The sequence below is a fragment of the Psychroserpens sp. BH13MA-6 genome, from assembly GCF_052983595.1.
On the sequence record NZ_JBRJGE010000003.1, the window covers coordinates 1 to 57,671 of the forward strand.

Consider the following 57,671-nt stretch of genomic DNA (forward strand, 5'->3'; position numbering starts at 1 on the left):
GAAGCAACAGCGACGGATAGCTGTGGTGAGGTGACCATTACATTTAACGATACGTCTGTTGCCGATTGTGGTAACACCGAAACTATTACAAGAACATGGACAGCTACTGATGATTGTGGTAACACGACAACTGGAGTTCAAACTATAACTGTTGAAGATACAGTGGCTCCTACGTTAAATGTGCCTGCAGATGCTACGGTTGAATGTTCTGAAAGTACCGATCCAATAAATACAGGAGAAGCAACAGCGACTGATAGCTGTGGTGAGGTAACCATTACCTTCAACGATACGTCTGTTGCCGATTGTGGCAACACCGAAACTATTACAAGAACATGGACAGCAACCGACGATTGTGGTAACACAACAACTGGAGTTCAAATCATTAACGTTGAAGACACAGTGGCTCCTACTTTAAATGTGCCTGCAGATGCTACGGTTGAATGTTCTGAAAGTACCGATCCGGTAAATACAGGAGAAGCAACAGCGACGGATAGCTGTGGTGAGGTGACCATTACATTTAACGATACGTCTGTTGCCGATTGTGGTAACACAGAAACTATTACAAGAACATGGACAGCAACCGACGATTGTGGTAACACAGCAACGGCTGTTCAAATTATTAATGTGGAAGATACGATTGCACCAGATATTTCTGCATGTTCCATCGAGAATACCATTCTTGAATGTTCAGATACAAATAATGAATCTCTAGCTGATGCATGGAATGCTGCAAATATAGCAACCTTAGAAGCTTGCGCAACAGACTCTTGTGACTCGGATTTAACAGGACAAGTCACTTCAGATTACAATTTCAGTAATTTGAATACTACTTGTGGCCCTTGCGGTAACTTAAGTGTTACGTATACCGTCACAGATGATTGTGGAAATAGCTCGACTATAACAGCAACTTTAAGTTTTGATGACGGAACAATACCAGATTTATCTAATTGTACTATTGAAGATACAACGCTTGAATGTGTTGGTGATGAAAACGAAACACTAGCAAATGACTGGAATGATAATAATATCGTTGCCCTTCAAAACTGTGCTGATGATCTCGGTATTACAATAAATTCAGATTATGATTTTGCGAACTTCGTCTCTTCATGTGGTCAAAGTGGATCAATTACCGTTAACTATACCATTACAGATGATTGTGGTAATGCAACCAATTTATCCTCTACCTTAACTTTTGTTGATTCAACAGCCCCAACTTTTACAGTGCCTTCCAACATATCTATTGAGTGTAACGAGGACCCAACTGATCTCAACGTAACGGGAGATGTGACTGACGAATTTGATGGCTGTTCGCAAACTGACCTAGAAGCGACGTATTCTGATACGTTTGCTGATGGTAGCTGTGCTAACGAATCCATTATTACTAGAACATGGTCATTGACAGATGATTGTGGCAATACCACAACCCTTGTTCAGACCATTACTGTTCAGGATACAACGGCTCCTACATTTACAGTACCTGATAGTATCACTGTGGAATGTGATGAAGATATTACGGATCTGAATCTTACTGGTGATGTTATTGATGAAGCCGATAACTGCTCAACAGGATTGGAAGCCACCTATACCGATGCTGTGGCTCAAGGTAGCTGTGCTAACGAATCGATTATCACTAGAACATGGACACTAATAGACGATTGTGGCAATACCACAACCCTTGTTCAGACCATTACTGTTCAGGATACAACGGCTCCTACCTTTACAGTTCCTGATAGTATCACTGTGGAATGTGATGAAGATATTACTGATCTGAATCTTACAGGTGATGTTATTGATGAAGCGGATAACTGCTCAACAGGATTAGAAGCAACCTATACCGATGCTGTGGCTGAAGGTAGCTGTGTTAACGAATCCATTATTACTAGAACATGGTCATTGACAGATGATTGTGGAAATACCACAACCCTTGTTCAGACCATTACTGTTCAGGATACAACGGCTCCTACATTTACAGTTCCTGATAGTATCACTGTGGAATGTGATGAAGATATTACGGATCTGAATCTTACTGGTGATGTTATTGATGAAGCGGATAACTGCTCAACAGGATTGGAAGCAACATATACCGATGCTGTGGCTGAGGGTAGCTGTGCTAACGAATCGATTATCACTAGAACATGGTCATTAACTGACGATTGTGGCAATACCACAACCCTTGTTCAGACCATCACTGTTCAGGATACAACGGCTCCTACGTTTACGGTTCCTGATAGTATCACTGTGGAATGTGATGAAGATATTACGGATCTGAATCTTACAGGTGATGTTATTGATGAAGCCGATAACTGCTCAACAGGATTGGAAGCAACCTATACCGATGCTGTGGCTGAGGGTAGCTGTGCTAACGAATCGATTATTACTAGAACATGGTCATTGACAGATGATTGTGGAAATACCACAACCCTTGTTCAGACCATTACTGTTCAGGATACAACGGCTCCAACCTTTACAGTTCCTGATAGTATCACTGTGGAATGTGATGAAGATATTACTGATCTGAATCTTACAGGTGATGTTATTGATGAAGCCGATAACTGCTCAACAGGATTAGAAGCCACCTATACCGATGCTGTGGCTGAAGGTAGCTGTGCTAACGAATCGATTATCACTAGAACATGGTCATTAACTGACGATTGTGGCAATACCACAACCCTTGTTCAGACCATCAATGTTCAGGATACAACGGCTCCTACCTTTACAGTTCCTGATAGTATCACTGTGGAATGTGATGAAGATATTACTGATCTGAATCTTACAGGTGATGTTATTGATGAAGCCGATAACTGCTCAACAGGATTAGAAGCCACCTATACCGATGCTGTGGCTGAAGGTAGCTGTGCTAACGAATCGATTATTACTAGAACATGGTCATTGACAGATGATTGTGGAAATACCACAACCCTTGTTCAGACCATTACTGTTCAGGATACAACGGCTCCTACGTTTACGGTTCCTTCAGATATTACCATTGAATGTGATGTAGATCCAACGGATCTCAACATAACTGGTGATGTGACTGACGAAGCGGATAACTGCTCAACAGGATTGGAAGCGACGTACACTGATGAAAGCGTGCCTGGTGATTGTCCGAATGAATCCGTTATAACGAGAGTGTGGACGGTTACTGATGATTGTGAAAATGCCACGTCATTCATACAAACAATTACAGTACTTGATACCACTGCTCCTGCCTTGGTAGGTGAATTTGAAGAGGTTATCAATGTCGTATGTAGCGAAGTTCCAGAAGTGCCAAACCTTGCGTTTGAAGATGCTTGTTCATCGAATATGACGGTCGAATTTAATGAGACGTCAACGTCTGATGAAAATGCCAATGATTATGTAATTATTAGAGATTGGTTTGTAAGCGATGAATGTGGCAACGAAGCTGTCTACACACAAACTATAAATGTGACTGTTCAAGGTGAAATTGAAACCAATGATACGTCATTATGTATTATTGAAGATTTCGAATTCGATCTTTTCGATCTTCTTATTGGAGATTACACCTTAGATGGTGTTTGGACAGTGACTTCCGGAAATGCAACTATCGATGGAAGTTTCTTTAATCCTTCATCATTATTAGATTTCAATGGAAATTATTCAGACAATCAATTAGGAGATTATGAGTTTACATATTCCTATGTAGGTGCATGTCCTGGTGAAGCAACGGTCACAATTGACATCAATGATGAATGTGTGGTATTACCATGTGGTGAGGAAGATGTCGTGATCTCTAAAGCGGTGACAGCCAATGATGATGGTGTGAATGAATTCTTTACCATTACTGGTGTTGAGGATTGTGGTTTTGTAATTAAACTGCAAATATTCAACCGTTGGAGTGCTAAAATTTATGACAATTCTAATTACCAAAATGATTGGAATGGTACTGCTTCAAATGCCTCTATTGGAAACTCGAACTTTGTACCAACAGGTACATATTATTACGTCATACAACTAATAGATAGTTCAGGTCAACTTGAATTAAAACCATTTACTGGACCAATCTATGTTTCAACAAAATAAATCTTAACCTATATGAAATCAATTAAGTTTAATATTATAGCATTTATACTATTCAGTAGTTGGATGGGAGTTGCGCAACAACTACCACAGTTTACTCAGTATATGTATAATACCATCTCAATCAATCCCGCTTATGCAGGGAGTAGAGAAACATTGAGTGTTGTAGGTTTGCACAGAAGTCAGTGGGTAGGCCTCGAAGGCGGACCACAAACACAAACCTTATCTGTGCATGCACCCATGCGAAACGAACGTGTAGGTTTAGGTTTATCATTTATAAATGATGAACTTGGCTTTCAGAATTTTTCCTATTTGTACGGAGACTTCTCATATACTATTCCAACAGGAGAAAAAAGCAAATTGGCCTTTGGTGTAAAAGCTGGTTTTACCAGTTATAGCTTAGATGCCGAATTTCAGCAATCACAATCAAATGACCCTGTCATTTTTGGTTATCAAAATCGTTGGAAACCAAATATTGGAACGGGTGTTTACTGGCATAGTAATAGATGGTACGTAGGGCTTTCTGCGCCTAGAATACTCAATACAGATTATACTGGTGATGCTGAGTTTCAAGCCTTAGAGCGTATAAGTTATTATTTTACAGGTGGTTATGTGTTTGATTTAGGCGAAAATACAAAGTTCAAACCAGCTACCTTATTAAAAGCAACCAATGGCGCACCACTGTCATTTGATTTAACTGCCAACTTTTTGTTTTATGAAAAGTTTTGGATAGGCGCTGGATATCGTGTGAATGAACAAGCAGCTGCACTTGGAGGTATTGCAGATTTTCAAGTATCCAAGCAATTAAGAATAGGTTATGCCTATGAATATCCGTTATCGGATTTAAGACCTTATACTAGTGGAACTCACGAAGTTTTGCTTATGTTTGAAATATTCAAAAGTAAACGTATTAAATCACCTCGATACTTCTAAAAATAAGTCAATGATGAAATCAAAGTTTTCAATCTCAATAATGGTATTGTTTATAAGTACAATATCAATGGCTCAAGAAAAACTTGCTGATAAGTTTTTTGGAAATTATGGCTATGTAAAAGCCACAGAACTTTATGAAGAAGTTTTGAAAAAAGGTGACACGAGTCTGCATGTACTCACGCGATTAGGTGATTGTTATTACAACAATTCCAACTCTGACAAAGCTGCCTTTTGGTATGGTAAAGCCTTAAAAAAATACGGAAAAGATAAAATCAACCCTGAATATATTTATAAGCATATTCAATCTTTGAGAAGCTTAGGTCAATATTCAGAGGCCGAAGAATGGATGAAGATATTTATGACGATTCAAAATGACGACTCTAGAACTAAGGATTACAACCCGGAAAACATTGCGAAATACAATGAGTTGGCTAAATCCGATTCTGACAAGGTTGTCGAGATTATAAATCTGCCAATCAACTCTAAATACTCAGATTTTGGATCTTTTATTCAGAATGGAAAACTCTATTTTGCCTCTGGAAGAAACACTGAAAATGACATTTACAAGTGGAACAATGAGCCTTATTTGGATATCTATCAAAGTGATGTCACCAATGAGGGTGATCAAGTTGAATATTCCAATGCCTCCTTAGTGCCTTTTGATCTTTCAGATAGAAAAGATGTACACGATGCTAATGTAACTATCACTAATGATGGTAAAACCATGTATTTTACGAGAGATAATGTCAACAAAAGGAATAAGAAAGTTTATGATAAAAAAGGAACAACACATCTTAAAATATATAAAGCTACATGGAATGGCGAAGCCTGGACCAATGTCTTGGAATTACCCTTTAATGATGATGTATTCTCAACTGGTCATCCTGCACTAAGTCCAGATAACAAACAACTCTATTTTGTATCAGATCGCGAAGGCGGTATGGGCTACACAGACATATATGTCGTTGATATTTTGGGGAACGATTCTTATTCAGAACCTAAAAATCTCGGTGAAAAAATAAATACGGAAGGTCGAGAGATGTTCCCATTTGTAGCAACTGATAGTACGTTTTATTTTTCTTCTGATGGCCATTTAAATTTAGGGTTTTTAGATATTTTCAAGTCTAATTTCATCAAAGATGCTACAGCTGAAGTAGAAAACTTAGGAGCTCCTTATAATAGTGGTGATGATGATTTCGCCTATTTCGAGAATGTTTCTGAAACAGAAAATCTACGTACAGGTTATTTCTCTTCAAATAGACCGGATGGTCAAGGAAGTGATGATATTTATAGTTTCGATGCCTCTATATGCTTACAAACTATTAAAGGTATCACTAGAGATAAAAACACGAATGAGCTTTTGGCTGGTGTTAATGTCAAACTCATTAATGAAGTTGGAAAAGTCATTACGGAAGTCACTTCAGATGATAATGGAAGTTATGAGTTGACGGTAGATTGTAATAAAATCTATACCATAATTGGCAGTAAAGAAGACTTTAAAGAAGATCAGAAACAAGTGAAGACCAACAATGAGAATGAGAATGTTACGGAAGCCGATTTATTCTTGGAGCCTTTAATTAATGATAGTCAGATTGTTATAAATCCTATATTCTTCGATTTTGATAAATGGAACATCCGAACCGATGCCCAATACGAATTGGAAAATATTGTTGATGTGATGAGAGCTCATCCTAATATGGTTATTAAAATTGAATCCCATACCGATAGTCGTGGTAGAGATGCCTATAACATGAAGTTATCCGATCGTCGCGCTAAGTCTACAAGAGATTATATTATTTCACGAGGCATTGCTGCAGAACGTATTGAAAGCGCTATTGGATTTGGAGAAACCCAATTACTAAACAAATGTTCTAATGGTGTCAAATGTACGGAGGAAGAGCATCAGTTGAATAGACGTTCTTACTTCTATATATTAAACGAATAATCTAAAGATCCTTCTAAACTAAATTTGCTTAAAAGCAGGCTTAAAATTCTAAGTCTGCTTTTTTTTATGACCTAACACCAAGATGACTAAATGCGTTCTCAGAATGTTAGGCTGAAAATATAAGTGTCCATATAATCCAAAAGAGTCGATCTTATGACAATTGGCTTGATTCAATGATTATATAACTGGTTTATTAGACGTGTTAAAAGAAGGTCGTTTTTGGCACTCTCATGAAGTCTCCTTAAGTAATTTAGTGGATATCCTATACGCTAAAACTTTGAAAGCAGCTTAAATATCGTCACTTAAAGACGATTAAACCCACTTATTATATCTAAAATAAAAAAGCCACAGAAAACTCTGTGGCTTAAAAATAACGATTTGCTATTAATCAATTTTTAAACGTTATCGTTTGATGAAGATATTAGTAAAATACCATTTACCTTCGCTATTTTGTTCTGCTGAAATGTCAAAATCTGTAAAATCTCCTTCAATATTTTCACGGTGTCCATCACTATTAAGCCAAGCATTCACAACGGATTGCGCCGAACTAAATGCATAAGCAACATTTTCTGATACACGCGTTGCATCTGCGTTACTCATTAAACTGTTTTTACGTTGAAAAAAATTATCATGAGACACATTGTTCACTTCAACCATATAATCTGTATGCGTAAACGCCACAGCTTTAATGGTATTATGACTATTTAAAGGTTGGAGACCTTCATTGATTCTATGAGCATTTATAAGCTCTAAAATTTCAATCTCTATAGTTTTTGCTTCTGGAGGGAAAGGTAATGATGCACTATCAATTGTCTCATCTGGATAGTTTTCTGTAGAACATGAAAACGACAACAAAGCTACAAATGCCAGTATAGGCAAGTATTTAATAGGTTTCATAAGAGGGTTATTTAGATTTGGGATTACTAAAATAGAACCCGTCTTATGTAAAAACTGTTAACGAATTGTTAAAATCGATAAAACGCATGCATTTCGTCGATTTTATATGTAAATAATCGATGAAATACACTTTTTAAATCCAAAAACATGTAGTTAAACCTTTTTAAAGTGTATTTCGTCGATGTTTTTAAATTTGTGTTACGGTGATAAACGTTCGATTTTCCAGTCGAATGTCTCTGTTAATTGATAGCGCAATCGGTCATGAAGACGATTGGGTCGACCTTGCCAAAATTCCATTTCGGTTGGTTTCACCATAAATCCACCCCAAAAGTCAGGTCGCGGTATCTCCTTCCCTTCAAAATCACGTTCTAATTTCCGAAGGCGCTTTTCCAGAACGTCCCTACTCGCTATGACTTCACTCTGATTTGAAACCAAGGCACCCAGTTGACTACCTCTTGGACGAGACTCAAAATAGCCATCACTTAGATTTTCAGCTATTTTTTCTGCTTTCCCTTTTATAATGATTTGACGCTCTGCAGCTGGCCAAAAAAATGAGATGCAAACCTGAGGATTTTGCATAATCGCACGCCCCTTTTCACTCTGGTAATTGGTATAGAAAATAAATCCTTCATGTGTGAATTTTTTGAGTAATACCACACGACTCTTAGGATAGCCATCGAGACCTATTGTGCTTAAGGTCATCGCATTGGTTTCACCTACATCAAAATTATCGTCAACCTCATGAAACCATTTATTAAAGACTTCCATGGGATTATCACTCACATTGCTTTCTAGCAATTCTTGTTTTTGATATACTTTTCTGTAATTGCCTAAGTCTCTATTCATTAGATTTTTTTAAAGGATTTAATATAATTTTTTCTTTTTAGCTTCAGTTATTTCACATAAATTTAAACAATAATCCCTACTAATGAAATTTGAAAACAGCAAATATTCTAAACTTTTAAAGTATAAAAAAATAGAATTTTCTTTCGGTACTATCTACGCTACACAACATTTTGTTATTTCTGAATTAAATGAAGGCATTCATGTCGATTACCATATCGCGAGTGAATTGATCAGCAGGTTTTCCGAGGAAATACGTAAAGGAATTAAGATAGGCTATATTGCCAACCGAATGAACTCCTACTCTTTCGAACCTCAACTGTGGTTGGATTTTAATAATGAATACGACTTTCTCGTAGCCACAGCTATTGTCTCTTATAACGATTTTAGTTATCTCAATTCAACTATTGAAAAGCATTTTTTTCAGAAAAGTATGAAACGATGTCATAGCCTCGATGAAGCGATAGAATGGATGTGCGAATTAGAAGAATTTAAAACGCAGATTAGTCGAAAGTAAATGTCAGACCATCTTTCGCTAATGACACATCCTTAAAAATCGTAGCCGCTTCTTCCTTGAAAACATCTAAACTATCATAACGCGTTGAATAATGTCCCAAAATTAGATGTCCGGCATGTGCTTTTTTTGCTATCGTCGCTGCTTCCCTTGCTGTCGAGTGTTTTGTTGGCGCTGCCAATTCTTTATGCTTTTCAGTAAAGGTCGATTCATGATATAACACGGTGACGTCTTTTATGATTGGCACAATAGATTCGTTATAAGCGGTGTCACTACAAAACGCATAGCTTTTTGGTGGTTTCGGATCCAGTGTCACCTCATCATTTGCTACCAAATCGCCGTCATTATTTGGTACATCTGCACCTTGCTTTAATTTTCTGTAATACGCAACATCAATATCCGCATTTAAAACGGCATTCATATCGAGTTTGCGTTCGCCTAATTTTTCCTTAAATAAAAAGCCATTGGTGTAAATACGATGATCTAGCGGAATAGTGTAGACTTCTACTCTATCATCTTCATAGATTAATTCCGAAGAATTCGACGATAACTCATGGAAAATCAACCGATAATTCGTCCATGATTCAGATAATTTCATCTGAAGTGTGATCACCTCCTTCAATCCTTTAGGCGCGTAAATATGTAAGTCGGCTTCTCTCGTCAATAACCGAAACGTTGAGATCAATCCAGCCAAGCCAAAACAATGATCACCATGAAGATGTGAAATAAAAATGTGCTTGATCCTTCCAAATTTAATCTTATTACGTCGCAATTCTACTTGAGTCCCTTCACCACAATCAATAAGAAACGTATGATTTTTTATCTCAAGTATTTGAGCAGTAGGATTCGTATGAATTTGTGGCGTCGCGCTGTAACAACCTAATATGGTAAGTTTCATAAATATTAGAAGCCTAAATCCCTTTCGATTTCTTCCATTTCGATGATATCATAAGCTTCCTGCATGGTTGGAACCACTACAATCTCATCGGGTGTTTCATCGAGATTGGCTTTATCGGTCACAATGACAAAAGAATTTTTAGCTTTTCGATGTTTATTAGACAATCGTAGAAATTCTACAATATCTTGTAAGGTCACTTTATTTAAAGTCGTTAAACAAATAATAATATTATCATTTTTAAAGCGATCGTAAAGGACGTCTACTTTTTTTACAAGCTCAACAATCGTAGCTTTTTCCTGAGTGATGATGGAAATGTTTCCATCCTTATCTATAATCATGCTTAATGTTTTATTTTTGAAGCTAAAAGATAAATAACAGCCATCCGGATAGCGACGCCATTTTCCACTTGATCCAAAATAATGGCTTGCTTGGAATCTGCAACATCACTTGTAATTTCGACCCCTCGATTTATCGGACCAGGATGCATAATGGTAATCTCTTTATCTAAAGAATCTAAAAGCTTCTTATTTACACCATATTGTTTTGTATATTCTCTTGTTGATGGAAAATAACTAATATCCATGCGCTCATTCTGTACGCGCAACATATTAGCAACATCACACCATTCCAAGGCTTTCTTCAAGTTTGTTTCTACTGTAACCCCTAAGTCTTTGATATATTTTGGCAACAAGGTTTTAGGACCACAAACCATCACGTTGGCACCTTGAAGTTGCAAGGCATAAATATTGGATAATGCTACGCGACTATGCAATATATCACCTACAATCACCACATTTTTACCGCTTACTTCACCCAATCGTTCCCTTATTGAATACGTATCTAATAAAGCTTGTGTTGGATGTTCATGAGCACCATCTCCAGCATTGATGATACTGGCATCCACATGTTGTGATAAAAACACACCAGCTCCAGGATTAGGATGTCTCATCACTACCATATCGACCTTCATTGATAAGATATTATTCACGGTATCTATCAAGGTTTCCCCTTTTTTAACTGAGGATTGCGATGCTGAAAAGTTAATCACATCAGCTGATAGCCTTTTTTCAGCGAGTTCAAATGATAATTTAGTTCGCGTTGAATTCTCAAAAAATAAATTGGCAATGGTAATATCTCTAAGAGAGGGAACTTTTTTAATAGGCCTATTAATCACCTCTTTAAAATGATCTGCCGTTTCAAAAATCAATTGAATATCTTGTTGATTAAGATATTTAATTCCCAATAAGTGATCAACACTTAATTCACTCATAGTTTTAATTATTTATCAAATATACGGCGTCTTCTCCTTCGTTTTCCATCCAATTCACCTTGACTTTTTCTTCATTAATAGCATCTACTTGTCGACCTCTATAATTAGGTTGAATAGGTAAATGTCGGCTAAAGCGTCTATCGATTAAGGTTAATAATTCTATTTCATTAGGTCTTCCAAACGACTGAATAGCGGTTAATGCTGCTCTAATACTACGACCTGTATATAATACGTCATCAATAAAGACGATATTTTTATTTTCTACAATAAAATCGATTTCGGTGGTATTTGCTTCCAGAATTTTTTCACCTCTTCTGAAATCATCTCTAAAAAACGTGATATCTAGATGACCCAGCTGAATATTATTTATTTTGTAGTCTTCTTTTAACATTGAAGCCAGTCGATTCGCCAAAAACTTCCCTCTTGGTTGTAAGCCAATTAATACCGTATCTGAAAAATCGTTGTGATTTTCAATGAGCTGACAAGCCAATCGATGAAGAATGATGTTGACCTCTTTAGCATTAAGTAACACTTTTTGACTCATATGATTTCCAAACGTCGTTGGTTGGCAAAGTTAAGTTAAAAAAATAGGCTTTGCAATGGCAATTTTAGTTGTACACTTGATAATCTAAAATTATTGCGTATTATATGATTATCTCTCAGCGGTTCAACGGTTCTCACTTGAGCACTTACTTAGGTTTTTATATAATTAAGGTCATTCATAGCACTCTTGCTTTTAAACATAAAAAAGCCTCTCAAAATTGAGAGGCTTAATTAGTCTTTAAAATTTAGGAAACTTATTTCTTTCCGTCCATTTTATCTTTTAGCGCTTGTAAGGCATCATTAGCATCACCTAAAGTTGGCTTAGCTTCTGCTGCTTGAGACTCCTGTTTCTTAACAGCAGCTTTTACATTTGCTATTTCTTCTTCTTTAAAGATGGCTGTATGAGAAGCGACTACACGTTTAAATTCTTTATTGAATTCAATAATTTTAAACTCTGCAGATTCACCTTTCTTCAGTTTGCTTCCATCTTCTTTTTCTAAATGACGAGATGGTACAAATGCAACGATATCTTCGTTAAAGTTGATGGTTGCACCTTTATCAACGATCTCAGCGATTTCGGCTGTATGCGTCGTTCCTAAAGCGAACTCAGTTTCATACTTATCCCAAGGGTTTTCAGTTGTTTGTTTGTGACCTAAAGATAATTTACGTCCTTCAACATCCAACTCTAAGACCACAACGTCTAGGTTATCACCAACATTACAGAATTCTGATGGATGTTTGATTTTCTTAGTCCAAGATAAATCAGAGATATAAATTAATCCGTCGATACCTTCTTCCAATTCAACAAAAACACCAAAGTTTGTAAAGTTACGTACGATACCTGTGTGCTTAGAACCTACAGGATATTTAGAAGTAATATCTGTCCATGGGTCTGGTGTCAATTGCTTGATACCAAGTGACATTTTACGATCTTCTCTATCAAGTGTTAAGATAACTGCTTCAATTTCATCACCTACAGAGACGAAATCCTGAGCAGAACGTAAATGCGTTGACCATGACATTTCACTTACGTGAACTAATCCTTCAACACCTTCTTCTACTTCAACAAATGCACCGTAATCAGCAATAACAACAACCTTACCTTTCACTTTGTCACCAACTTTAACGCTGTCACCTAAAGCTTCCCAAGGATGCTTGCTTAATTGCTTAAGACCTAACTGGATTCTAGACTTGTCTTCATCGAAGTCTAAGATTACCACGTTTAATTTTTGATCTAACTCTACGATTTCGTTAGGGTGGTTAATTCTAGACCAAGATAAATCTGTGATATGAACTAAACCATCAACGCCACCAAGATCAATAAACACACCGTAAGATGTAATGTTTTTCACAACACCTTCCAATACTTGACCTTTTTCTAATTGACCAATGATCTCTTTTTTCTGTTCCTCAATATCAGCTTCAATAAGTGCTTTGTGAGAAACTACAATATTTTTGAATTCGTGGTTGATTTTCACCACTTTAAATTCCATAGTTTTATTGACATACTGATCGTAATCTCTAATTGGCTTTACATCAATTTGAGAACCTGGTAAGAACGCTTCAATACCAAATACGTCAACGATCATTCCACCTTTAGTTCTACATTTAACGAAACCATTAACGATTTCACCAGTGTCGTGTGCATTATTTACACGATCCCATGCTTTGATAACACGAGCTTTTCTGTGAGACAATACTAATTGACCAGTCGCATCTTCACGTACGTCAATTAACACCTCTACTTTATCACCAACTTTTAAATCTGGATTGTAACGGAACTCATTTAAAGAAATGACACCTTCAGATTTTGCATTGATATCAATAATAGCATCACGATCAGTAATGTGGATGACTTCTCCCTCAACGACTTCGTCATCTAAGGTATCCACAAAGTTTTCAGATACTAATTTTTCAAATTCTTCAAGTTGTTTGTCATCAACAGGATCAATTCCTTCTTCGTAATTGTGCCAGTTGAAATCTTCTAAGAATTTTTCTGGATTTTTCTGAGCCTCAGATACTTGAGGAGCCTCAGCTATTTGAGCTTCAGTAGTTTCTACCTCAGCTTGTTTTGTTTCTTTTTCAGACATGTGCTGAATTAAAATTTGTATTCTGTATGTTTAGAAAGAACGCTGCGAAAAACACACAGAAGTGTTATTGTTATTGTTTTTTATTCCTTTTACTCTTTCTTGGCTTCGCTAAAAGGAGTGCAAAAATACGTTTTATTTGGTATAAAACAAAATAAATATTTAAATGTCTAATGTATTGGCTTTCAGAATAGAAAAATGAAAAAAAATGCCTCCTCTACTGTTGAAATCTAAACGTATAAATAGTATCTTTACCTTAGTATTAACACTTATTAAAAACAACAATTATGGTTAAATCAAAATACCAAGGTGTCTTGGACTTAGGAGAAACTTTAAACATACAAGATGGTGATGTTAAAGTTGAAGACGGCAAACTCAAAATCTGGGGAACTGCCAAAACGCAATATGAAAAAGACTTATTATGGGATGCTATTAAAGCCGCTGGTGGTGAAAGCCCAACAGATATTATGGCCGACATCAAAGTTGCCGATTCCTCTGTGTATGCCAGACATACAGTAAAGAGTGGAGAAACCTTAGGCAAAATCGCAAAGCAGTATTATGGTAATCCATCGAAATATCAGGCGATATTTCAAGCCAATTCTGATATTTTAAAGAATCCAGATTTGATTTATCCAGATCAAGAATTGATCATCCCGAATTTGTAAAATGAAAAATGATATTTTAAAAGCGACTTTAGGGTCGCTTTTTTTTTATGATCGATTATTGATTTTATCTTTGAAAAGTCTCAATATGTATTCAAACTGTTCGTCTAAGGACATGTTCGAATTATCAACTTCAATGGCATCATCTGCCTTCATTAATGGCGAATCTTCTCGCGTAGAGTCAATACGATCACGGGTCTGTACATTTTTTAAGACCGCTTCATATGCGACATCATCACCGCGTTCAAGTAATTCGTCATAACGACGTTGTGCTCTTTTTTCTGCGGAAGCCGTCATAAATAATTTTAATTCTGCATCCGGAAACACGACTGTTCCAATATCACGGCCATCCATCACCACACCTTTGTCTTGCCCTAATGATTGTTGTTGTTTGACCAATTGTTTTCTAACTTCAGATACGGTTGCTACTTGACTCACAAACTGAGACACCTCTAATGTTCGTATTGCTTTTTCAACATTCTTTCCATTGAGATACACTTCGGCATACCCTAAATCTTCATTGAATTTAAAACTAATCTTCACCTCTTCAAGTGCTGATATGAGCCCTTCTTGGTCAAAACAGTCTGCTTGTATAAAACCATGTTGCATCGCATACAAAGTCACCGCACGATACATGGCACCTGTATCAACATACACATAGCCCAAATACTTTGCTAAACGCTTCGCAACAGTGCTTTTCCCTGTAGATGAAAACCCATCAATGGCTATGGTAATTTTTCTCATTGTCTTAAGTCTATTTGTAATCCGAAGAAATTAGCATTGGTAGCACCTGAATATCTTGCATGAGTGTAACTAAATCTCATTTTGTTCAGTTTGATACCAATACCAAAGGACAATCCGGAAAAGTTACGCTGTTCTAAAATACGTAATTCCTCTGCTCTTCTAAAATTATAACCCATTCTAAGATTAAAACCACGATCTGGAAACAGCTCTGCTCCTATGATAGTATGCCTAAGAACTTCATTTAAAAAACCTACTTTTTCTTGAGTTTGATTCCCATCTAAATCTGTTGTTGCTCTGGCAGGATTTGAAAAACCTAAAGGCCAAGTTTGCAAATTTTCAAAAGTTAGATGCCAACGCAAAGGCATATTTTCCAATGTTTGGGATAAACCCAGATTTACTTCCAATGGTAACTTCTCGTTAAGTCCTGCATAAGTTACAATCTGTGTTCCCAAATTTCTCACCGTTAAGGCCGCGTGAAAATCTAATTTCTCATTGATATACATCGCACCTAAATCTGCAGCGATACCAATAGAATTATATTGTTCCAATTTGGAAGTTATTAATTTCACATTAGCACCTACATAGAAATCAGAATAAGGTATTTGATAAGCATAGCCTGCCGATAATGCAGCTTCATTTCCCGTAAATGTTCCAGTTGAGACACCGTTGAGATCATAACCATCAAAACTTCCATAATTAATATAGGTCATTCCTATATGTAAGGTCTGTACATGTCGGTCCCAAGTGTAAGCATAGGCAGCTGTACCATAACTGATACCTCCTAAATAACTCGAATAATTGACAGCTAATTGATTATCCATTTCTGGATTTATAGTTGCGGGATTGAATAAACCGCCAGTTACATCATAATCGTAGTTAGTAATGACTTTCCCACCAAGAGCTGCTTGTCTCGGTGATGCAACTAAATTAAGAAATTGATACGTTGATTCACCTCCCAATTGTGCCATACTTGTGGCTGTGAGTAATAGACAAATAAACGTTATAATTTTCTTTAGCATATAAGGGTGCAAAGTAAATAAATCTATCTTAAAACGACTACATGTCTATTTTATTTTTAAACCTCATGGATTTCTATTTTAACTTTAGCACTTGACCTACTTTAATTAAGTTACTATCAAGTCCGTTTAAAGCTTTTATTTCTTCGACAGTGGTATGTGATTTTTTAGCAATACTATATAAAGTGTCTCCTTTAGAAACCAACCATGTTTGAGCGGAATTTGCATAAGAAACATCAAAATTACCGACTCTTAAATTTTGACCAACTTTGATGAGCGTCGATTCTAATTTATTGGCGCGCTGTAACTGATGTAATGTGGTGTTATAGCGTTTAGAGAGCGCATACAAAGTCTCCCCTTTTTTCACCACGTGAAAATCTGTGTCTGTTTCCGTATTTGACAAATCTTCTGAAGTTTCATAAACCATGGTGGTTGCTTTATTCACGTCTTCGGAAGTCACCGTTTGCTTCTTACTGATTTCAGTATTTACATGAACAGTTCCTTTAAGAGATTTTTCGTGTGTCAGTGTTGAATCAATTGACGAAGCATCACTCAAACGATTTGATGCCGAAGAATCAATGGCTACCATTTTCAATTCTGCTTTGATACTGTCTTTAGGCTTTGAGTCATTTTTTAAGAGATTCGCTTGAATTTCAGTAGTTTTATTTTCGACTTTAAGCTTCTGTTCGTTCGTATCGGAACTACTCGTTTTTGTTGTCTCTCCTTCTTTTACTAATGTCACTTCCCCTGTTGCGACATTTAATTTAGCTGGTTTCCCATCTAGTAGTACATCTTTGTAAACTGTGTTTTGCGCCACAGCCCCAAAAATTGAGACTGTAAATGTCAAAATCAAAGCACAAAGTTTAAAGTTTTTTAGCATTTTTTACTTTTTGATTTGTTAGTGCTAGCTTTAAAACATCGCTCATATCTTTTACGTAATGAAAGGTTAACCCTTTTAGGTATTCAGGTTTAATTTCATCGATATCACGCTTGTTGTCTTCACATAACAAAATCTCTTTGATTCGGGCGCGTTTGGCAGCCAGTATCTTTTCTTTAATTCCACCAACAGGTAATACCTTACCTCTTAATGTAATCTCTCCGGTCATAGCCAAACTATTTTTGACTTTGCGCTGTGTAAACAAAGATACTAAAGAAGTTAACATCGTCACACCTGCACTTGGTCCGTCTTTTGGCGTGGCGCCTTCAGGGACATGAATATGCACATTGTATTTTTCGAAAACCTCAGGATTAATATTGAATTCATCAGCATTTGCTTTAATGTACTCCATCGCAATGGTTGCAGATTCTTTCATGACCTTTCCTAAATTTCCAGTAATCGTGAGATTCCCTTTTCCTTTTGAGAGGATGGATTCTATGAATAGAATATCGCCACCTACTCTAGTCCAAGCAAGACCAGTGACAACACCAGCAACATTGTTGTTTTCGTATTTATCTCGTTCCAATCTTGGTGCTCCTAAAACCTCTATAACATCCTCATTGGTCACTTTAAGATTGTAGTCTTCTTCCATCGCAATATTCTTAGCTGCATGACGCACCATTTTTGCAATTTGTTTTTCCAAACCTCTCACACCAGACTCACGTGTGTAACCTTCAACAATTTTTTCAAGTTGTGGCTTCGCTAATTTCAAATGCTTATCTGAAAGTCCGTGCTCTTTAAGTTGTTTCGGTAATAAATGACGCTTACCAATTTCTACTTTCTCTTCAATGGTATAACCGGTCACATTGATGATTTCCATACGATCTCTCAACGCAGGCTGTATGGTATTTAAACTATTGGAAGTGGCAATAAACATCACTTTTGATAAATCAAATCCCATTTCTAAAAAATTGTCATGGAACTCACTGTTTTGCTCTGGATCCAATACTTCTAATAAGGCTGAAGAAGGATCGCCTTGATGCGAATTCGATAATTTATCAATTTCATCAAGTACAAATACTGGATTTGAAGTTCCCGCCTTTTTCAAACTTTGAATGATACGTCCTGGCATGGCACCAATATAGGTTTTACGATGACCTCTAATTTCTGCTTCATCACGTAAACCACCTAAAGACATTCTCACATATTCGCGTCCGAGGGCCTCAGCGATTGATTTACCCAATGAGGTTTTACCGACACCTGGAGGTCCATATAAACAAAGAATGGGCGATTTCATATCGTTTCTTAGTTTTAAAACGGCCAAATACTCGATGATTCGTTTTTTGACATCATCTAAACCGTAATGATCACGATCTAGAATTTTCATTGCGCGTTTTAAATCAAATTTATCTTTACTGAATTCATTCCATGGTAGATCTAAAAACAAATCCAGATAATTTCTTTGGATGGAATATTCGGCAACTTGCGGATTCATACGTTGCATTTTTGATAGCTCTTTATCAAAATGTTCAGCGACTTTATCATCCCATTTTTTCTTTTTTGCGCGCTGACGCATCTCTTCTATCTCCTCACCAGAAGACACACCACCACCCAACTCCTCTTGAATGGTTTTCATCTGTTGATGTAAGAAATATTCACGCTGTTGCTGATTCATGTCGCTTTGCACCTTGGATTGGATATCATTTTTTAATTCCAATTTCTGAAGCTCCACATTCATGTATTTCAACGTGGCTAGAGCACGTTCCTTCAGGTCATTGATTTCCAGCAACTCCTGTTTTTCTTTTACAGAAAGATTCATATTGGAAGACACAAAATTCACCAAGAACGAATTACTCTCAATGTTCTTAATCGCAAAGGATGCTTCCGAAGGAATATTTGGACTGTCCTTAATAATTTGTAGAGACAAATCTTTAATAGAATCAATGATAGCAGAGAACTCTTCATTGTTTAAAGCTGGCTTCGCTTCTGGCACATCTTTAACAGTGGCTGTTAAATAAGGTTCCTCTGAAACGACATCTTGAATTTCAAAGCGTTTTTTACCTTGAATGATAATAGTTGTATTTCCATCAGGCATTTTAAGTACCTTCAATATTCTCGCAACCGTCCCCTTTTTAAAGATATCCTTAGCCGTTGGATCTTCAACGACTTCATCCTTTTGAGACACCACACCAATGACCTTGCTTCCATTATTAGCGTCATTGATAAGTTTAATAGATTTATCTCGTCCTGCTGTTATAGGAATAACAACGCCAGGGAACAAAACGGTATTCCTTAAAGGCAAAATAGGTAAAGAATCTGGTAAAAGTTCATTGTTTATTTCAGCTTCATCTTCAGGTGTCATTAATGGAATTAATTCTGAATTTTCATCAAAATCCTGAAATGACAAACTGTCAAGCTTTAAAAATTTAGACTTCTTCATATGATATTTTTGGTCATTCTGTCACTCGTAGTGCAGAAATATAGATTTAAAAATTAGTATTAAAATTCCTTAATTACTGTAATTCAACAACTTACAACAATAAAGCAATTATATATCTTTATATAAATTCAATAGTTATGCCATGAGTCTTATATTAAGTAAAAACTTTTTTTACAAAAGTGTAACAAATAAGAACCGTAGTCATCTTTATATAAAAGCATTTGTTTTTTGACACTAACCAATCAAAACATAGAGCAGTTATTGCCGCTTTGTAAATCTGGCAACCAGCAGGCGCAAATGGAAGTCTATAACAGATATTACAAAGCGATGTACAATACATCCTTTAGAATTGTAAAGAACAGTTTTGAGGCTGAGGACATCATGCAAGATTCGTTTTTGACAGCATTTACAAAGTTGGATACACTCAAAGAAATGAAAACTTTTGGAGCTTGGTTAAAACGAATTGTCATCAACAATAGTATTCATCACTATAAGAAAAGTGGTCAATATGAAGATGTACGTTTGGATGATGTCATTTATAAAGTGGAAGACAGCGATACTGATAGTAATGAAACGTACGACTTTAATCAAGTTAAAGCGAATCAGGTTCTGGAGACCATGAATGAGCTTAAAGATAATTACAGAATGAGCCTTACGCTCCACTTGATAGAAGGTTATGACTATGATGAAATTTGTGACATTATGAACATAAGCTCCGCAAATTGTAGAACGATGATTTCGCGTGCTAAGAACAGTTTAAGAAAAAAGTTAGTCACTATAACTTATTAATATGAAAAATGACCCAATAAACGATTTGTTTCAAAAACTCGAAAATGATTTCAATGGCGAAACTCCAAATGAAGGTCATGCCAATCGGTTTTTGGAAAAATTACAACAGCAACATCTCGTTGCAGAACACCAACCTAGAAAGGTGACTTTTTGGAAGCCTTTATTAGCCGTTGCTGCAACGATCGTGATTTGTGTGGCTATTTTTACAAGCTCTAATATGCAAACACAGGAAACCATGGATTTAGCTAGTGTTTCACCAGAACTTTCAGAAACACAAAACTTTTTTTTAGGTGCCATAGAACTAGAATTAGCATCACTTGAAGCGCAACGTTCTCCAGAGACAGAAGCTATGATAGAAGATGCGATGAAAGAACTAAGAATCCTAGAAAAGGAATACGAAGCCCTGAAAATTGATCTCACAGAAAGCGGCAATGACAAACGCGTTGTCTACGCCATGATCACTAATTTTCAAAATAGAATAAGTGTATTACAAACGGTCTTGGACCACATCGAAGAAGTCAAAAATTTTAAATACCAACAAAATGAAAACACCACTACTATATAAATTTATCATTGCCCTAGTTTTAATTCCATCGTTAGCCATGGCTAACATTCATGATAAATGGAAAGGGAAGCATACTAAAGAAAAAACAATCAAAAAGGAGTTTACTGTTAATTCTGATGCCACATTAAAGATTAACAATAGCTATGGAAATATCCATATCACGACCTATGAAGGCGCTATGATATCTATAGAGGTCAATATTAAGACAAATGGTAATGATCTTGAAAAAGTAAAAGAGAAACTAGAGGATATAAACATTGAATTCGAAGGCTCTAGAACTATGGTTTCTGCAAAAACCCTTTTTCATAAAAATAAGTCACAATCGTGGTGGAATTGGGGTAAAAACAATAATGTTAACATGGAAGTTAATTACATTATCAAAATGCCTATTTCCAACAATGTTGATTTGAATAATGACTACGGAAGTATTGATTTGGATAAACTCGAAGGTCGCGCTAACATTAGTTGTGATTACGGTAAAATAACGACAAAAGAGCTGTTAGCTGATAACAATTCTATTTCATTTGATTACACCAACAACTGTTATTTTGAATACATCAAAAGCGGTAAGATTAATGCCGATTATAGTGGTTATACCATTGGGAAAGCAAAATACCTTGATATTAACGCCGATTATACCAAATCAGAAATTGAGATTGCAGAGAATGTGAGCTACAATTGCGATTATGGATCTATAAAAATTGACAATGCCAATAATGTCGATGGTAATGGTGACTATTTAACGGTAAGACTTGGAACCATTTATAAAAATGTGAGTATTAAAGCTGATTATGGTTCTATAAAAATAGATAATATGGCTGCCAACGCTGGAAACATCACCATCGAATCTGATTATAATGGGATTACTATTGGTTACGACCCAGCTTATCAATTTAGTTTTGATATTGACTTAGAATACGCCTCTTTAAGAGATTCAGACGATTTTGAGTTTGTCAATAGACGCATCGAATCTTCAGATAAATATTACGAAGGTTATAGAGGTAGTGCCTCAAGCGGCAACCTTATCAGAATCAAATCAGATTATGGTAGTGTCTCATTCAAAAAGAACTAATACAATTATACACATCTTAAATACTAAAACTATGAAAAAAATAATATGCATCGCCGTAATCCTATTGAGCAGTACGCTAATCCATGCCCAATGGGGAATTGATAAAATTAAAGGCAATGGTCAAATGACCACAGAAAATAGATCAACTTCAGATTATGAGGGCATAAAATGTGCTGGTAGCTTTGACTACATTTTGGTATCTGGCCCTGAAGGACGAATCACTCTAGAAGGCGAATCTAATTTATTGCAACATATTGTCACTGAAGTAAAAAACGGACAATTACACATTAAAACTGAAAAAGGCAAAAGCTTAAGGCCAAGTAATAATAAAACCATAAAAATTACCATTCCATTCAAGGATATTAATCACGTATCACTTTCTGGCTCTGGAGATCTTTGGAATACAGATACCATTTCATCCGATAACTTAGAGGTTTATTTGTCAGGTTCAGGAGATATCATTTTAGATGTTCAAACGAATGATGTTTCAGGAAAAGTGACTGGCTCAGGTGATTTAACGCTGAAAGGTCGCACGAAACATTTAAGTGCTGGTGTCACTGGGTCAGGCGACTTTCACGGTTTTAGCCTTCAAGCAACTGACACCGATGTCTCCGTAACTGGTTCAGGTGATGCAGATGTGGTGTGTAATGGCCGTTTAAAAGCGAGGGTCACAGGATCCGGTGATATTGAATATAAAGGAAATCCAACACATAAAGACACTAAAATTACTGGTTCTGGTAGTATTGACAATTAAGTCTACTAGCACAAAAAAAAGCTACTGATTGATTTTCAGTAGCTTTTTTTTTATTTCAATTTTAGAATTACTGCTTTGTATAAACGAAAGTTAAATCATCATTTTGTACAATGGTTTGATCTTCACTAATAGCGAAGAATCCTTCCGGAACAAAAATTGACAATTGATTGCCAGACAGGGTCCATTCTAAATCACTACTACCATCAGAAATAGTGACTGTATTATTATTCTGAGTCCATGTCACATTCGAAACCTCTGTTTCTTGTATACAATTAACAATATAATCGAATGAATCTGTTGTTCCTACTTCTATGGACACATCTATTTCAGCATAAGACGTTGAAGTAACGACAGCGGTACCATCAGCATTAAACACAATGGTTTCGTTGTTGTAGCAATCCATTTCATCTAGTAAATTAAAGCTTTCGGTGCCATCATTATTGAGGTCATAGGCCTCATCAATAAGCCATGCTGTTAATAACCAAGTACCTTCCACATCTGATGATTGCTGATTTTGATCTGTACAATCTCCTAAGGCTTCAATTGCAGCCTGTAAACTTCCATCCTCATCACCACAAGCTTGAACTTGTGCCTGGAGCGCATTTCTATACGCCACACATAACTGTGTATAGTTATCTGCATTCACACCTAAAAAATTAAGTGCTGCATCTGCTGTATTTAAGACTGCCTGTTCACAAGAAGTTCCTCCAGTTTGAAGGCCATCGTCTATAGGTTCGTCTTCACAAGACACCATCAATAGAATAACAAATGGCAATAGTAACAATAATGATTTTTTCATATTAAATGGAAATTGGGTTTTTACAAACATACTAATTTATTTGTTTCTTTTCTTTTGGTACTCTATACAATAATATGATTCCAACTAAGAAAAATAAAAATAGGAATAAAATGGCATTTCGCATACTTCCTGTAATCTGATCAATGGTGGCAAAAATGACCATGCCAATAACGATCCCTATTTTTTCAGCAACGTCATAAAAACTAAAATAAGACGTGGTGTCTTCAGTTTCTGGTAAGAACTTTGAATACGTTGATCTTGCCAACGATTGTATGCCTCCCATGACTAAACCTACTAAGGAAGCTGCGATGTAAAAATCTGTGGATGTTTGCATGAAATAAGCATAGACACATAAGGACATCCAGACAAAATTAACAACGATCAATGTTTTGATATTTCCAAATTTGGCGGAAGCCTTAGACGTTAATATAGCTCCGATAATGGCTACCAATTGAATGACTAATATACTGATGATTAATCCTTTTGTCTTGGCTTCTGTACTTCCCCATGCTATTTCTTCTTCGCCGAAATAAACAGCTACCAACATAATGGTTTGAACCGCCATACTAAACACAAAAAATGCAGCGAGATACCTTTTTAATCTCAGATCTTTTTTCAGCTCTATCCAAACGAGCCTCAATTCTTTCAATCCGTTAAATACAATTTCCTTGGTCACTTTATGACCTTTTGAAACACCTTTCGGTAAAATATAAAACGTGTATTGGCTAAATAGAATCCACCATAGACCAACTGTAATAAAAGCGACTTTCATGGCTTCAAAAGACGCGGCATCTTTCGCTTTTTTTAAGGCATCTGCAATTTCAACCTCAGTGCCAGTTTGCCTTAAAGTGTCATCAATACTAATATCAAAACCAAACCATTGAGGCAGCATTACCATAAGCAAATTGATGATCAGTAATATCACACTTCCAATATAGCCCATACTAAAACCCTTAGCACTAATACTATCTTGTTGTTCAGGAAAGGCGATATCTGGTAAATAAGAATTATAGAAAACCAAACTTCCCCAATAACCTATCAAACCCATAAAATAAAATAACAGGCTTAAATGAATATGATCTAAACTAAACCAGTACAAGCCAATACATCCTATACCACCAACATAACAAAAGAACTTCATAAAGTTCTTTTTGTTCCCGACATAATCGGCAATACCTGATAAAATTGGTGATGTAAATGCCACAACTAAAAAGGTAAAAGCAGTGACATAAGTGATAAGCGCCGTACTCTTAAACACCATGCCAAAAGCTGGAACCGTTTTTTCTACTTGAGAGATAAACAATGCGGAATAAAATATGGGAAAAATAGATGAGGCAATGGTTAAGGTATACACTGAATTTGCCCAATCATAAAACGCCCATGCATTGAGCAATTTTTTACTTCCTTTCTCCAAATGTGCCATAGTGTGTCATTAAAAAAGCTGCCCAATATTGAACAGCTTCTAAATTACTATAATTTTTAGTCTTTGCAATTAAAATTTGCCTAAAGGTCTATAGGAATCAACACCAAATTTCTTAGCCTCAGCTTTCGCTTTTGGTGCCCATTTCTGTAAATTCTCAATTCTGGTATCATTGGAAGGGTGTGTACTTAAAAACTCTGGTGGCGCTTGTCCGCCACTATTAGCCTTCATACGTTTCCATAGCTCTGCTGCTTCACTAGGATTATAACCAGCAATTGCCATTAGGTATAGTCCAATTTCATCTGATTGGGTTTCATGACTTCTACTAAATGGCAACATCACACCTACGTTACTACCAACACCATAGGCTTGATTAAATATATTTCTTGTTTGCTCATCCTTAATAGCAACATTCCCAGCTACGGCACCGAGTTGTTGTAACATACCTGCACTCATACGTTGTTGTCCGTGGTTAGCTAATGCATGAGCAACCTCATGACCCATAATCGCTGCAATACCCGTTTCGTTTTGAGCAATCGGTAAAATACCTGTATAAAACACAATTTTACCTCCTGGCATACACCAAGCATTCACAGTGGGGTCATTCACTAAATTGTACTCCCATTTGTAATCTTCTAAATAGCCTTGATGACCATTCGCGTTTAACCAACGTTCGGCAGCCACAGCGATACGCTGTCCCACTCGTTTAATCATTTCGGCATCTGAAGTACCAGTAACCACATTATTTTCAGTTAGGAATTGGTCATACTGAGCAAAAGCCGTTGGAAATAATTGTGAATTAGGCACTAATGCCAAGGTTTTTTTACCCGTAAATGGGTTGGTAGCACATGACAGGAACAACGCAATGGTTCCAATGGCTACTAATTTATTTTTTATACGCATAGTTAAATAGATTTTTATAGTGTTAGCTAAATTTACGAAATGATTCCATTTAGTTGGACACTATCCATTATAATTTTGTCACATTTGAAAGGAGAAAATCTACTTTCCTATTAGATGTAATTCTGTAAAATCTTTGTCTACAGTCATCTTAGAGACACCATTTGTCTTAATATGATCTAAAGGAATACTCACGTTGTCCAACTGGATTTCATTAATATCAAATGGTAAACCATGAATTCGCAATTCAAACGATTTATATTGGGCCTCAAATTTACCTTCCTTGTGCTGTTGAATAATTAATTCGTTAGACTTACCAAGCAATTTAAAAGTTCTAAAGCTGTATCGGCCTTTGGTATAATCGTAACCATCATGTGCATCATCGAATAAATGGGAACTTTCTTTTCCTTCTTTATAATACACATCTAAACCAACAGTTTCAATGTTTTTCTCACCCACATACTGTTGTTTTGGATACTTTGGAATGATGGCTCCTTCCTTAATAAAAATAGGCATACTATCAATATCAGCGTCTACCCACATTTCCTTTCCTCCTTTTACAATACTATCTGTCCAAAAGTCATACCATTGTCCGCGTGGAATATACATTCGACGACCTTTAGCGTTTGGTTCAAGGACAGGGCAGGCTAAAATTTGATTTCCAAACACAAATTCATCAGTGCGATAATGGGTTTGTACGTCTTCCTGATCAAATAGCACTAATGATTTTAGTATAGGCGTTCCATTTTCCACATAATCCCAAAACGTTGTATATAAATATGGTAGAAGCTCGTAACGAATATTTATGAATTTACGAACAATATCAGTGACGTCATTGCCAAATGTCCATGGCTCTTGATCACCATGATCGCCCGATGAATGAACTCTGAAGAACGGATGGAAAATTCCTAACTGAATCCATCTCGTAAATAATTCCCCTTGTGGCTGCTCTGCAAAACCACCAATATCGCTTCCTGCAAAACTAAACCCAGACATCGCCATTCGTTGCGCTTGCACGTTGGCAATCCAAAGGTGTTCCCAGGTTGCCACGTTATCACCTGTCCAAGTAGAGGTATAACGTTGTGTCCCAGAATAAGCAGCTCTCGTTATTACAAACGGTCTTTTTGGATAAGCAAACTTTTTTAATCCTTGATAGGTCGCTCTAGCCATTTGCATTCCATAAATATTATGGGCTTTTCTGTGGCTACATGGATTTCCGTCATAATCATGACGTACATCATCTGGAAACGTTTTGTTAGGCACTTCCATCACAGCGGGTTCGTTCATGTCGTTCCATACGCCTTTGACGCCAATATCTTCAATAAGTTCTTTAAACAAGCCTGACCACCATTCTCTTACCTCTGGATTTGTAAAATCTGGAAAGTGACACTCTCCTGGCCAAACTTTTCCTTTCATATAAGGACCATCAGCACGTTTACAGAAATAATCATTATCCATAGCTTCTTGAAACACCGAATAATCTTTATCAATCTTGATGCCTGGATCGATAATGACCACCGTTTTAAATCCATCATCAGCCAACTCCTTAACCATGCGTTTCGGATCTGGAAAATAGGATTCACTCCAAGTAAAACATCTAAAACCTTCCATGTAATCAATATCTAGGTAAATAGCGTCACATGGTATTTCAAGTGTTCTAAATTTTGAAGTAATTTCCTTCACTTTTTCTTCCGGATAATAACTCCATTTACATTGATGAAAGCCCAGTGCCCACAATGGTGGCAACAAATGTGGCTTCCCTGTAAGATCTGTGTAGCTCTCAACGACTTCTGTCATTTGTGGTCCATAAATGAAATAATAATTCATTTCGCCACCTTGTGCCCAAAAGCTTGTGACGTTTCTGCGTTCTTGCGCAAAATCAAAAAATGAACGGAAGGAATTGTCAAAGAATATTCCATAGGCGCGATTGTGATGTAAACCTGTGTAAAATGGAATTGCCTTGTAAATTGGATCTGTATCTTTTCCATAGGCATAGGAATCTGTTACCCAATTCTCATAGCGCTTTCCCTTTAAGTTTAAATGATTTGGCTTATCTCCTAGTCCAAAGTAACTCTCGCCATCATTAGAGACCTTGCTCATTTTTACAATGTTACCACCCTTTTCGTAGCTCTCTTCCCAATGAAATCCAATTTCATCTTGATTAATCGCTAAACCGTCAGCGGCATCAAATAGTTGCACTTTTAAATTGTCTTTATCGATGTGACAAATTAATTTAGACGTGGTTATTTTATAATGGGATTTAAGCTCCTCTATTTCTAAAAGGTTATAGCCTGTACTTGCATATTTCGTTATGGCATAGGAAAAATCATTTTCAAATTTTCCAGTAGTCGTATATCTAAACCTTAATACGCTATCCCTTAAAACAGTTAACTGAAGTATGACATCATTTTCAGTCGTAAAGTAAAGTGTATCTACATCCTTTTTAAAATGGATGATTTTGGAAGGAAACAAATTCCCTTTATTTTCTAATTCTGTATTTACAATCATATGAAAGGTCTTGTGTAAAAATCATGTAAAAAAAAGCAAAAATGCGGACGTAAAAAAGTGTTAGGCATTGATATTGTACCGAATTATTAACTACAACGATTTCGGTTATGGACACCGTTTGATGTTATTCCCAAAAACACCAATGATCCAGAAAATTAGAGGTATTTAAAAGCGACCATTCCGAGCGGTGGAATCACAATTTCTACGGAATCGTCTCTAAACTGCCAAGGCTTTTTCTCAGATGTTAATGAGGTATTCTTAAATTCACCACTACCAAAGAAAGTTTTCAAATCACTATTAAAAACCTCCTTTAATTGCCCTTTTTTCGGAAGTCCGATGCGATAGTTTTCTCGTGCAACAGGTGTCATATTACAAGCTACAATCACATCATCTTTACGCTTTTCACCCTTTCTGATATACACCAACACCGAATTTTCAGCATCGTTATAGTCTATCCATTCAAAACCTTCTGCGGAAAATTGCTTTTCATATAAAGCAGGTTCTGATCTATAAAATGTGTTCAACGCTTTTAATAATTCTTGTACACCTGCGTGTGGTTGGTACTGAAGCAAGTGCCAATCGAGACTTTGTTGAAAATTCCATTCCTCACTTTGACCAAATTCTGCACCTTGAAATAGCAAATTCGTTCCAGGATGCGTAAACATGTAACTGTACAATAATCGCAGATTAGCGAAACGCTGCCATTCATCACCAGGCATACGACCTAAAATGGAATGTTTTCCATACACCACTTCATCGTGACTTAGCGGCAGCATAAAATTTTCGGTAAAGGCATAGGTCATCGAAAATGTTAAGTCATTTTGATGATGTTTTCTATAAATAGGTTCTTTAGCAAAATATTGTAAGGTATCGTGCATCCATCCCATCATCCATTTCATTCCAAATCCGAGTCCACCTAAGGACGTTGGTTTTGAAACCATTGGAAATGAGGTTGATTCTTCAGCAATGGTTTGGACATCTGGAAACATACTGTACACCGCTTCATTCATTTCTCGTAAAAAGGACATCGCTTCCAGGTTTTCTCTTCCACCAAACATATTAGGTTCCCATTCTCCTTCGTCTCTACTGTAATCTAAGAAAAGCATAGACGCAACAGCATCTACTCGTAAACCATCGGCATGGTATTCATCCAACCAAAATATCGCATTACTAATCAAGAAAGACTTTACTTCATTTCGACCATAATTGAAAATCAAACTTTTCCAATCTGGATGATACCCTTTGCGTTTATCAGGATGTTCATAAAGATGTGATCCATCAAAAAAACCGAGGCCATGAGCATCTTCAGGAAAATGCGATGGTACCCAATCTAATATGATCCCAATATCATTTTGATGCAGTTTATCGACAAGTAATTTAAATCCTTCAGGATATCCAAAACGTGATGTTGGTGCAAAGTAACCTGTTAGTTGATAACCCCAACTTGGATCGTAAGGATATTCCATGATTGGCATCAATTCAACATGTGTGAAATTCATGTCCTTGACATAAGTGACGAGCTCATTTGCTAAATCCTCATAGGTTAAAAACGTATGGTCTTCTAACCGTCGTTTCCATGACCCTAGATGTACCTCATAAATGGAATAAGGTGCATTTAAAGCATTGTGCTTTTGTCGCTTTTTCATCCATTTAGTATCCTTCCACTTATAAGGTTCATTCCAAACCACTGAAGCCGTTTTCGGTGGGTGTTCGCAACGCCTCGCATACGGATCTGCTTTTTCTGTTTTGATGTCGTTATTATGACTTTGTATTTTATACTTGTAAATACTGCCTTTGCCAACATGTGGTATAAATCCTTCCCAAATACCACTTTCATCCCATCTTACATTCAGCTTGTGCTCCCCTTCTACCCAAAAATTAAAATCACCAATAACCGAAACCATTTTAGCGCTAGGTGCCCAAACGGCAAAATAAGTGCCTTCTACACCATCAACAGTGATGATGTGAGAGCCCATTTTTTCATAAAGCTTGTAATGCTTTCCAGATTTAAAAAGATTGATGTCAAAATCGGTAAAAAGACTATGTACTATTACTTCTGCCATAAATTAATCATTAATGATATTAGAGATTCCTTTCAATGGAATCACTGCCCAACGCGGACGTGAATTTAATTCGTAACCCAGTTCGTAAACCGCTTTTTCAAGCATGGCATATTTCAGTAAAAATATCCTTTCTTGATGGTAACCAATATTTAAGTTCGCTGCTTGTATTTTATCTACATAGGTTCCTAAAAATACCCCTTTTAAGTATTGGTATAAAATTTCACCTGCGGCAAACAAATCGTCCTGGGAATGTTTATACAATTCCACATTGTTAAAAATCGTTGCATAAATAGCATAATGGAATGATCTAAATAAACCTGCCACATCCTTTAAAGGTGGCTGTTTGACCTTTCTATCACGAATCGTACTTTCCGGTTCGCCTTCAAAATCCAAAATGTAAAAGTCATCATCTTTGACTAATACCTGACCCAAATGATAATCGCCATGTACACGAATGCGTTCACCTTTCAATTTGGTCCAATCAAAATTGACAAAGCGCTTTCTAATATCATTCTTTCTCTCTAAAAATTCATTCGCTAATTCTAATGCTAAGCCATCTAATTTATGTAAGCTATTCTCAATAGTATTCAAACGATTTTGAAATTGGTAAAGCAATCTATTTTTTAACCATACGGTATAATCACCATTAAAATGAGTTGGTGTAAAAGCCGTATCCTCAAATTCACTACCTAAAGCAATATGCATCTCAGCAGTTCGCTTGGCGAGTGTTTGAATTTTCGTAAATACATTTAGTCCTACCCAATCAATAATCTCTGGTGGCACATCTGTAATTTGTAATCTGCCAAAATCTTCCGTTTTTGGCAATCGCTTCACCTGAATATTTTTGTACTCTAAATTAGAAAACACCTTATGGAACTCTTTCAACATATATTCCCAAGCATCACCTTGATTTTCTACCATCTCTTGCATAAGACCAATGGTAATATTTACGTTTTCATGATCCTTGATTTGGATACTCCCAAGGTACGCAGGTGTGTTTTTAAAGTCCTTTTTATCGGATAAAAAGCGACTCATCTCATAATCTGGATTTCTGTCGGCATAGATCCGTCTAAAAAACTTTAAGACATATTTTTCATTATAGACAATAGAGGTGTTGCTTTGCTCCATTCCCATATATCTTGAAGACTCATAAGTACAATCGTTGAAATTTTCACTTTTATGATATCGAACACGTGTTTTATCCTTAGGAATCGCTGTTAAAATACGTTCAAAGACTACTTTTCTGAAAGCTTCCAAATTAATAGCATCGATAATAAAACCTTCTTGGTCTCGAATACTAATGGGTAGAATCCTATCGTCTTGAGCAAAACTCTCATCAGAAACAAAAGCAATCGGTAAAAAGTAATGTTGGTAAAAAGCCTCTGTGAAATTCACTTCTAAAATAAGGCCATAGTACATTTCGTCATGCTGCTGAATTCTAAAATATTCAGAAAGTTCAATGTATTTCATCTTACTTGCCTTGCCACCATACCAGCGTTGTTTTGAAATATAAGTTTCCAAGACATCCGACAAAAATACCTTGATGAATTCTTCATTTTCTAGAAGTTCCTCCCATTTATCATTGAAATTATAAGGTGGTTTCAATGCCGTTGCTTTTATGTCCTTTTTAGCCATTTTACTTGTTTATCTTAAAAATATGAAATGGAAGTGTCGGATGCAACTCCACGAAATTCCATTCATGATCCCAGTTGTAGCTACTTCCCGTCACTAAATCTTCCATACGCAATTGTTGGCCTTCGTGAACGCCTAAATCACTTAGTGGTAATTGCACATTGCCTTGTTGCGCATAGTATTGATCCAGACTAATCACAATCAACAATTCATTTGTTTTCTCTTGATTCCATTTGTAAAACGCCATTAAATTATCATTTTCAATATGACAAAACTTTATGTTATTAGTCTGCTGCAAAGCCTCATTTTGATGGCGAATAGCATTTATTTTTGAAATCAATAAGGTCAATTTATTTTCAAGAAACCAATCATAATTTTTAATCTGAAATTTCTCAGACATGTAATATTCTTCTTTTCCCGGAATGGCCTCACTAATCATTTGCTCGAAGACGGGTCCATAAATACCAATACTAGAACTTAAAGTCGCTGCCAAAGCATAACGTTGAAGATATTTAGATTCGTTAGCGCCTTGCAAATGATAGGGATTGATATCTGGTGTGTTAGGCCAAAAATTAGGTTGCATATACTCACGTTGATCCGTCTGCGTCAATTCGGTCATATATTCAATCAATTCATGCTTATTATTACGCCATGTGAAATAGGTGTAAGATTGCGAATACCCTTCTTTGGCTAGTCGTTGCATCACTTTTGGCTTGGTAAAGGCTTCGGCTAAGAAAATCACATCCGGATGCTTTTTTTTCACTTCGGAAATGAGCCAATTCCAAAAATAATAAGGTTTGGTATGCGGATTATCAACACGGAAAACATGAATACCACAATCTATCCAATAGAGCATGGTGTCCAGACATTCTTTCCAAAGGTTTTTATAATCCTTACTTTCCCAATAGATTGGTAAAATATCCTGATATTTTTTAGGCGGATTTTCGGCGTATTGAACCGTCCCATCTGGTCGCCATTTAAACCAATCTGGATGTGCGGTTACCCATGGATGATCTGGTGCTGCTTGTAAGGCATAATCCATGGCAATTTCTATATCTAATGCTTTGGCCTTTTTTATGAGGCGCTTAAAATCACTGATAGTTCCTAATTGCGGGTGTAAATCTTTATGACCACCATACTTGGAGCCAATTCCCCATGCGGAACCTACATCGTCGTTTTGAGCTTCAGTGGTATTATTTTTACCCTTTCGATTCACTTCGCCAATTGGATGAACTGGCGGAAAATATAAGGTGTCAAATCCCATTTTAGCGACTCTTGGCAAAAGGCGTTCACAATCTTTAAAAGTTCCGTGTTGCCCTTCTTCCTCTGCTGCTGAACGTGGGAAAAACTCGTACCAGGTACTAAATCTCGCCTTTTTACGATCCACATACACTTGTAAAGCTTCAGTCTCATTGGCTAGGTGCTTTTCAGGAAAATTTACAAATAGCTTGTGTAGTTTATCACTTTTTGCTTCAGCAATGGCTTCATCATATTGCGAAGGTTCTTTAAATATGTCTATGCAATGCTGAACATAGGCTTTATCAGCTTTTGTTACACGGGTCAATAACGGTTCCAAATAAGTCACACCTTCAAGAAGTTCAGACTTCACGTGTTGATTATCAGCAATCTTGCGTTCAATACCATGTTGCCAATTCAATGCATAATCAACCCACCCTTGTACTTTATAGTTATAAAATCCTTGTTTTGACACAAAAAATGACGCCTTCCATTCGTCATTAATGACGTGGTGCATTCTCACTTCACTCCACTGACGTTCTTTTTCATGCTTAAACAAAACTGAAGCTGCTATCACATCATGACCATCCACAAGAACATGTGCATCCACATTCACAATTTCATTAACAATACGTTTTATAAAGAATTCTCCACCATTAATTTGAGGTGTCACTGCATCGATGACGACGCGCTGTTGTTTTTGCATTTTGTTGGTTAATTGTTTAATAGGAATGTGAAATTACTAAAAATCGTTGCAATTTTCATCAATATATTAATAATATCAGTTAAATATTAAATTTATAACGTTTTCGTAAGTTCTTAACTATTCTTTCGACTATAAAAACTGTAAACATTATATTTATAACATGAAAAAATTAGCGCTCCTATTTGTTGTCATCTTATGTTTCAGTTGCAACTCATCAGCCCAAAAACAGCAAGAAAAAAAAGACAAAGAATTTCCAGTTACAAAGACTGAAGAACAATGGAAAAAAGAACTTACAGCCGATCAATATTATGTGCTGAGACAAGAAGGTACAGAACGCCCTTTTTCTAGTCCGTTAAATAAAGAATACAGTGAAGGCGTTTATCATTGTGCCGCTTGCAACACACCCTTGTTTAAGAGCGAGCACAAATTTGATTCTGGAACTGGATGGCCAAGTTTTGACAGAGAAATTGAAGGTAACGTAGAATTTTCAACCGATTATAATCTAGGGTATGCTAGAACTGAAGAACACTGTGCGACCTGCGGTGGACACTTAGGCCATGTTTTTAATGACGGTCCGAGAAAGACCACAGGCAAACGTCATTGTATTAATGGTGACGCCTTAAAATTTGTTCCATCAAAATAACTGGTATTATTTAAGACAATCCGTGTTATTATAACGAACTCAAAAAAGAAACCATGGAGACATCTTATCTCACCAGCATTGTCAAACAGTTTAAGTATTACAAATCCTTAGGGGATCAAACAATCGCTCAATTCAATTTTGATCAGCTAAAAAAAGAAGTTGTTGAAGACACCAATTCTGTAGCGATTATCATCAAACATATTTCCGGTAATATGCTAAGTAGATGGACCCATTTTTTAACAGAAGACGGTGAAAAACCTTGGAGACAGCGAGATGATGAGTTTATCGATCATTTCAATTCTAAGGAAGAGCTCCTTTCAGCTTGGGAAGCAGGATGGACATGCCTTTTTAATGCTTTAGAATCTTTAAACAGCCAACACCTTGAACAGTTGATCTACATTAGAAATCAAGGCCATACTGTCACAGAAGCGATTAATCGTCAATTAGCCCACTACGCTTACCACGTCGGACAAATGGTTTTTTTAGGGAAACTTTTAAAAGGAAAAGACTGGATGTCACTTTCAATACCTAAAGGAAAATCAGAGACTTACAATCAGGAGAAATTCCGCCAAGAAAAAGGTCGCAGACATTTTACGGATGACCTTTAATATTACGATTTGGTTTCGTAACTTCGTAACCTCAAAATTTCAATTAAAAAAAGACTCATGAGTAAATACGATATTATTGTACTTGGTAGTGGTCCTGGAGGCTACGTAACAGCAATTAGAGCATCGCAATTAGGCTTTAAAACTGCTATTGTAGAGAAAGAAAGTTTAGGTGGTGTATGTTTGAACTGGGGCTGTATCCCAACCAAGGCTTTACTGAAATCAGCACAGGTTTTTGAATATTTAAAGCATGCTGAAGATTATGGGCTTTCTGTAAAGGAGGCTAGTCATGACTTCGATGGCGTTGTTAAACGCAGTCGTGGTGTCGCTGATGGTATGAGCAAAGGTGTTCAGTTCTTAATGAAGAAAAATAAGATTGATGTTATTGAAGGATATGGCACCTTAAAAACAGGTAAAAAAATTGAAGTTGATGGCAAAGAATACAGTGCAGATCATATCATTATAGCGACTGGTGCTCGTTCAAGAGAATTACCAAGTTTGCCGCAAGACGGTAAAAAAGTTATTGGTTACCGTGAAGCAATGACCCTAGATAAACAACCTAAAAAAATGATTGTCGTAGGTTCCGGAGCTATTGGTGTTGAGTTTGCGTATTTCTACAATTCGATGGGTACAGAAGTTACCATTGTAGAATATATGCCGAATGTCGTTCCTGTAGAAGATGAAGATGTTTCCAAGCAATTGGAACGCTCTTTTAAAAAGAGTGGCATCAACATTATGACATCTGCAGAAGTCACCAAAGTGGATACCTCAGGATCTGGTGTAAAAGCCACCGTTAAAACTAAAAAGGGAGAAGAAGTTCTAGAAGCTGATATTGTATTATCTGCGGTAGGTATTAAATCCAATATTGAAAATATCGGTCTTGAAGATGTAGGTATTGCCACTGATCGCGATAAAATTTTAGTGAATGATTATTACCAAACTAACATTCCTGGATATTATGCTATTGGTGATGTAACACCAGGACAAGCACTTGCTCACGTAGCATCTGCTGAAGGAATTCTATGTGTGGAAAAAATAGCTGGTCAACATGTTGAGGCCCTTGATTATGGAAATGTTCCGGGTTGTACGTATTGCTCACCAGAAATAGCAAGCGTTGGACTCACAGAGAAACAAGCGAAAGATAAAGGCATTGAAATCAAAGTTGGGAAATTTCCTTTCTCAGCTTCAGGTAAAGCCAGTGCTGGTGGAAATAAAGATGGTTTTGTCAAAGTTATTTTTGATGCTAAATACGGTGAATGGTTAGGCTGCCACATGATTGGTGCTGGTGTGACTGATATGATTGCTGAAGCCGTTTTAGGACGAAAATTAGAAACAACAGGTCATGAAGTCTTGAAAGCTATCCACCCTCACCCAACCATGAGTGAAGCGGTTATGGAAGCTGTGGCAGATGCCTATGACGAAGTCATACATTTGTAAGAACCATCCACTGCAACATATAAAGCGATTTGAATATTCAAGTCGCTTTTTTTTGTTAAAACTTATAGCCAGCTCCTAAAAACAAGCCGTTGGGAGCCACTTCATTAAATCCTAATACAAATTTCATATGCAGATCTAAGTGATTAGAAAGATTATAGGCCGTTGCAATATCGCCTCTTACTTTTAACTTGTTATTGAAAAAATCGAAGAAATAATTAAGACTCGGGCCTGCTAAGAAGTCTAATCGATCCGATAATCGAAACTTAGCATATATTGGCGCATTGATAAATTGGAAATCCGTTAAACTGATATATAAAACTTCTGGTTGAATGGACACAAACTCGTCGACTTCAAAATCGGCAAAAACGCCACCATAGTATCCTACTTCCGTTTCAATATTATTACCAAATTGTGCTTCAGTGACCTTAAAAAAGGTCAAATTTAATCCGCCTTTCACACCAAAGTTCACAGGAGATTGTGACAAAGCTGTCAGCATTGAAAAAAAGCAGCAGGAAGTTACAAGTATTTTAGTCCATTTCATTGAGAACATAACGTATTTATCCTATCAAATATTATGTGCTTAAAAAGCTCTGAATTGCCAATTCATAACTTTGCAATCCAAAACCCAGAATTACACCTCTGGCATTTGGTGAAATATACGATTGATGTCTAAATTCTTCCCTTGAAAACGTATTAGAGATATGGACTTCCACAACAGGCGTTTCTATAGCTTTGACCGCATCACCAATGCCTACAGATGTATGGGTATAGGCCGCTGCATTTAATATAATACCGTCATAATTGAAACCAACCTCGTGCAGTTTATCTATAATCTCACCTTCTACATTAGACTGAAAATGTTCTAAAGTAATTTCAGCATATTTGTTCTCTATGGTATTGAAAAAATCTGTAAACGAGAGGTTACCATAAATATTGGTTTCACGCTTTCCTAATAAATTAATATTTGGGCCGTTGATGATAATGAGTTGCTTCATAGCATAAAGATATTAAAATTAAAGCATAAAAAAGCCGAAGCATGTGCTTCGGCTTTTCATATTAAGCTTATTATTCTATGTCATTAGAATTTGTAAGTCACTCCAAAGTTGATATCTGATAAATCTAAGTTCAATCCAAAAGTGTTTAATGCTTCAGCTCCTTCAAAATCAGCTTTTGAACTTGTGTAAGACAATGCTCCAATTGACGCTCTTAAAGATAAACAATCAGAAACGAAATAGTTAACACCTGGTGAAACAGCAATTCCAAAACTATTAGTTTTTAACTCCTCATCAATTCCTTCGAACTCTTCTTTAGAACTTACGTAAGCAACTCCTGCTCCTAAAGTAAAAGAAAATTGATTAGATGGCGTGAAAAAGTAAGTTGCACCTACACCAGCACCAAATTGTGATTGCTTATCTTCTGCATCTCCTACTTCTTGTTTTTGTGATCCAAATAATAAATTGAATTCTAATGCAATGTTATCAGAAATAAAGTATCCTACTGCAGGTGAAAACGTTAAGTTGTTTTCTTTTACTTCATCTTGTGATGCACTGTTAAATCCAACAGTTCCAGAAACGTAAACATCTCCTTCTGCAAACCCACCAGTTGTGTTCTCATCTTGTGCATTTACATTTGTAAATCCGAATACTGCAATTGCAGCCATAAGTAATAATTTTTTCATAATAATTAAGTTTTAAAAATTTGGTTTTCCATTTAATTGGTCGGCAAATATAGATGTTGGAAACTTAACAAACAAGAAAAAACGCATTAATTAATGCATTTCATCGATAAAAATATGTATTTCAACGAGTTGCAACCCTAAAAACGTCGGATTTTAAAAAGTGATCGCTAGGAAGTTATCATTCACATATGTGCTTGTTAGAAGCGGTAACCCAGACCAATAAACAAATAATTAAACTTGGCTTGAACATTCGTGTCATTTAACTCCGCAATATCTCCATTCAAACGATTAATAAGTCCAAATGAATAACGTGCATCCAGTATAAGTTGCTCAGTGATATCGAAGGCTGCACCTAAGCCAATTCCGATTCCTAATCGTTTTAGACCTTCTGAGGCTTCCGCATCTAATAAATAATCAAACTGAGGGCCAGCCATCAGGTGAAAACGATCATTCACATGAAATTGAGCTAAAATTGGTAAGAAGAGTATATCTGTACTCTCGCCATCCTGACTATAACTTCCATATAATAATTCGGAATGAATTCCGAAGGCTTCGGAAATTGACAAATCACCAAAAACACCAACGTAAAATCCAGAGACATCTTCAGATACGGTGATATTATCTACATTAATTCGTAACACAGTTGATGAGAATCCGGCTTTAGCTCCAAAAGTCATTTCAGAACTATTATCAGTAGCTTCTTGAGAATGTCCTATTAATAGTCCCATAAAGATTGTAAATACAAGTGATATGTTATTTTTCATAAGATATTAGATGTAATAATTTGATTGACTTTACTATAAGGAAAGATAGATGTTCGGTTATTATTAAACAAATAAAAGGGAGCTGTTTTAAAACTTTAACAATGATCATTAAAAAAAGGGAGACTGAAACAGTCTCCCTTTTTTTATTAACTTCTTAGGTGTGATTAGAATTTATATCCAACACCAATATAAAAACCGCTTAATTTAGCAGAAACACCATCAGGAGCATCTTCAACTAAATTAGCTAAACCTAGACTATATCTAGCTTCAACTAAGAATTGTTCTGAAATATCGTAAGAAGCACCTGCTTCAATACCATAGTTAAAAGAACTAAAACCTTCAGCAGAATCTGTTAAGATACCTAATGCTGGACCAGCTAAAATGCTAAACTCTTCAGAAACAGAATAGTTTGCCATTAATGGAATGTGAATTTCACTAGCATCTGTAACTGAAACGTACATAACTTCTGGTTGGAATGCAAACTCATCAGAAAGTCCGATTTGTGCAAAAACACCGACATAGAAACCTGTTTCAGAACCTGTAGCACTGATACCTTCTACTTCAACTTTACTAGATGCTAAATCAACACCAGCTTTAGCTCCAAAAGTGGTTTCTTGAGCAGTTACATTCGTTAATCCAAAAACTGCAACAGCAGCTAATAACATTAATTTTTTCATAATTAAAAGTTTTAAAATTGATTAGTACAAACTAAATACTTTTTTTTTAGATTATAAACATTTTTAAGCATGTTATTAACAATTTTATAAACATTTTTTAATAGACTCTTGATTTACAGTCTCTTAAATTCAGACATTATTAACATTTTTCCTTTAAAATACGGCAAATGGCGTATGTATTATTAACTTAAAAGCCAGGTTTTTATAGTATTTTTACACAAGAAATTCTTCTATTAAATAGTAAAACAACCCTATGAAGTGGCAATATGCACTGACTGATTACGTACATTATCTTAAAATTGAAAGAGGTTTGAGCGCTAATTCTATTAGTAATTACCGCATGGATGTTGAAAAACTAATCCACTTTTTAGAAGATAAAGAGGATAAGGCTTCACCCATCGACATAGATCATGAAACGATTCAGTCTTTTATATATGAAGCTTCCAAACAAATCAATCCGAGATCGCAATCGCGTTTAATTTCGGGATTGCGAAGTTTTTTTAGTTATCTAGTGTTTGAAGATTACAGACAAACCAATCCTTTAGACCTCATTGAATCGCCTAAACTTGGTCAGAAACTTCCGGATACCTTATCCATTGATGAAATTGATGCCTTAATACGAGCTATTGACCTCTCCAAAACTTATAACAACGTATGTATCGGTGAACGCAATAGAGCGATTTTAGAAACACTTTACAGTTGTGGTTTACGTGTTAGCGAACTGATTAACCTTACATTGTCTGATTTATTTTTTGAAGAAGGATTCATAAAAGTAACAGGTAAAGGCGATAAACAGCGCTTTGTTCCCATCGGAGAAACCACACAAACATATATTAATATTTGGAAAGGTATTAGACAACATATGTCTGTGCAACCCGAAGATAAAGACACCTTGTTTCTAAATAACAGAGGTAAAAAATTAACGAGGGCCATGATTTTTACCATTATTAAAGATCTCGCCAAAGCCATTAACCTCAATAAAGTCATTTCTCCGCACACCTTTAGACATTCATTTGCGACACATCTCTTAGAGAATGGTGCAGACCTCAGAGCCATTCAGTTAATGTTAGGACACGAAAGCATTACAACCACTGAAATCTATATGCATGTTGACCGCTCACACCTGAAAGAAGCCCTACTGACCTACCATCCAAGAAAATAATAAATTTTTGTGGAGCGTACACTAGATGAAGGTAGTACATTTACATTATCCTTTAATAATAAAAAAGCACTCTTATGAGAGTGCTTTTCATTTAAGGCGTATTGACACAATTTATTTAGCAATATTAACGGCCCTTGTTTCTCGGATCACGGTAACTTTCACCTGACCTGGATAGGTCATGTCTGTTTGTATTTTCTGTGAAATTTCAAATGATAAGTTTGCAGCTTGTTCATCAGAAACCTTTTCACTTTCAACCATGACCCGCAATTCACGTCCTGCTTGAATGGCATAAGCTTTATTGACACCATTAAATCCGAAAGCCACATCCTCTAAATCTTTCAAACGTTGGATGTAGGAATCTAAAACTTGTCGTCGCGCTCCTGGTCGCGCTCCTGAAATAGCATCACAAACCTGTACAATCGGTGATAATAAGGTCGTCATCTCAATTTCATCGTGGTGCGCACCAATCGCATTACAAACTTCTGGTTTTTCACCGTGCTTCTCTGCCCATTGCATCCCCAAAATAGCATGTGGTGTTTCCATATCGGCTTCTGAAGAAGGTACTTTACCAATATCATGTAAAAGACCTGCACGTTTCGCTAGCTTAGGGTTCAATCCTAATTCTGCTGCCATGACACCACAAAGTTTAGCAACTTCACGCGAGTGTTGCAGTAGATTCTGCCCATATGACGAACGATACTTCATACGTCCAACTAATTTAATGAGTTCTGGGTGCAACCCATGAATTCCTAAATCGATAACCGTACGTTTACCGACCTCGACAATTTCTTGTTCAATTTGCTTCTGAGTTTTTCTAACCACTTCTTCTATACGCGCTGGATGTATTCGTCCGTCGGTCACTAATTTGTGAAGTGATAAGCGCGCAATTTCTCGACGAACAGAATCGAAGCAAGATAGGATAATGGCTTCTGGCGTATCATCAACAATGATCTCAACACCTGTAGCTGCTTCAATCGCTCGGATATTTCGACCTTCACGTCCAATAATTCGTCCTTTAACATCATCAGATTCAATATTAAAAACAGAAACACAGTTATCAATAGCCTCTTCCGTGCCTATCCGTTGAATGGTATTGATAATCACTTTTTTAGCTTCCTGTTGCGCTGTCAGTTTTGCTTCTTCCAAGGTGTCTTGGATATAGCTCATGGCATCAGTCTTTGCTTCGCCTTTAAGCGACTCCACTAATTGTTCCTTAGCATCTTCTGCCGATAATCCAGAGATCACTTCTAATTGTTTAATCTGGCTTTTATGTGCTTTTTCTAGCTCCTCTTTTTTCTTTTCAAGAAACTCAAGCCTGAAGTCATAATCCTTTATTTTAGCTTCTAAAGATTGATTGGCTTTCTTAGTTTTAGAAAGTTCGCTTGACACCTGTGACTCTTTGTCTCTAGTGCGCTTTTCAGCTTCTGCCATTTTTTTATCTCTAGATAAAATGACTTTTTCGTGTTCCGCCTTTAATTCAATAAATTTTTCTTTTGCTTGTAATATTTTATCCTTTTTAATGGATTCACCCTCACTCTTAGCCTCTTTCAATATTGAATTAGCTTCGCTCTTCGCATCCTTAATTAGTTTTGACGCATTATTTTTTTCAAGTGTTTTTGCAATTATATATCCGAGTACTACACCAAGTACCACGCCTCCTACAATCATTAAAATTGTGTTCGTTTCCATGTTTAGTTAGTTTTTATGTATAAAAAAAGCCTACATCAGTTTTGGATTCTGTATAAACTCCTTAAAAACAAGTTTAGGGCTAACAAACTGATCAAAAATCTGCTCAAAGGCAGCCCGATTTTACAGCTTAAACTCACCCTTTTTAAAGAATTAACGTTGAGTTTATCAAAAAATAATAACTAATGTAGGCAGTAACCTATGTTTATTTAAAAGAACGTTATGCACTTAAGTGTTCATGAAGCAAGTCATTTAAAGCATTTAGCTTGTCCTCTACTTCTTCGCTCACACTGGCTTTATCTATTTTTTTCTGTTCCACTTGAGACGCAAATTGCAAAGCACACATGGCTAAGACATCTTGCTTATCCCTTACGGAATAGTTTTGCTCAAACTGACCAATCATGGCTTCAATTTTCTTAGCTGCTTTTCGTAGTCCTTCCTCTTGACTTGGCGCAATCGTTAAAGGATATACTCTGTTCGCTATAGATAGCTTTATTTTAAGCTGTTCTGCCATTCATTTTATTTTACACTATTCAGATAATTGGGCAATACAATGATCAATATCTCTGATTAATGTGTTTATTTTGAGCTTGGTTTCTCTGTTATTCTCGTCACTGCCAAGTAATGAATTTGCAATTTTGAGTGATTCATATTTTTCAACCCAAGTACTTATTTCTTCCTGTTGTTGAATATTTTTCTGTTGTTGCATCTCTAATTGTTCTGAAATCTTAGCATTGGTTTGCTTTAACACCTCTAACTTGTGTAAAACTTTGCTAATTTTATTCTCGAGAGAATTTACAACATCTTCAATTTTACTCATTTACAAAATTCAATACTGATGTAACAAAGTTAACATACTGAACGAAAATTAGCAATTGTTTTTATATTAATTTTAAAATTTCCACGTTCAACTTAGCTATAGTGCCTTATTCCTAACATTTTACCTGAAAAACAAACCAGATTTTTAACGTGTATTTATTCGTTATTTCTACTTTTTTTCTGATATTTCCGTCCGAATAATAAATAATTACCGTGTAGAATATTTTCTATATTCAATAAATTTAAATATTTTTACGTTATAACATACGAACGCTAAATTATGAGTCCTAAACTGCTATTGTTTTTTTGCTTTTCTTCTTTATGCTTTGCTCAATCGCCTTATCCACAAGATTATTTTAGAAGTCCTTTGGATATTCCGCTAGTGCTTTCAGGAAGTTTCGCTGAATTACGATCGAATCACTTCCATTCTGGTTTGGATATTAAGACGCAGCAACGCACTGGTTTAGATGTGATTGCCGCTGCTGAAGGCTATGTGAGTCGTATTAAGGTATCTCATTTTGGTTATGGCAAGGCACTTTATATTACACATCCCAATGGATATGTTAGTGTGTATGCGCATTTAAGCAAGTTTTCTCCAAAAATTGAACGCTATATTAAAGCTTGTCAATATCAGAAGGAAAGCTACGAAGTAGAAATGTTTCCATCACCTAATGAATTACCTATCTCCTCAAATGAACTGGTAGCTTTTTCTGGTAATTCTGGAAGTTCAGGTGGACCGCATCTACATTTCGAAATTAGAGATAATGAAGAACGTCCAATTAATCCGATGCTCTTTGGATTAGATATTAAGGACACGAAAAGACCTACGCTGACAGGTGTTTATGCTTATCCGAAAAACCGTAAATCGCATGTAGAGCACGAAAAAAAACGCGTAGAATTACGATTAATCCCTCAAAGTAATGGTGACTATAAAACGGCGCCTATAGAAGCGCTTGGTGATATCGGCTTTGGAATTGTGAGTTATGATCAGTTGGATTTTGCCTATAACAAAAATGGCTTGAACAATATCCAAACGTTTTATAATGGCAATAAGAGTTTTGAAATGGATTTTAAGCGTTTTAGTTTTGACGAATCCAAACACATTAATCGCTATATCGATTATGAGATCTACAAAAAAGAAAAATCAAGAATTCAAAAGCTATTTGTGGAATCAGGGAATGTTTTAAGCATGCTCAAAGATGTGGATGCGAATGGCTACATCAAAGTTGAAGATAGCACCAGCACAGTCTATAAAGTTAGACTTCGAGACTTTAAAGGAAATGAATCTTGGTTATCTATTCCTATTAAAGGTACTCCTGTAAAAGAAAAACTGGAAGCCCCTGAATTATTGCCTAACCACTTTATACAAGCCAACCAAGTTAATGAACTACAGAAGGATCATATTTCCGTCTATTTTCCGAAGCAAACCTTCTATGATGACTTTCACATTGATTTCAATGTAAGTAATGATACCTTGACCCTACATAAGGATATTGTCCCACTGTTAAAAAGTTACACGATAAAATACGACATCAGTAATTATGATGATGAAGACAAGGAAAAACTATTTATTGCCAAGTTATACGGTTATTATCAGCGTCCGAGTTATATTAGTACGAAACGGTTTGGAAACACACTATCAGCAAGGACAAAATATCTCGGTACCTTCGCTTTAGCTAGCGATACTATAAATCCTACAATTGAACCCTTAAATTTCCAAGATGGTAAATGGATTAGCAAATTAGATTACCTCAAAGTTAAAATTGACGATGATCTTTCCGGTATTAGTAATTACAGAGCCACCATTAACGGAAAATGGATTTTGATGGAGTATGATTATAAAAAAGACACCTTGACCTACGACTTTAGTGATGGAGTAAATTCGGAAACCGAAAACAATCTTAAAATAATTGTTACCGATAATGTTGGAAATAGTACTACATTTGAAGCAACATTTTTTAGAAAATAAAAACAACCCTTTTGAAGCTAAAGATCTTACTATTCATTGCCTTTCTAGGTTTTTCGTTCTTAGGAATATCACAAACTGCTACCATCAAAGGCGTCATTCTCGATGACAATAACGTCCCTATTTCTGGTGTCAACATCAAAGCTGAAACGACTGGAACCACTAGTAATATAAATGGTTTTTATGAAATAAAAGTGCCTTCAGATCAAAACATCACCTTAGTTTTTACGCACGTGTCGCATAAATCTGTAGAACAAACTTTCAATTTAAAGAATGGTCAAGTACTAGAATTTCATCCTGTTATGAAAATTGATGTGCAGCAAATTGGACTTGTCGTGATTAATACCAACACCAAACAATCTGTTGATGGTGTTACCACCATTACACCAGAAGTATTGCGAACCATCAAAGGAGCACAACCTGGTGTTGAGAATATCTTAAAAACCTTACCTGGCGTTAATATTTCCAACGAATTGAGCACGCAGTATTCTGTACGTGGTGGAAATTTTGACGAAAACTTGGTATACGTCAACGAAATAGAAGTCTATCGTCCATTTTTAATCCGTTCTGGTCAGCAAGAAGGTTTGAGCTTCGTGAATACGGATCTTGTTCAAAACGTCGATTTTTCCGCAGGAGGTTTTCAGGCAAAATATGGCGACAAACTGTCGTCGGTTCTCGATATCACTTATAGAAATCCTATAAAATTTGGCATGCGTGCAGAAGCTAGCCTTTTAGGAGGAAGCCTAGCAGCAGAAACCGTCAGCAAAGACTCTAAGTTTTCTGGAATTGTTGGTTTGCGTTACCGTGACAATAGTTTATTTATTAATTCTCTTGAAACTGAGACCAATGTCCGTCCGGTGTTCGCAGATGCACAAACCTATCTCACCTATCGTTTTTCTGACAAATTTCATCTAAATTTTCTCGGAAATATCTCATTGAATAACTATACCTTCAGACCTAAAAATAGACAAACCAATTTTGGAACTCTTGATGAACCCGTGGCACTTCTTGTATTTTATGAAGGTCAAGAAAAAGATCAATACTTTACGACTTTCGGTGCGTTTAAAGCCAACTACTTTGTCAATGATAACCTTACATTAAAACTCATCACTTCAGGATATCATACCACGGAAGAAGAATACTTCGATATACTCGCTCAATATCGCTTAGGTGAAGTCAATAGTAGTATTGGAGACGAAAATCTTGGAGAAGTTGAGTTTTCCGAAGGCATTGGTTCGCAATTAACGCATGCCAGAAATGACCTCGATGCGGTTATCGTAAATATAGAGCACAAAGGAGATTATAACATTGATGAAGAAAGTACCTTGGAGTGGAGTGTAAAATACACCCATGAAGATATTCGAGACCGACTCATAGAATGGGAAGTGATTGATAGTGCTGGATTTTCAGTGAGACCTCCTATTTTTGACATTCCCAACAATCAACCCTATGAACCTTTCGAAGGGCCACTGGTAGCTTTTGAAAATATTAGAGCCACGAATTCAGTCAAAATTGATAGACTTCAAGCCTATGCACAATGGAGCAAGCGAACGACTTTAGGTAACAATGACGTATTTTACAATGCTGGTGTGAGAATACATAATTGGAACGTGAATAGCGCCATACCTAATGAAGATGGTGTCTCCTCCTCTACACAAACCGTCTTTAGTCCGAGAGCACAATTTGCTATCAAACCGGATTGGGAGAAAGACATGTTATTTAGAATTGCAGGTGGTGTTTATTACCAACCGCCTTTTTATCGCGAGTTAAGAGACTCCTCCGGAACGGTTCAACCGAATGTAAAAGCACAAAAATCGCTTCATTTGGTCTTAGGTAATGAGTACAGTTTTAATATCTGGGATCGACCATTTAAATTGGTTTCCGAAGCATATTATAAACATTTAAGCGACGTGAATCCTTACACACTAGAAAATGTCAGGATTAGATATAGAGCTAAGAATAATGCAAAAGCCTATGCTTATGGTCTTGATTTACGATTAAACGGTGAGTTTGTACCTGGCACAGAGAGTTGGTTTAGCTTTGGTTATTTAAAAACTGAAGAAAATATTGATGACCGCGGATTTATTGCCAGACCAACAGATCAAAGACTTAAATTTGGAATCCTGTTTCAAGACTACGTCCCTAACATTCCAGATCTAAAGATGTATTTGAATTTAGTATATAATACGGGTGTTCCTGGTGGCTCACCTAGTTATGCTGATCCTTATGATTTCCAAACGAGATTACGAGATTACAGGCGTGCAGATTTAGGAATTTCTTATGTCCTAGTCGATCCTAACAAAACTTATACCTCCGCTTGGAAGCAAAAACTCAAGGAGTTTTCTATAGGTGTAGAAATTTTCAATATGTTCAATGCGCAGAACACGATTACTAATACTTGGGTACGCGATGTTTATAGTAAACGTCAATTTGCAATTCCAAACTTTTTGACACCAAGAGTTTTCAATGTTCGCTTATCCACACGGTTTTAAATAGCATCATAAAATTATCGCCTCTTAAAGTCCTTATCCCAGACGCCTGACATTCATTGGATTAAGTTATTTCAAAAAGTGTATTTTTATGACTTTCAATTCTTTAAATTATGGTTCGTCTATTCATTTTTACACTCATACAGTCTATCATTGCATCGACTGCCATATTTGCGCAAACACCAAAACTGTACGATGCAACAGCATTAGATAGTTTATACGAGAACCTCAAGTCTAGTCCCAAACCAAATGTTGATCTTGGTATTTTTGATACGATTACATATTCAATAGCTAAAATAGATAATGACACGATCGCTGGAGATTTGTATCACCGATTTGCTAATCTCCGATTAGATATGGGACATTGGGATAGTGTGTCATTACAGATTCATGAAAAAGGATTTGAAAGAATTAAGGCTTCTGGCGATAATTGTAAATTAGCCATTAGTCAATTCAACTTAACGCGCTATGCGTTGTTTCAGGATCATCCCGAAACACTGGATCTTGCAAAAAAATCACTTAGGATTTCTGAGAAATGTGGAGACTTAAAGCAAATAGCCCATGCACAATCTTTTATTGGAGCCGCATATATCAACTTAACGGAGTATAAAAATGCTTTGAATTTCCTATTGGAATCCGAAAAAAATTATACATCTATAAAGGATTCTATGGGCATCGCCATGGTGAATTTGGATTTAGCCATGGTCTATTCCAATATGCAAGATCAATTACGTTCAGTCGCTAGTACAAAAAAAGCTGCTGACATCTATAAAAACAAAGGCAAAGACATCAACTACGCTGTCGCATTAATCGACATGTGTTCATCGTATTTAGATTTAAAGGAAACGGATAGTGTTATAAAGTACCTACCAATGGCCCATGAAATTGTCATCGATAAGCACCAATTGGCCAATGCCTATGTTTATCAACATTATGGTCATTTGAATATTCAACAAGGTCGTTATGATGAGGCCATCGATCATTTAAAAACATCGCTAGACATCAATAAATCCATTGATGACAGTAGCCTCAATGTTAATTTATACAATTTTCTTGTGGATGCATACAAGATGAAAGGCTCAAACGATACGGCATACAACTATGCCTTAAAGTCGGATTCCGTCGCAAAAAGTATAGGTGATAATGATTCAAAATTAGGTAGCCTTTTAACCCTTGCAAAATCGAGTTATGACGTCAATAAATTTCAACAAAGTCACGAAGCATTCTTAGCCTACATTCAATTAAAGGATAGTGTCTTAGGTCAAGAGAAAATAAAGGAAATCGCAGCATTAGAAAAATTTTATGAATCTGAAAAGAGAGAAAACCTTATCAAAATACAGCAACAAGAAAATGAACTCTTGAACTCCAAAAATAAAGCGGCCAATAATAGGAATATCGCCTTAATTATCTCCTTGTTTTTGCTTGGAGCCATAGGATATGCGCTAATAAACAAGTTTAGATTAAGAGCTACGAAACAAGAAGCTATCTCAAAATTAAAGGATTTGGAGAATGAAAATCTCAATCAAAAAATTGCTTACCACAAACGTGAGCTTGCATCAAAAGCCTTACATATAGCACAAAAAAATGAAATGCTTATGGAAACGCGAGACCATCTTAAAGCATTAAAAAAAGACAACCATAGCGACAAAGTTAATGAGCTCATTAATAAGCTCCATATAGACAAACAAATTAATGATAACTGGGATCAATTTACAAATCAGTTTATCGAAATGAATCCTGATTTTTATAAGCGTACGACCGAAAAATATCCCAATATTACTAAAAATGATATTCGCATGATTGCGCTTTTAAAAATGAAATACGATTCTAACGCTATTGCATCTCTTTTAAATATTTCATTAGAAGGCGTCAAAAAGGCAAGATATCGACTGCGAAAAAAACTACAATTATCCTCTGACGACAATTTAGAGAAACATATTATGGAAATCTAAGTCACTAGCTCAAAAATGATTTAAACACATCAATCACGTAATCTATCTCTTCTTTGGTATTGTACTTACTAAAAGAAAAGCGTATGGAGGGACATTCCAATTGCTGTGAATCCAAAATTTCGGCTAGCACATGTGATTTTTGAGAACTTCCACTTTGACAAGCACTACCCTTAGAGCAAGCAACACCTTTTAAATCCAATTGAAACTGTAGTAAAGATGCCTTGTCTTCTGTAATTGGTAGACGCAGATTTACAATGGTGTAGGCGCTCTTTTCAAGGTCTTCAGACCAGCCGTTAAATGCTATATCTGGTATTTCTGATTTTAAACATTTAATGAAGTAAGACTTCAATTCTGAAATGTAGTCACGCTCCTGCTCCAAGTTTGCATAAGACAGTTCCAAAGCCTTGTCTAAGCCGGCAATATTATGAATAGATTCGGTACCTGCGCGTAAACCGCGCTCCTGTTCGCCTCCAAAAATGATAGGTCGTAATCCGCTGTTCTTTCTAATCACAGCAAATCCAACACCTTTAGGACCGTGAAACTTATGAGCACTTGCTGCTATAAAATCTACTGGAATTTCTTGCAAGTCAAGTTTATAGTGACCTATCGATTGTACCGTGTCACTCTGAAAGAGTGCATGATGAGATTTACATAATTCACCCACCAATTTTAGATCGAGCTTGTTCCCTATTTCATTATTGATATGCATTAAAGATACCATCTGTTTTTTAGGCGATTGAAGCAATACCTCCAACTGAGCTAGGTCTATTTCTCCTTTAGAATTCACATTTAAAAATTGGACATTGATGCCAAACTGTTTTTCCAATTGTGAAATGGTATGTAGGATAGCATGATGCTCGATTCTACTTGTGATGATTTCCTGAACACCTAAGTCTCTTACAGCACTCATCAATATGAGATTATCAGCTTCAGTGCCACCTGAGGTAAATACTATCTCAGAGGCTGACACGTTAAAATAAGAGGCTATACGTTTTCTTGATGATTCAATTAAAGATTTAGATTGTCTTCCATAACTGTGTGTAGATGAAGGATTTCCAAAATTTGATTTCATCACATCATTCATGTGATCAATTACCTCATCACGAATTTGCGTGGTCGCCGCATTATCAAAATAAACCGTTTTCATATCTCATTTTATGTCCTACAAAGATGCAACTTTATTGCAGTTAATAAAACAACAAATTTGGGGGTTCAAAATAATTTGTTAATCCTAGCTATTAAACTTACAAATCTTTTATTTTTGTTTTTAAAATATCAAGCTATGAGACACTACACATACATTCTATTATTTCTTTTATTGACGATGTCTTGTGATGATGGTGATGTATTTGAGGTCGAGTTGGTTTTCGACCAAGAACTCGAACTTTGCGGAGATGATGACAGTGAATTTTACTTGCTCTACGACACGAAATTGGATCCTAGCGAATCATTAACACTTAAATTTCCTGTGAATACAGCAACGAGAGCTATTTTTACACCTACTGATAATCTCGGAGAACCTACAATGTTAACCATCAACGGTAACAATACCGCCTTTAATTACAGAACTTATGATGGCGATCCAGAAGATTTGATTTGTCAAATTATTCCGGAACCCGGTACGACAATTACTAACGATTATGAAGCGCAAGCAGGAGCCGAAGTCCTTTTTGTTTCAACGTTTGAAGATGATGATAATGACGGTATTCCTTCCATACTCGAAGGTCGTGGCGAATTAGATGAGAACGGTTTATATTCCAATGCCCAAGATACGGATGGTGATGGCATTCCCGACTACAGAGATCAGGACGATGATAATGATAATATTTTGACCTCAGCTGAGAATCCAAATTATGATGAAATATTAGGGTTGGTCAATGCACAAAATACAGATTTAGAACTTCCTGGAGGTGATACTATCCCTGATTATTTGGATGCTGATGACGACGGAGACGGTGTGCTAACGAGAAATGAAGACACCGATGACGAAGGTATTTCACCTTTGAATGATTTTGACACCTCTAATGGCGCGAATAATATTCCGAGGTACCGAGATCCTAACGCCACCGATGAATATATTCAATTGGAGTCATTGGTAAATCAATATACCAGACGGGTTTTTGTCGATGTCACTATTCTTCAAGCAAATATTGACATTTTAAGCATAGAACCTTTATATCTCGGAACGTATATTGGAGATGCTGAGCCAATTACTGAAGAGGATGAATAATTAGGGTTTTGGATTTTGATAAATGTATACTTCAGTTGCACCTAGTCCGTATTTCTGAAAATCGGCCGCATAATACTTGACATTGTCATAGCGACTAAACAGATATTCTAGCTCAGTCTTAAGCACACCTTCACCAACACCGTGAATAAATACCACTTTCTGAATCCGTTTTTTGATAGCGAATTCTAATTTATGTCTGGCTGTATCCAGTTGCAAATTAAGCATGTCAAAATTACTTAAATGCTTATTGGAAGTCGTGATTTGATGAATATGCAAATCTACTTCCATCGCAGGTAAATTGCGCTCTTTAGGCTTTGTCTTTATCGAAGTTTTCTTATCAGTCTGTTCTTTTTCGCTAATCACCTCACGAATGTTGACATCTGAAAACAGGTCTGAATTCACAGGTTTACTTTTGATAACTTCTGATAGTAGAAATGTCATCTCAAAACCATCATCAGTCTGAATGACAACGGAATCGTCCACAACCTTTAAGACAACACCTTCAATATCATCGTCCAAAACAGCTACCTGATCACCTTTTTTTAAAAGCATTATAAATTATTTTGATGGTCATTATCGCGATCTCGCTTGCTTGGAATATGACGTGAAATATTATAGATGCCGAGCATCAACATGACGATTCCACCAATGAGAATTAATTGGTTCTGCTCCTCTTGAGCTTGTGCATAAATGGCTATAATACCACCAATTACAATTAAAAAATAGCTGATTATTTTAGGCATAAAATGGATGTTGTCGAAAATTGTTACAATTCATCGAAAATACTGATATTATTTAATAAAATAAAGCAACTTAGCTTTAATTATTTTTAGTATATTTAAACCATTAAACTATTGATAGTGAAAATGTTAATCAACCAAAGAGTCCTTCTAACCATTATTGTGTTGACGTTATTCAATTTGAGTAATGCACAAGTAGGTGTTGGGACAACAACACCTAACAAGGCATTAGACGTTCAGGTGAATGCAGCGGCAGATGGCATTCAAATCAATAATACAGCTGCTGATGGTGACCCAACCTTGGAACTCCAAGTAAATGGCACTACTGTTACTTCTATTGGCATTGATGATAGTGATGCTGATAAATTTAAAATAGGAACGACTGCGCTTACAACTAATACAAGACTCACCTTGCAAACAAACGGATTTTTAGGAATCAATACGACAACACCTGGATATCTTTTTCATATGACCAATGGCGGAAATGTGATTGGAGCCACTTCTATGGCCAGTTTCGAAAATTCAAGCGTTAGTGGTGTAGGAATTGCATCGTCAAACACAGACACTACTAACGGTTATAATGCCTTAGAAGGTATTACCTATTACGAGGGTAATGCTTTCATTCCTGCAGGCGTTTTTGGTTTAGCTATTTATACAGGTGGTGGCAATGCACCAACTATTGGTGTTCGTGGTCATACTAACGAATGGCAAGGAACGGGTGTTCGAGGATCGCGTTTTAATGGTGGTGGCCCAAATACAGGATGGGGAGGCGAGTTTTATGACGATTTAGGTTACACGGGATTTCTAGGTACTATTTCTGACGAAAGAACAAAGAAAAATATTTCACCAATCAATAATGCGTTAGCGATTATTGAACAACTCAACCCAGTCACTTACTATTTTGATCTTGAAAAGTACCCGACCATGGGCTTAAATGAAGATATGGAATATGGGTTTATAGCGCAAGAAGTAAGAGCTATTCTACCTGAAATAACAAGAATTAAAGGGTTTGATACAACGGCCTGCAGTCCAGCAAAAGCTGGTGAGCAAGTGAGTTTAACTGAAGAATCATTTGTAGCTATTGACTACACAAGGATGATTCCAATATTGACAAAAGGACTTCAAGAGCAGCAACAAACCATCGCTAACCAAGCTACGAAAATCCAAAACCTTGAGAGTAAAATCCAAATGATGGAAGCTAAGTTAAATCAACTACTAGAGAATCAAGATTAATATAAATCCATTATGAAAAAATCATTCGCCCTCATTGTTACAATACTTATTACTGCCAATAGTCTTGCTCAATTAACAGTAAGAAATAACGCCTATGTGTTTGTTAATGATGAAATCATTTTCGTTAATGACAACGTGAACCTGCAAGAAGCTAATTCTAAAGTATATCTGAGAAATGAAGCACAATTAATCCAAGGTTCTGGCACTACAGGCAATTCAGGTCTAGGAGAATTAAGCGTTTATCAAACCGGAACCACCAATAACTTTGCATACAATTACTGGTGCTCTCCAGTAGGAAACAACTCGGCGAGTTTAGGCAATGAGAGTGCGAGAGTTAATTTAATCGATGAAGCGACAAATATTGTGACAGCTGCCGATCCTACCGGTTTAATTTCAAGTTCAGATGCTTTGTTTACCACTGCATACGACGGGACAGCTTCTCCTCTTACGATATCTAACCGCTGGCTCTACTCCTACGTGAGTTCAGATCAATATGCCGATTGGATCGAATTGGATGAAAACTCAGCTATCCTTCCAGGATTGGGCTATACGATGAAAGGTATTGGTGCTGGTGGACAATTATACGATTTTAGAGGAAAACCAAATAATGGAACAATTACCAATAGCATTGCAGCCGATCAATTTACGCTCATCGGTAACCCTTACCCATCTGCCATCGATGCTTTACTTTTAATCCACGATCCACAAAACACAAATATTGATGTGGCTTCAGGACCAGAGTACACACCAACAACGACTGGTGTTTTGTATTACTGGGAACAACAACCAACAGATCACTACACGGCAAATTATATTGGTGGTTATGCAGCTTATACGATTTCAGCAGGTGGTGTTGAAACTACGGCTCCTGCCACTTTTTATAGCTACGACGATTTCGGAAATGCTTACTCACTGCCTCCTGGACCTGGTGGTACTGGTGTAAAGATCGCACAACGCTACATTCCTATCGGACAAGGATTTATGGTTGAAGGATCACCAACTACGCCTCCTGGCTCTTTGGTTTATGTTAAAAATTCTCACCGTGTCTTTGAAAAAGAATCAGGTGGTAATAGCTATTTCTTTAGAACTAGTGAAGCTAATACCAATAACGTCGACGACAATGGCACCCAATATAATGAGCACGGTTTAAATATTGTCCCTAACGATTTCAAGAGATTCAGGCTGAATATCATATTTAATGATACGTTCACAAGACAACTTGTTCAAAATTTCCATGATACAGCGACAGATGGTTTTGATTATGGTCTTGAGGCGAAAACTGCTAGTGAAGCACCTAATGAAATTTCATGGGTATTAGATGGTGTTCCTTATGTGATTCAAGCACATAGTTTTGACGTAGAAAAAACAATTCCGTTAATTGTGAATCTCGATGCGCAACAAAATCTTGATTTTAGCATCTTTGATGTGCAAAATTTTGATGAGTCGCAACCCATTTATATACACGATATTCAAGCAGATTTATATGTTGACTTAAGACAACAAAACTACAGCGTCAATTTGCCTGCTGGTGAACACAATAACCGTTTTGAAGTAACTTTCCAAGCAGAAACACTCAGTAATGAGGTGATTACTGCAAAAGACTTTGATGTGTTTCAACATACACAAAACTCTGAATTAGTTGTTCTTAATCCGAATGGTTTTAACATCAAAACCTTATCGTTAGTTGATGTCTCAGGAAAACTCGTTGCCAATGCACAGAATATAGGGACCAGCAGTGAATACAGACATTCTACAAAGTCTCTTAGTGAAGGGGTTTATATTGCCACGATTACTACAGATACCAACCAATCACTTTCTAAAAAGATTGTTATAAAGAATTAATAAAAACTTTTCGAATTTATTATTTTTGTGAGACTAACACGGAATGGTTATGATGTCTCCTGAAGATTACATGCTACCTTGCCTTAACAAACAGTTACTAGGTTTTGATTGTATGGGTTGTGGCTTACAACGTTCTTTCGCTTTCATTCTTAAGGGAAACTTTATCGATGCTTTTTTTATGTATCCAGCAATTTATTCGCTGATTGCCTTTTTTGGATTTATATTGCTAAATACATTTATGGACATCAAAAATTCTAATAAAATTATTGTTACCTTGGCTATCATAAACATCACACTAATCTTAGGAAATTTTATTTTAAAACTAATTAATCAAATTTAACAAATTATGGAACAACAAAAACTCAACCCTGCCATTGTATATGTCTTAGCTGTTATCGGATTTCTCTGCTGCTGTTTTGGTGGTCTTGGATTTATTTTTGCTGGTATCGCTTTCTTTATTGCACAAAGTAAATTAAAAGAGGCTTATGCGAATCCCGAGAATTATGATCAATCGTCGGTAAAGGCAATGAATACGGCAAAAATTGTTGCTATGGTCGTATTAATAATCAATGTACTTTATTTATTGCTTACAATCTATAGAATTTATACAGTTGGATGGGACGAACTCATGTTGCAATCCGAAGAAATGATGGAACAGTGGCAAAACCAACAAGGATAATAACCACTTTATCATATGACATAAAAAAACCTCAATTGTAAAATTGAGGTTTTTTTTATAACTATTGATGGCGATTTTTACGCCTCAAATGCTTTTAACGTTTTAATTATTATGGAAACGCAATCCAGTAACTCTTCTTTTGTCATCACCAATGGTGGTGCAAACCGAATAATATTACCATGAGTTGGCTTGGCTAAGAGTCCGTTGTCTCGCAACGCCAAACAAATATTCCAAGCAGTATCGCTATCTTCAGCATCGTTAATAACAATAGCATTTAAAAGTCCTTTTCCTCGCACCAATTTCACAATGGAACTCGTTGCAATATACGCGTTCAATTCACTTCGGAAGAGTTCTCCTAATTGATAGGCGTTTTCAGCCAAGTCCTCATCACGTACCAGTTCAAGCGCAGCAATTGCAACGGCAGCCGCAATTGGATTTCCACCAAAAGTACTTCCATGATTTCCTGGTCGAATCACATTCATAATAGGATCATTAGCCAGTACAGCACTAACAGGATACGCACCACCAGATAAAGCCTTTCCTAAAATTAAGATATCTGGCTTTACATCAGGTGTTCCTGAACAGTTTTTATTATCGCAACTACAATTACCACAAGTAGCCAATAAACGACCTGTTCTTGCAATTCCTGTTTGAACTTCATCCGCAATAAATAAAACGTTATACTTTTCGCATAAGGCTTTAGCTTTTACTAAATAATCGTCACTTGGTACATAAACACCAGCTTCACCTTGAATAGGTTCTACTAGAAACCCAGCGACATTTGAATTCTGCTTTAATGCAGCTTCCAAGGCTTGCAAATTATCATATTCTATTTTAATAAATCCATCCGTATACGGTCCGAAGTTTTTTCTAGCCACAGGATCATTACTAAAAGAAATAATGGTTGTTGTTCTTCCG

The 57,671-nt window shown here is 36.3% G+C and carries 51 protein-coding genes and 1 other RNA gene (1 of these 52 running past the window's edge); 21 read left to right on the forward strand and 31 right to left on the reverse strand.

Annotated features, from left to right (window positions below; translation table 11 throughout):
- The 3 genes from ACU8DI_RS07065 to ACU8DI_RS07075 form a co-directional block, all read left to right on the forward strand.
- On the forward strand, positions 1-4,041 hold a 4,041-nt coding region (locus ACU8DI_RS07065), incomplete at its 5' end, for an HYR-like domain-containing protein (RefSeq protein ID WP_447112066.1).
- 12 nt (positions 4,042-4,053) lie between these two features.
- Entirely contained in the window at positions 4,054-4,971 is a 918-nt protein-coding gene (locus ACU8DI_RS07070; protein ID WP_447112067.1) for a PorP/SprF family type IX secretion system membrane protein, read from the forward strand.
- A 67-nt stretch (positions 4,972-5,038) separates the two neighbouring features.
- The gene (locus ACU8DI_RS07075; protein WP_447112068.1) at positions 5,039-6,916 is read left to right on the forward strand and encodes an OmpA family protein; all 1,878 of its coding nucleotides are present in this window, start codon (positions 5,039-5,041) and stop codon (positions 6,914-6,916) included.
- A 402-nt stretch (positions 6,917-7,318) separates the two neighbouring features.
- Here the strand turns inward: ACU8DI_RS07075 and ACU8DI_RS07080 are convergent, their stop codons facing one another.
- On the reverse strand, positions 7,319-7,813 hold the full coding sequence (locus ACU8DI_RS07080) for a CAP domain-containing protein (RefSeq protein WP_447112069.1): 495 nt from the start codon (positions 7,811-7,813) through the stop codon (positions 7,319-7,321).
- A gap of 198 nt (positions 7,814-8,011) precedes the next feature.
- Positions 8,012-8,659, reverse strand: coding sequence for a pyridoxamine 5'-phosphate oxidase (pdxH, locus tag ACU8DI_RS07085; RefSeq protein ID WP_447112070.1), 648 nt, complete (start codon positions 8,657-8,659; stop codon positions 8,012-8,014).
- An 82-nt stretch (positions 8,660-8,741) separates the two neighbouring features.
- On the opposite strand from pdxH, the gene ACU8DI_RS07090 reads away from it, so the two are divergent.
- Entirely contained in the window at positions 8,742-9,173 is a 432-nt protein-coding gene (locus tag ACU8DI_RS07090) for a hypothetical protein (protein ID WP_447112071.1), read from the forward strand.
- Here the strand turns inward: ACU8DI_RS07090 and ACU8DI_RS07095 are convergent.
- From ACU8DI_RS07095 to rpsA, 5 genes are all read right to left on the reverse strand, one after another.
- Positions 9,160-10,068 carry a ribonuclease Z gene (locus ACU8DI_RS07095; RefSeq protein ID WP_447112072.1) on the reverse strand — a complete coding sequence of 303 codons (909 nt, stop codon included), beginning with the start codon at positions 10,066-10,068 and terminating at the stop codon, positions 9,160-9,162. The two genes, ACU8DI_RS07090 and ACU8DI_RS07095, sit on opposite strands and share 14 nt — an antisense overlap.
- Before the next feature lie 5 nt (positions 10,069-10,073).
- Positions 10,074-10,406 carry a ribonuclease Z gene (locus ACU8DI_RS07100; protein ID WP_447112073.1) on the reverse strand — a complete coding sequence of 111 codons (333 nt, stop codon included), beginning with the start codon at positions 10,404-10,406 and terminating at the stop codon, positions 10,074-10,076.
- Between the two features lie 2 nt (positions 10,407-10,408).
- A complete protein-coding gene (locus ACU8DI_RS07105) occupies positions 10,409-11,338 on the reverse strand; it encodes an aspartate carbamoyltransferase catalytic subunit (protein ID WP_447112074.1) in 930 nt (309 codons plus the stop codon).
- Between the two features lie 4 nt (positions 11,339-11,342).
- A complete protein-coding gene (gene pyrR, locus ACU8DI_RS07110) occupies positions 11,343-11,882 on the reverse strand; it encodes a bifunctional pyr operon transcriptional regulator/uracil phosphoribosyltransferase PyrR (RefSeq protein WP_447112075.1) in 540 nt (179 codons plus the stop codon).
- 253 nt (positions 11,883-12,135) lie between these two features.
- Positions 12,136-13,971 (reverse strand): 30S ribosomal protein S1, encoded by a 1,836-nt coding sequence (gene rpsA / locus ACU8DI_RS07115; protein WP_447112076.1) that lies wholly within the window; start codon positions 13,969-13,971, stop codon positions 12,136-12,138.
- A 284-nt stretch (positions 13,972-14,255) separates the two neighbouring features.
- Here rpsA and ACU8DI_RS07120 point away from each other — a divergent pair, with 284 nt between their 5' ends.
- On the forward strand, positions 14,256-14,633 hold the full coding sequence (locus ACU8DI_RS07120) for a LysM peptidoglycan-binding domain-containing protein (protein ID WP_447112077.1): 378 nt from the start codon (positions 14,256-14,258) through the stop codon (positions 14,631-14,633).
- A 45-nt stretch (positions 14,634-14,678) separates the two neighbouring features.
- Here ACU8DI_RS07120 and cmk read toward each other — a convergent pair whose 3' ends face one another.
- The 4 genes from cmk to lon form a co-directional block, all read right to left on the reverse strand.
- The gene (gene cmk / locus ACU8DI_RS07125) at positions 14,679-15,374 is read right to left on the reverse strand and encodes a (d)CMP kinase (protein ID WP_447112078.1); all 696 of its coding nucleotides are present in this window, start codon (positions 15,372-15,374) and stop codon (positions 14,679-14,681) included.
- The gene (gene porQ, locus ACU8DI_RS07130; protein ID WP_447112079.1) at positions 15,371-16,393 is read right to left on the reverse strand and encodes a type IX secretion system protein PorQ; all 1,023 of its coding nucleotides are present in this window, start codon (positions 16,391-16,393) and stop codon (positions 15,371-15,373) included. The genes cmk and porQ overlap by 4 nt, the downstream gene beginning before the upstream one ends.
- A 73-nt stretch (positions 16,394-16,466) precedes the next feature.
- Positions 16,467-17,237 carry a LysM peptidoglycan-binding domain-containing protein gene (locus ACU8DI_RS07135; RefSeq protein WP_447112080.1) on the reverse strand — a complete coding sequence of 257 codons (771 nt, stop codon included), beginning with the start codon at positions 17,235-17,237 and terminating at the stop codon, positions 16,467-16,469.
- A 16-nt stretch (positions 17,238-17,253) separates the two neighbouring features.
- Positions 17,254-19,707 carry an endopeptidase La gene (lon, locus tag ACU8DI_RS07140; RefSeq protein ID WP_447112081.1) on the reverse strand — a complete coding sequence of 818 codons (2,454 nt, stop codon included), beginning with the start codon at positions 19,705-19,707 and terminating at the stop codon, positions 17,254-17,256.
- Between the two features lie 228 nt (positions 19,708-19,935).
- Between lon and ACU8DI_RS07145 the strand changes: the two genes are divergently transcribed.
- The 4 genes from ACU8DI_RS07145 to ACU8DI_RS07160 are packed head-to-tail and all read left to right on the forward strand — an operon-like array spanning position 19,936 to position 22,887.
- A complete protein-coding gene (locus tag ACU8DI_RS07145; protein WP_447112082.1) occupies positions 19,936-20,496 on the forward strand; it encodes an RNA polymerase sigma factor in 561 nt (186 codons plus the stop codon).
- A gap of 1 nt (position 20,497) precedes the next feature.
- Entirely contained in the window at positions 20,498-21,061 is a 564-nt protein-coding gene (locus tag ACU8DI_RS07150) for a hypothetical protein (protein ID WP_447112083.1), read from the forward strand.
- A complete protein-coding gene (locus ACU8DI_RS07155; RefSeq protein WP_447112084.1) occupies positions 21,039-22,133 on the forward strand; it encodes a hypothetical protein in 1,095 nt (364 codons plus the stop codon). Before ACU8DI_RS07150 ends, ACU8DI_RS07155 begins: the two co-directional genes overlap by 23 nt.
- Before the next feature lie 31 nt (positions 22,134-22,164).
- Positions 22,165-22,887 carry a head GIN domain-containing protein gene (locus tag ACU8DI_RS07160; protein ID WP_447112085.1) on the forward strand — a complete coding sequence of 241 codons (723 nt, stop codon included), beginning with the start codon at positions 22,165-22,167 and terminating at the stop codon, positions 22,885-22,887.
- 67 nt (positions 22,888-22,954) lie between these two features.
- Here the strand turns inward: ACU8DI_RS07160 and ACU8DI_RS07165 are convergent, their stop codons facing one another.
- The 7 genes from ACU8DI_RS07165 to ACU8DI_RS07195 all read right to left on the reverse strand — a co-directional run bounded on the left by ACU8DI_RS07165 (position 22,955) and on the right by ACU8DI_RS07195 (position 34,151).
- A complete protein-coding gene (locus tag ACU8DI_RS07165; protein WP_447112086.1) occupies positions 22,955-23,686 on the reverse strand; it encodes a hypothetical protein in 732 nt (243 codons plus the stop codon).
- Between the two features lie 31 nt (positions 23,687-23,717).
- Entirely contained in the window at positions 23,718-25,109 is a 1,392-nt protein-coding gene (locus ACU8DI_RS07170; RefSeq protein ID WP_447112087.1) for an MFS transporter, read from the reverse strand.
- 69 nt (positions 25,110-25,178) lie between these two features.
- Positions 25,179-26,009: a M48 family metallopeptidase gene (locus ACU8DI_RS07175; RefSeq protein WP_447112088.1), complete on the reverse strand. Its 831-nt coding sequence runs from the start codon at positions 26,007-26,009 to the stop codon at positions 25,179-25,181.
- A gap of 99 nt (positions 26,010-26,108) precedes the next feature.
- Positions 26,109-28,514 carry a glycoside hydrolase family 31 protein gene (locus ACU8DI_RS07180; protein ID WP_447112089.1) on the reverse strand — a complete coding sequence of 802 codons (2,406 nt, stop codon included), beginning with the start codon at positions 28,512-28,514 and terminating at the stop codon, positions 26,109-26,111.
- A gap of 155 nt (positions 28,515-28,669) precedes the next feature.
- Positions 28,670-30,577, reverse strand: coding sequence for a 1,4-alpha-glucan branching protein GlgB (glgB, locus tag ACU8DI_RS07185; protein ID WP_447112090.1), 1,908 nt, complete (start codon positions 30,575-30,577; stop codon positions 28,670-28,672).
- A gap of 3 nt (positions 30,578-30,580) precedes the next feature.
- Positions 30,581-32,212 carry a maltokinase N-terminal cap-like domain-containing protein gene (locus ACU8DI_RS07190; RefSeq protein WP_447112091.1) on the reverse strand — a complete coding sequence of 544 codons (1,632 nt, stop codon included), beginning with the start codon at positions 32,210-32,212 and terminating at the stop codon, positions 30,581-30,583.
- Between the two features lies 1 nt (position 32,213).
- Complete coding sequence (locus tag ACU8DI_RS07195) at positions 32,214-34,151, reverse strand: alpha-1,4-glucan--maltose-1-phosphate maltosyltransferase (protein ID WP_447112092.1); 1,938 nt, start codon at positions 34,149-34,151, stop codon at positions 32,214-32,216.
- Positions 34,152-34,311: 160 nt separating this feature from the next.
- Between ACU8DI_RS07195 and msrB the strand changes: the two genes are divergently transcribed.
- From msrB to lpdA, 3 genes are read left to right on the forward strand one after another with little or no spacing between them, the layout of a single operon-like run.
- Positions 34,312-34,794, forward strand: coding sequence for a peptide-methionine (R)-S-oxide reductase MsrB (gene msrB, locus ACU8DI_RS07200; protein ID WP_447112093.1), 483 nt, complete (start codon positions 34,312-34,314; stop codon positions 34,792-34,794).
- Between the two features lie 53 nt (positions 34,795-34,847).
- On the forward strand, positions 34,848-35,402 hold the full coding sequence (locus ACU8DI_RS07205; RefSeq protein ID WP_447112094.1) for a DUF1572 family protein: 555 nt from the start codon (positions 34,848-34,850) through the stop codon (positions 35,400-35,402).
- A 57-nt stretch (positions 35,403-35,459) separates the two neighbouring features.
- A complete protein-coding gene (lpdA, locus tag ACU8DI_RS07210; protein WP_447112095.1) occupies positions 35,460-36,836 on the forward strand; it encodes a dihydrolipoyl dehydrogenase in 1,377 nt (458 codons plus the stop codon).
- Positions 36,837-36,891: 55 nt separating this feature from the next.
- Here lpdA and ACU8DI_RS07215 read toward each other — a convergent pair whose 3' ends face one another.
- From ACU8DI_RS07215 to ACU8DI_RS07235, 5 genes are all read right to left on the reverse strand, one after another.
- Entirely contained in the window at positions 36,892-37,377 is a 486-nt protein-coding gene (locus ACU8DI_RS07215; protein ID WP_447112096.1) for an outer membrane beta-barrel protein, read from the reverse strand.
- 31 nt (positions 37,378-37,408) lie between these two features.
- A complete protein-coding gene (aroQ, locus tag ACU8DI_RS07220; protein ID WP_447112097.1) occupies positions 37,409-37,831 on the reverse strand; it encodes a type II 3-dehydroquinate dehydratase in 423 nt (140 codons plus the stop codon).
- Between the two features lie 83 nt (positions 37,832-37,914).
- Complete coding sequence (locus ACU8DI_RS07225; RefSeq protein ID WP_447112098.1) at positions 37,915-38,514, reverse strand: OmpW family outer membrane protein; 600 nt, start codon at positions 38,512-38,514, stop codon at positions 37,915-37,917.
- A gap of 197 nt (positions 38,515-38,711) precedes the next feature.
- Positions 38,712-39,278, reverse strand: coding sequence for a porin family protein (locus ACU8DI_RS07230; protein ID WP_447112099.1), 567 nt, complete (start codon positions 39,276-39,278; stop codon positions 38,712-38,714).
- Between the two features lie 164 nt (positions 39,279-39,442).
- Complete coding sequence (locus ACU8DI_RS07235; protein ID WP_447112100.1) at positions 39,443-39,955, reverse strand: porin family protein; 513 nt, start codon at positions 39,953-39,955, stop codon at positions 39,443-39,445.
- Between the two features lie 253 nt (positions 39,956-40,208).
- Between ACU8DI_RS07235 and xerA the strand changes: the two genes are divergently transcribed.
- Positions 40,209-41,117 carry a site-specific tyrosine recombinase/integron integrase gene (xerA, locus tag ACU8DI_RS07240; RefSeq protein WP_447112101.1) on the forward strand — a complete coding sequence of 303 codons (909 nt, stop codon included), beginning with the start codon at positions 40,209-40,211 and terminating at the stop codon, positions 41,115-41,117.
- Positions 41,118-41,228: 111 nt separating this feature from the next.
- Here the strand turns inward: xerA and rny are convergent, their stop codons facing one another.
- From rny to ACU8DI_RS07260, 4 genes are all read right to left on the reverse strand, one after another.
- Positions 41,229-42,806, reverse strand: coding sequence for a ribonuclease Y (rny, locus tag ACU8DI_RS07245; protein ID WP_447112102.1), 1,578 nt, complete (start codon positions 42,804-42,806; stop codon positions 41,229-41,231).
- Positions 42,807-42,860: 54 nt separating this feature from the next.
- Positions 42,861-42,968, reverse strand: a non-coding RNA gene (gene ssrS, locus ACU8DI_RS07250) — 6S RNA.
- 55 nt (positions 42,969-43,023) lie between these two features.
- Positions 43,024-43,317, reverse strand: coding sequence for a cell division protein ZapA (locus ACU8DI_RS07255; RefSeq protein WP_447112103.1), 294 nt, complete (start codon positions 43,315-43,317; stop codon positions 43,024-43,026).
- Positions 43,318-43,332: 15 nt separating this feature from the next.
- Complete coding sequence (locus tag ACU8DI_RS07260) at positions 43,333-43,623, reverse strand: hypothetical protein (protein WP_447112104.1); 291 nt, start codon at positions 43,621-43,623, stop codon at positions 43,333-43,335.
- A 279-nt stretch (positions 43,624-43,902) separates the two neighbouring features.
- Between ACU8DI_RS07260 and ACU8DI_RS07265 the strand changes: the two genes are divergently transcribed.
- The 3 genes from ACU8DI_RS07265 to ACU8DI_RS07275 all read left to right on the forward strand — a co-directional run bounded on the left by ACU8DI_RS07265 (position 43,903) and on the right by ACU8DI_RS07275 (position 50,029).
- The gene (locus ACU8DI_RS07265) at positions 43,903-45,591 is read left to right on the forward strand and encodes a peptidoglycan DD-metalloendopeptidase family protein (protein ID WP_447112105.1); all 1,689 of its coding nucleotides are present in this window, start codon (positions 43,903-43,905) and stop codon (positions 45,589-45,591) included.
- Positions 45,592-45,602: 11 nt separating this feature from the next.
- A complete protein-coding gene (locus ACU8DI_RS07270; RefSeq protein WP_447112106.1) occupies positions 45,603-48,080 on the forward strand; it encodes a TonB-dependent receptor in 2,478 nt (825 codons plus the stop codon).
- Positions 48,081-48,190: 110 nt separating this feature from the next.
- Positions 48,191-50,029 (forward strand): tetratricopeptide repeat protein, encoded by a 1,839-nt coding sequence (locus ACU8DI_RS07275; RefSeq protein WP_447112107.1) that lies wholly within the window; start codon positions 48,191-48,193, stop codon positions 50,027-50,029.
- Between the two features lie 4 nt (positions 50,030-50,033).
- On the opposite strand, the gene ACU8DI_RS07280 is transcribed toward ACU8DI_RS07275, so the two are convergent.
- Positions 50,034-51,176: a cysteine desulfurase family protein gene (locus tag ACU8DI_RS07280; protein WP_447112108.1), complete on the reverse strand. Its 1,143-nt coding sequence runs from the start codon at positions 51,174-51,176 to the stop codon at positions 50,034-50,036.
- Between the two features lie 135 nt (positions 51,177-51,311).
- Between ACU8DI_RS07280 and ACU8DI_RS07285 the strand changes: the two genes are divergently transcribed.
- Positions 51,312-52,259, forward strand: a complete 948-nt coding sequence (locus ACU8DI_RS07285; RefSeq protein ID WP_447112109.1) for a hypothetical protein — start codon at positions 51,312-51,314, stop codon at positions 52,257-52,259.
- On the opposite strand, the gene ACU8DI_RS07290 is transcribed toward ACU8DI_RS07285, so the two are convergent.
- Both ACU8DI_RS07290 and ACU8DI_RS07295 read right to left on the reverse strand, forming a co-directional pair.
- Positions 52,260-52,811, reverse strand: coding sequence for a Smr/MutS family protein (locus ACU8DI_RS07290; protein WP_447112110.1), 552 nt, complete (start codon positions 52,809-52,811; stop codon positions 52,260-52,262). It lies immediately after the preceding gene.
- Positions 52,811-53,002: a hypothetical protein gene (locus ACU8DI_RS07295; protein WP_447112111.1), complete on the reverse strand. Its 192-nt coding sequence runs from the start codon at positions 53,000-53,002 to the stop codon at positions 52,811-52,813. The genes ACU8DI_RS07290 and ACU8DI_RS07295 overlap by 1 nt, the downstream gene beginning before the upstream one ends.
- A gap of 123 nt (positions 53,003-53,125) precedes the next feature.
- Here ACU8DI_RS07295 and ACU8DI_RS07300 point away from each other — a divergent pair, with 123 nt between their 5' ends.
- The 4 genes from ACU8DI_RS07300 to ACU8DI_RS07315 all read left to right on the forward strand — a co-directional run bounded on the left by ACU8DI_RS07300 (position 53,126) and on the right by ACU8DI_RS07315 (position 56,753).
- Complete coding sequence (locus tag ACU8DI_RS07300; protein ID WP_447112112.1) at positions 53,126-54,232, forward strand: tail fiber domain-containing protein; 1,107 nt, start codon at positions 53,126-53,128, stop codon at positions 54,230-54,232.
- A 12-nt stretch (positions 54,233-54,244) separates the two neighbouring features.
- Positions 54,245-56,074 carry a T9SS type A sorting domain-containing protein gene (locus tag ACU8DI_RS07305; protein WP_447112113.1) on the forward strand — a complete coding sequence of 610 codons (1,830 nt, stop codon included), beginning with the start codon at positions 54,245-54,247 and terminating at the stop codon, positions 56,072-56,074.
- A gap of 70 nt (positions 56,075-56,144) precedes the next feature.
- Positions 56,145-56,414 (forward strand): DUF2752 domain-containing protein, encoded by a 270-nt coding sequence (locus ACU8DI_RS07310; RefSeq protein ID WP_447112453.1) that lies wholly within the window; start codon positions 56,145-56,147, stop codon positions 56,412-56,414.
- Between the two features lie 6 nt (positions 56,415-56,420).
- Positions 56,421-56,753: a CCC motif membrane protein gene (locus tag ACU8DI_RS07315; protein ID WP_447112114.1), complete on the forward strand. Its 333-nt coding sequence runs from the start codon at positions 56,421-56,423 to the stop codon at positions 56,751-56,753.
- 77 nt (positions 56,754-56,830) lie between these two features.
- Here the strand turns inward: ACU8DI_RS07315 and rocD are convergent, their stop codons facing one another.
- A protein-coding gene (gene rocD / locus ACU8DI_RS07320) for an ornithine--oxo-acid transaminase (protein ID WP_447112115.1) crosses the window boundary here: on the reverse strand, positions 56,831-57,671 show its 3' portion. 440 nt of this gene lie beyond the right edge of the window; the window shows 841 of its 1,281 coding nt (coding positions 441-1,281); its start codon lies beyond the right edge, outside the window; its stop codon occupies positions 56,831-56,833.

Coding starts and splice junctions, on each gene's coding strand:
- ACU8DI_RS07070 (WP_447112067.1), top strand. CDS start 4,054: ATGAAATCAATTAAGTTTAATATTATAGCATTTATACTATTCAGTAGT.
- ACU8DI_RS07075 (WP_447112068.1), top strand. CDS start 5,039: ATGGCTCAAGAAAAACTTGCTGATAAGTTTTTTGGAAATTATGGCTAT.
- ACU8DI_RS07080 (WP_447112069.1), bottom strand. CDS start 7,813: ATGAAACCTATTAAATACTTGCCTATACTGGCATTTGTAGCTTTGTTG.
- pdxH (WP_447112070.1), bottom strand. CDS start 8,659: ATGAATAGAGACTTAGGCAATTACAGAAAAGTATATCAAAAACAAGAA.
- ACU8DI_RS07090 (WP_447112071.1), top strand. CDS start 8,742: ATGAAATTTGAAAACAGCAAATATTCTAAACTTTTAAAGTATAAAAAA.
- ACU8DI_RS07095 (WP_447112072.1), bottom strand. CDS start 10,068: ATGAAACTTACCATATTAGGTTGTTACAGCGCGACGCCACAAATTCAT.
- ACU8DI_RS07100 (WP_447112073.1), bottom strand. CDS start 10,406: ATGATTATAGATAAGGATGGAAACATTTCCATCATCACTCAGGAAAAA.
- ACU8DI_RS07105 (WP_447112074.1), bottom strand. CDS start 11,338: ATGAGTGAATTAAGTGTTGATCACTTATTGGGAATTAAATATCTTAAT.
- pyrR (WP_447112075.1), bottom strand. CDS start 11,882: ATGAGTCAAAAAGTGTTACTTAATGCTAAAGAGGTCAACATCATTCTT.
- rpsA (WP_447112076.1), bottom strand. CDS start 13,971: ATGTCTGAAAAAGAAACAAAACAAGCTGAGGTAGAAACTACTGAAGCT.
- ACU8DI_RS07120 (WP_447112077.1), top strand. CDS start 14,256: ATGGTTAAATCAAAATACCAAGGTGTCTTGGACTTAGGAGAAACTTTA.
- cmk (WP_447112078.1), bottom strand. CDS start 15,374: ATGAGAAAAATTACCATAGCCATTGATGGGTTTTCATCTACAGGGAAA.
- porQ (WP_447112079.1), bottom strand. CDS start 16,393: ATGCTAAAGAAAATTATAACGTTTATTTGTCTATTACTCACAGCCACA.
- lon (WP_447112081.1), bottom strand. CDS start 19,707: ATGAAGAAGTCTAAATTTTTAAAGCTTGACAGTTTGTCATTTCAGGAT.
- ACU8DI_RS07150 (WP_447112083.1), top strand. CDS start 20,498: ATGAAAAATGACCCAATAAACGATTTGTTTCAAAAACTCGAAAATGAT.
- ACU8DI_RS07155 (WP_447112084.1), top strand. CDS start 21,039: ATGAAAACACCACTACTATATAAATTTATCATTGCCCTAGTTTTAATT.
- ACU8DI_RS07160 (WP_447112085.1), top strand. CDS start 22,165: ATGAAAAAAATAATATGCATCGCCGTAATCCTATTGAGCAGTACGCTA.
- ACU8DI_RS07165 (WP_447112086.1), bottom strand. CDS start 23,686: ATGAAAAAATCATTATTGTTACTATTGCCATTTGTTATTCTATTGATG.
- ACU8DI_RS07170 (WP_447112087.1), bottom strand. CDS start 25,109: ATGGCACATTTGGAGAAAGGAAGTAAAAAATTGCTCAATGCATGGGCG.
- ACU8DI_RS07175 (WP_447112088.1), bottom strand. CDS start 26,009: ATGCGTATAAAAAATAAATTAGTAGCCATTGGAACCATTGCGTTGTTC.
- ACU8DI_RS07180 (WP_447112089.1), bottom strand. CDS start 28,514: ATGATTGTAAATACAGAATTAGAAAATAAAGGGAATTTGTTTCCTTCC.
- glgB (WP_447112090.1), bottom strand. CDS start 30,577: ATGGCAGAAGTAATAGTACATAGTCTTTTTACCGATTTTGACATCAAT.
- ACU8DI_RS07190 (WP_447112091.1), bottom strand. CDS start 32,212: ATGGCTAAAAAGGACATAAAAGCAACGGCATTGAAACCACCTTATAAT.
- ACU8DI_RS07195 (WP_447112092.1), bottom strand. CDS start 34,151: ATGCAAAAACAACAGCGCGTCGTCATCGATGCAGTGACACCTCAAATT.
- msrB (WP_447112093.1), top strand. CDS start 34,312: ATGAAAAAATTAGCGCTCCTATTTGTTGTCATCTTATGTTTCAGTTGC.
- ACU8DI_RS07205 (WP_447112094.1), top strand. CDS start 34,848: ATGGAGACATCTTATCTCACCAGCATTGTCAAACAGTTTAAGTATTAC.
- lpdA (WP_447112095.1), top strand. CDS start 35,460: ATGAGTAAATACGATATTATTGTACTTGGTAGTGGTCCTGGAGGCTAC.
- ACU8DI_RS07215 (WP_447112096.1), bottom strand. CDS start 37,377: ATGAAATGGACTAAAATACTTGTAACTTCCTGCTGCTTTTTTTCAATG.
- aroQ (WP_447112097.1), bottom strand. CDS start 37,831: ATGAAGCAACTCATTATCATCAACGGCCCAAATATTAATTTATTAGGA.
- ACU8DI_RS07225 (WP_447112098.1), bottom strand. CDS start 38,514: ATGAAAAAATTATTACTTATGGCTGCAATTGCAGTATTCGGATTTACA.
- ACU8DI_RS07230 (WP_447112099.1), bottom strand. CDS start 39,278: ATGAAAAATAACATATCACTTGTATTTACAATCTTTATGGGACTATTA.
- ACU8DI_RS07235 (WP_447112100.1), bottom strand. CDS start 39,955: ATGAAAAAATTAATGTTATTAGCTGCTGTTGCAGTTTTTGGATTAACG.
- xerA (WP_447112101.1), top strand. CDS start 40,209: ATGAAGTGGCAATATGCACTGACTGATTACGTACATTATCTTAAAATT.
- rny (WP_447112102.1), bottom strand. CDS start 42,806: ATGGAAACGAACACAATTTTAATGATTGTAGGAGGCGTGGTACTTGGT.
- ACU8DI_RS07255 (WP_447112103.1), bottom strand. CDS start 43,317: ATGGCAGAACAGCTTAAAATAAAGCTATCTATAGCGAACAGAGTATAT.
- ACU8DI_RS07260 (WP_447112104.1), bottom strand. CDS start 43,623: ATGAGTAAAATTGAAGATGTTGTAAATTCTCTCGAGAATAAAATTAGC.
- ACU8DI_RS07265 (WP_447112105.1), top strand. CDS start 43,903: ATGAGTCCTAAACTGCTATTGTTTTTTTGCTTTTCTTCTTTATGCTTT.
- ACU8DI_RS07275 (WP_447112107.1), top strand. CDS start 48,191: ATGGTTCGTCTATTCATTTTTACACTCATACAGTCTATCATTGCATCG.
- ACU8DI_RS07280 (WP_447112108.1), bottom strand. CDS start 51,176: ATGAAAACGGTTTATTTTGATAATGCGGCGACCACGCAAATTCGTGAT.
- ACU8DI_RS07285 (WP_447112109.1), top strand. CDS start 51,312: ATGAGACACTACACATACATTCTATTATTTCTTTTATTGACGATGTCT.
- ACU8DI_RS07290 (WP_447112110.1), bottom strand. CDS start 52,811: ATGCTTTTAAAAAAAGGTGATCAGGTAGCTGTTTTGGACGATGATATT.
- ACU8DI_RS07295 (WP_447112111.1), bottom strand. CDS start 53,002: ATGCCTAAAATAATCAGCTATTTTTTAATTGTAATTGGTGGTATTATA.
- ACU8DI_RS07300 (WP_447112112.1), top strand. CDS start 53,126: ATGTTAATCAACCAAAGAGTCCTTCTAACCATTATTGTGTTGACGTTA.
- ACU8DI_RS07305 (WP_447112113.1), top strand. CDS start 54,245: ATGAAAAAATCATTCGCCCTCATTGTTACAATACTTATTACTGCCAAT.
- ACU8DI_RS07310 (WP_447112453.1), top strand. CDS start 56,145: ATGCTACCTTGCCTTAACAAACAGTTACTAGGTTTTGATTGTATGGGT.
- ACU8DI_RS07315 (WP_447112114.1), top strand. CDS start 56,421: ATGGAACAACAAAAACTCAACCCTGCCATTGTATATGTCTTAGCTGTT.